At 58.8% G+C, this 57,671-nt stretch carries 42 protein-coding genes (2 of these 42 only partly in view); 23 read left to right on the top strand and 19 right to left on the bottom strand.

Annotation, left to right across the window (positions count from 1 at the left end; all coding sequences use genetic code 11):
* Nucleotides 1-218, top strand: the 3' portion of a protein-coding gene (locus AC2T9U_RS01180) for a hypothetical protein (protein WP_115031576.1). 193 nt of this gene lie to the left of the window's left edge; 218 of the gene's 411 nt are visible here — the last part of the coding sequence; its start codon lies off the left edge, out of view; the stop codon is at nt 216-218.
* Between the two features lie 39 nt (nt 219-257).
* On the opposite strand, the gene AC2T9U_RS01175 is transcribed toward AC2T9U_RS01180, so the two are convergent.
* The 4 genes from AC2T9U_RS01175 to fdh form a co-directional block, all read right to left on the bottom strand.
* Nucleotides 258-1,019, bottom strand: a complete 762-nt coding sequence (locus AC2T9U_RS01175) for a DsbA family protein (protein ID WP_493696354.1) — start codon at nt 1,017-1,019, stop codon at nt 258-260.
* Nucleotides 1,020-1,157: 138 nt separating this feature from the next.
* Nucleotides 1,158-2,345 (bottom strand): NrfD/PsrC family molybdoenzyme membrane anchor subunit, encoded by a 1,188-nt coding sequence (nrfD, locus tag AC2T9U_RS01170; protein ID WP_493696353.1) that lies wholly within the window; start codon nt 2,343-2,345, stop codon nt 1,158-1,160.
* Nucleotides 2,346-2,348: 3 nt separating this feature from the next.
* Nucleotides 2,349-3,395 (bottom strand): 4Fe-4S dicluster domain-containing protein, encoded by a 1,047-nt coding sequence (locus AC2T9U_RS01165; RefSeq protein WP_493696352.1) that lies wholly within the window; start codon nt 3,393-3,395, stop codon nt 2,349-2,351.
* On the bottom strand, nt 3,395-6,733 hold the full coding sequence (fdh, locus tag AC2T9U_RS01160) for a formate dehydrogenase (protein ID WP_493696351.1): 3,339 nt from the start codon (nt 6,731-6,733) through the stop codon (nt 3,395-3,397). The genes AC2T9U_RS01165 and fdh overlap by 1 nt, the downstream gene beginning before the upstream one ends.
* A gap of 251 nt (nt 6,734-6,984) precedes the next feature.
* Between fdh and AC2T9U_RS01155 the strand changes: the two genes are divergently transcribed.
* The gene (locus AC2T9U_RS01155; RefSeq protein WP_493696350.1) at nt 6,985-7,935 is read left to right on the top strand and encodes a diacylglycerol/lipid kinase family protein; all 951 of its coding nucleotides are present in this window, start codon (nt 6,985-6,987) and stop codon (nt 7,933-7,935) included.
* Nucleotides 7,936-8,519: 584 nt separating this feature from the next.
* On the opposite strand, the gene AC2T9U_RS01150 is transcribed toward AC2T9U_RS01155, so the two are convergent.
* Nucleotides 8,520-9,461 (bottom strand): DUF5926 family protein, encoded by a 942-nt coding sequence (locus AC2T9U_RS01150; RefSeq protein ID WP_493696349.1) that lies wholly within the window; start codon nt 9,459-9,461, stop codon nt 8,520-8,522.
* A 320-nt stretch (nt 9,462-9,781) separates the two neighbouring features.
* Between AC2T9U_RS01150 and ygiD the strand changes: the two genes are divergently transcribed.
* Nucleotides 9,782-10,642 carry a 4,5-DOPA-extradiol-dioxygenase gene (gene ygiD / locus AC2T9U_RS01145; protein WP_493696348.1) on the top strand — a complete coding sequence of 287 codons (861 nt, stop codon included), beginning with the start codon at nt 9,782-9,784 and terminating at the stop codon, nt 10,640-10,642.
* A 170-nt stretch (nt 10,643-10,812) separates the two neighbouring features.
* Here the strand turns inward: ygiD and AC2T9U_RS01140 are convergent, their stop codons facing one another.
* Nucleotides 10,813-14,301: an efflux RND transporter permease subunit gene (locus AC2T9U_RS01140; protein WP_493696347.1), complete on the bottom strand. Its 3,489-nt coding sequence runs from the start codon at nt 14,299-14,301 to the stop codon at nt 10,813-10,815.
* Between the two features lie 192 nt (nt 14,302-14,493).
* Between AC2T9U_RS01140 and AC2T9U_RS01135 the strand changes: the two genes are divergently transcribed.
* The 4 genes from AC2T9U_RS01135 to AC2T9U_RS01120 all read left to right on the top strand — a co-directional run bounded on the left by AC2T9U_RS01135 (nt 14,494) and on the right by AC2T9U_RS01120 (nt 18,166).
* Entirely contained in the window at nt 14,494-15,537 is a 1,044-nt protein-coding gene (locus AC2T9U_RS01135) for an enoyl-CoA hydratase/isomerase family protein (RefSeq protein ID WP_258553245.1), read from the top strand.
* Nucleotides 15,538-15,541: 4 nt separating this feature from the next.
* A complete protein-coding gene (locus tag AC2T9U_RS01130) occupies nt 15,542-16,156 on the top strand; it encodes an SAM-dependent methyltransferase (RefSeq protein WP_493696346.1) in 615 nt (204 codons plus the stop codon).
* Nucleotides 16,157-16,477: 321 nt separating this feature from the next.
* Nucleotides 16,478-17,413, top strand: coding sequence for a PI-PLC domain-containing protein (locus tag AC2T9U_RS01125; protein ID WP_493696345.1), 936 nt, complete (start codon nt 16,478-16,480; stop codon nt 17,411-17,413).
* A gap of 339 nt (nt 17,414-17,752) precedes the next feature.
* Nucleotides 17,753-18,166 carry a zinc finger domain-containing protein gene (locus AC2T9U_RS01120; RefSeq protein WP_147279252.1) on the top strand — a complete coding sequence of 138 codons (414 nt, stop codon included), beginning with the start codon at nt 17,753-17,755 and terminating at the stop codon, nt 18,164-18,166.
* 27 nt (nt 18,167-18,193) lie between these two features.
* Here AC2T9U_RS01120 and AC2T9U_RS01115 read toward each other — a convergent pair whose 3' ends face one another.
* On the bottom strand, nt 18,194-19,606 hold the full coding sequence (locus tag AC2T9U_RS01115; RefSeq protein ID WP_493696344.1) for a sodium:proton antiporter: 1,413 nt from the start codon (nt 19,604-19,606) through the stop codon (nt 18,194-18,196).
* A gap of 273 nt (nt 19,607-19,879) precedes the next feature.
* Here AC2T9U_RS01115 and AC2T9U_RS01110 point away from each other — a divergent pair, with 273 nt between their 5' ends.
* Nucleotides 19,880-20,539, top strand: a complete 660-nt coding sequence (locus AC2T9U_RS01110; protein WP_493696343.1) for a DedA family protein — start codon at nt 19,880-19,882, stop codon at nt 20,537-20,539.
* Nucleotides 20,523-21,995 (top strand): sensor histidine kinase, encoded by a 1,473-nt coding sequence (locus AC2T9U_RS01105; RefSeq protein ID WP_493696342.1) that lies wholly within the window; start codon nt 20,523-20,525, stop codon nt 21,993-21,995. Before AC2T9U_RS01110 ends, AC2T9U_RS01105 begins: the two co-directional genes overlap by 17 nt.
* Before the next feature lie 12 nt (nt 21,996-22,007).
* On the opposite strand, the gene AC2T9U_RS01100 is transcribed toward AC2T9U_RS01105, so the two are convergent.
* Nucleotides 22,008-22,685 carry a response regulator transcription factor gene (locus AC2T9U_RS01100; protein WP_028327394.1) on the bottom strand — a complete coding sequence of 226 codons (678 nt, stop codon included), beginning with the start codon at nt 22,683-22,685 and terminating at the stop codon, nt 22,008-22,010.
* 428 nt (nt 22,686-23,113) lie between these two features.
* Between AC2T9U_RS01100 and AC2T9U_RS01095 the strand changes: the two genes are divergently transcribed.
* Nucleotides 23,114-23,890 carry a hypothetical protein gene (locus AC2T9U_RS01095; RefSeq protein ID WP_493696341.1) on the top strand — a complete coding sequence of 259 codons (777 nt, stop codon included), beginning with the start codon at nt 23,114-23,116 and terminating at the stop codon, nt 23,888-23,890.
* A 455-nt stretch (nt 23,891-24,345) separates the two neighbouring features.
* Nucleotides 24,346-24,957 (top strand): YdhK family protein, encoded by a 612-nt coding sequence (locus AC2T9U_RS01090; RefSeq protein WP_243888781.1) that lies wholly within the window; start codon nt 24,346-24,348, stop codon nt 24,955-24,957.
* Nucleotides 24,958-25,041: 84 nt separating this feature from the next.
* Here AC2T9U_RS01090 and AC2T9U_RS01085 read toward each other — a convergent pair whose 3' ends face one another.
* Nucleotides 25,042-26,433, bottom strand: a complete 1,392-nt coding sequence (locus tag AC2T9U_RS01085) for an NAD-dependent succinate-semialdehyde dehydrogenase (protein ID WP_208304003.1) — start codon at nt 26,431-26,433, stop codon at nt 25,042-25,044.
* 323 nt (nt 26,434-26,756) lie between these two features.
* Between AC2T9U_RS01085 and AC2T9U_RS01080 the strand changes: the two genes are divergently transcribed.
* The 4 genes from AC2T9U_RS01080 to nhaA all read left to right on the top strand — a co-directional run bounded on the left by AC2T9U_RS01080 (nt 26,757) and on the right by nhaA (nt 33,028).
* A complete protein-coding gene (locus tag AC2T9U_RS01080) occupies nt 26,757-27,848 on the top strand; it encodes a zinc-binding dehydrogenase (protein ID WP_493696340.1) in 1,092 nt (363 codons plus the stop codon).
* Nucleotides 27,849-27,994: 146 nt separating this feature from the next.
* A complete protein-coding gene (locus tag AC2T9U_RS01075; protein ID WP_493696339.1) occupies nt 27,995-29,041 on the top strand; it encodes a magnesium and cobalt transport protein CorA in 1,047 nt (348 codons plus the stop codon).
* A 261-nt stretch (nt 29,042-29,302) separates the two neighbouring features.
* A complete protein-coding gene (locus tag AC2T9U_RS01070; RefSeq protein ID WP_493696338.1) occupies nt 29,303-31,489 on the top strand; it encodes a catalase in 2,187 nt (728 codons plus the stop codon).
* Nucleotides 31,490-31,636: 147 nt separating this feature from the next.
* On the top strand, nt 31,637-33,028 hold the full coding sequence (gene nhaA / locus AC2T9U_RS01065) for a Na+/H+ antiporter NhaA (protein ID WP_493696337.1): 1,392 nt from the start codon (nt 31,637-31,639) through the stop codon (nt 33,026-33,028).
* 143 nt (nt 33,029-33,171) lie between these two features.
* Here nhaA and AC2T9U_RS01060 read toward each other — a convergent pair whose 3' ends face one another.
* Nucleotides 33,172-34,029, bottom strand: coding sequence for an HAD family hydrolase (locus AC2T9U_RS01060; protein ID WP_493696336.1), 858 nt, complete (start codon nt 34,027-34,029; stop codon nt 33,172-33,174).
* 132 nt (nt 34,030-34,161) lie between these two features.
* Between AC2T9U_RS01060 and AC2T9U_RS01055 the strand changes: the two genes are divergently transcribed.
* Nucleotides 34,162-34,980 (top strand): serine hydrolase domain-containing protein, encoded by an 819-nt coding sequence (locus AC2T9U_RS01055; protein WP_115031612.1) that lies wholly within the window; start codon nt 34,162-34,164, stop codon nt 34,978-34,980.
* A gap of 71 nt (nt 34,981-35,051) precedes the next feature.
* Here the strand turns inward: AC2T9U_RS01055 and AC2T9U_RS01050 are convergent, their stop codons facing one another.
* From AC2T9U_RS01050 to AC2T9U_RS01040, 3 genes are all read right to left on the bottom strand, one after another.
* Nucleotides 35,052-36,272 carry a UDP-N-acetylglucosamine pyrophosphorylase gene (locus AC2T9U_RS01050; RefSeq protein WP_493696335.1) on the bottom strand — a complete coding sequence of 407 codons (1,221 nt, stop codon included), beginning with the start codon at nt 36,270-36,272 and terminating at the stop codon, nt 35,052-35,054.
* Between the two features lie 149 nt (nt 36,273-36,421).
* Entirely contained in the window at nt 36,422-37,594 is a 1,173-nt protein-coding gene (locus AC2T9U_RS01045; protein ID WP_493696334.1) for a MalY/PatB family protein, read from the bottom strand.
* An 82-nt stretch (nt 37,595-37,676) separates the two neighbouring features.
* Nucleotides 37,677-38,711 (bottom strand): aspartate-semialdehyde dehydrogenase, encoded by a 1,035-nt coding sequence (locus AC2T9U_RS01040; RefSeq protein WP_115031614.1) that lies wholly within the window; start codon nt 38,709-38,711, stop codon nt 37,677-37,679.
* 200 nt (nt 38,712-38,911) lie between these two features.
* On the opposite strand from AC2T9U_RS01040, the gene ccmA reads away from it, so the two are divergent.
* From ccmA to AC2T9U_RS01020, 4 genes are all read left to right on the top strand, one after another.
* Nucleotides 38,912-39,547, top strand: coding sequence for a heme ABC exporter ATP-binding protein CcmA (gene ccmA, locus AC2T9U_RS01035; RefSeq protein ID WP_493696333.1), 636 nt, complete (start codon nt 38,912-38,914; stop codon nt 39,545-39,547).
* A 10-nt stretch (nt 39,548-39,557) separates the two neighbouring features.
* Entirely contained in the window at nt 39,558-41,072 is a 1,515-nt protein-coding gene (locus AC2T9U_RS01030) for a DUF6297 family protein (protein ID WP_208304010.1), read from the top strand.
* Nucleotides 41,073-41,155: 83 nt separating this feature from the next.
* Entirely contained in the window at nt 41,156-42,442 is a 1,287-nt protein-coding gene (locus AC2T9U_RS01025; protein WP_208304011.1) for a citrate synthase, read from the top strand.
* Between the two features lie 82 nt (nt 42,443-42,524).
* Nucleotides 42,525-43,751 (top strand): AI-2E family transporter, encoded by a 1,227-nt coding sequence (locus AC2T9U_RS01020; RefSeq protein WP_493696332.1) that lies wholly within the window; start codon nt 42,525-42,527, stop codon nt 43,749-43,751.
* A gap of 103 nt (nt 43,752-43,854) precedes the next feature.
* On the opposite strand, the gene AC2T9U_RS01015 is transcribed toward AC2T9U_RS01020, so the two are convergent.
* Nucleotides 43,855-44,643: an alpha/beta hydrolase gene (locus tag AC2T9U_RS01015; RefSeq protein ID WP_493696331.1), complete on the bottom strand. Its 789-nt coding sequence runs from the start codon at nt 44,641-44,643 to the stop codon at nt 43,855-43,857.
* Between the two features lie 426 nt (nt 44,644-45,069).
* Between AC2T9U_RS01015 and AC2T9U_RS01010 the strand changes: the two genes are divergently transcribed.
* Entirely contained in the window at nt 45,070-47,550 is a 2,481-nt protein-coding gene (locus tag AC2T9U_RS01010) for a phosphoketolase family protein (RefSeq protein WP_115031624.1), read from the top strand.
* A 64-nt stretch (nt 47,551-47,614) separates the two neighbouring features.
* Here the strand turns inward: AC2T9U_RS01010 and AC2T9U_RS01005 are convergent, their stop codons facing one another.
* From AC2T9U_RS01005 to AC2T9U_RS00985, 5 genes are read right to left on the bottom strand one after another with little or no spacing between them, the layout of a single operon-like run.
* Nucleotides 47,615-48,616 (bottom strand): NAD-dependent epimerase/dehydratase family protein, encoded by a 1,002-nt coding sequence (locus AC2T9U_RS01005; protein ID WP_208304014.1) that lies wholly within the window; start codon nt 48,614-48,616, stop codon nt 47,615-47,617.
* Nucleotides 48,613-51,309: an alpha/beta fold hydrolase gene (locus AC2T9U_RS01000; RefSeq protein ID WP_493696330.1), complete on the bottom strand. Its 2,697-nt coding sequence runs from the start codon at nt 51,307-51,309 to the stop codon at nt 48,613-48,615. The genes AC2T9U_RS01005 and AC2T9U_RS01000 overlap by 4 nt, the downstream gene beginning before the upstream one ends.
* A complete protein-coding gene (locus AC2T9U_RS00995; RefSeq protein WP_493696329.1) occupies nt 51,306-52,331 on the bottom strand; it encodes a 3-oxoacyl-ACP synthase III in 1,026 nt (341 codons plus the stop codon). Before AC2T9U_RS00995 ends, AC2T9U_RS01000 begins: the two co-directional genes overlap by 4 nt.
* A 47-nt stretch (nt 52,332-52,378) precedes the next feature.
* On the bottom strand, nt 52,379-53,044 hold the full coding sequence (locus tag AC2T9U_RS00990; protein ID WP_493696328.1) for a methionine ABC transporter permease: 666 nt from the start codon (nt 53,042-53,044) through the stop codon (nt 52,379-52,381).
* A complete protein-coding gene (locus AC2T9U_RS00985; RefSeq protein ID WP_034401232.1) occupies nt 53,041-54,042 on the bottom strand; it encodes a methionine ABC transporter ATP-binding protein in 1,002 nt (333 codons plus the stop codon). Before AC2T9U_RS00985 ends, AC2T9U_RS00990 begins: the two co-directional genes overlap by 4 nt.
* 319 nt (nt 54,043-54,361) lie before the next feature.
* On the opposite strand from AC2T9U_RS00985, the gene AC2T9U_RS00980 reads away from it, so the two are divergent.
* Both AC2T9U_RS00980 and AC2T9U_RS00975 read left to right on the top strand, forming a co-directional pair.
* Nucleotides 54,362-56,233, top strand: coding sequence for an ABC transporter permease subunit (locus AC2T9U_RS00980; RefSeq protein ID WP_493696327.1), 1,872 nt, complete (start codon nt 54,362-54,364; stop codon nt 56,231-56,233).
* A protein-coding gene (locus AC2T9U_RS00975; protein WP_493696326.1) for an ABC transporter substrate-binding protein crosses the window boundary here: on the top strand, nt 56,230-57,671 show its 5' portion. Its footprint extends 91 nt past the window's final position; the window shows 1,442 of its 1,533 coding nt (coding positions 1-1,442); it begins with the start codon at nt 56,230-56,232; its stop codon lies off the right edge, out of view. Before AC2T9U_RS00980 ends, AC2T9U_RS00975 begins: the two co-directional genes overlap by 4 nt.

Raw genomic sequence — 57,671 nt, 5'->3', positions numbered from 1 at the left:
CCGTCACTGTTTTAACTCTGGCTCAACAGGTTTCGGCGACGTTGACCGGAATCAGCAATGTCACCAAAAATCTCCAAGACACCCAGAAAAATCTTGGTGACCGTCTCGGGAAACTTGGTGATTCAGTTCCCCGAGCCACTGACTTGCCCACGATTCCCGACGTTGACCCCAGTGACATCCCTGTCATTGGCAAAGTCTGCGAAATCGTGGGCTGCTAAGTTTTCTTTCGCTGTGGCTATACGTGAAAGAAATACCGGTCAGTATTTAGCCAGCACCGTTTCGAAGGTGTTCGCTGCAGAAACCAGCTGAGACATGTCTTCTTTAGCGACATCTTTACCGTTGATACGCACCGCAGGTGTGCTTGTCACCTGCATTCTCGCGCTCATTTCGTCACTCTTTTTGACGTAGTCGACGTATTTTTTCTTGGAGACGCATTTTTCGAACCGGTCAAGGGCTTCACCTTTGACACCCGCACCTTGAGCCAACTTGGTGAACAGGTCGTCGGGGAATCCTTGCCCTTCTACCTCGGGCTGGTTCACGAAAATACCGTGCGCAACCTGCGGGTACACGCCTTCATCTGCTGCGCAGTAGGCGGCGTTCGCGGCGGCGTGGGATGGGCCTTTTTCACCTCGACGCATGTTTTCGTCGAGGAATTTCATGTGGTGTTCGACGAGCTGGATTTTTCCTTCTTTGGCGAGCTTGTTCATTGCTTCGCCATTAAATTTCGCTAGATGCCCACAGAAGGGGCATTGGAAATCGGTGAATACTTCAACTTTCGGTGCGCCGTCGGCAAGTTTCACACCGGGGAACGCGTTGAGTCCGCCATTAGCGTCACCGCCTTTAGGCACACCTGCGCTGTTCACTGTGGACTGCGAGTCTTGCGAACCACTACTTACCTGCCACACGCCCACCACAATCAGTGCCGCGACAACAAGCAACGCGACAATAACCGCTGGCCCGGGGCCGCGTCGTTTAGGTGCTGCTGCCGCAATTTTGGCCGCTCGGTCCGCTTTCGTCATGCCGTGTCCTTTCGCCGCGAGCAGAGCTGCCCGTCAAACGAACTCTATTGCAGAGTGGTTCCGAGGTGTTTCACCGTGCATGAACACGCAGTCAGGTCATGCCGAGGGCGAAAATATTTCGGCTCTGTTGCCTGAAATTTAGATGGCGATGTCTTTCCCTGGCTGGGTGACACCCATTCCTTCGGTTTGTCTAGCAGCGGCACGGCGACGTTGCGGGCGCACCGTGTAGATGGGGTCTTGCGCAGAGGTGATCCCTGCTGAGACCACTGCGAAACGTGTACATGCCGAACCTGCCATCAAGGCCAGCCCCGAGACTGCAGCACCTAGCCTGCCTCGCCCACACAGCACCGCGCCGATCCCGCCAGCAACAGTGAGAACCCGTGCTGCTGTGTGCAACCGGCCACTGGCGCCTTCATGGAGAGGCTGTCCTTCTTCACCGAGGCGGCGTTCCATCGCCACATCGGCACCAGCTTCCACGCCCGCAGCTATGGCCGCGAGCTGACGAACCGGCGCGGTCTGCGCTGGGTTGGTCGTCACCATGGCCATGCCGCACCCGGCGGCGGTGGCTGAAGCAACAAAGAGGAAGGGCAGCTCCCGGTATGCCTGGTTCCACAAGGGGACGGCTGTGTCAGCCAACAGCACGGCTGTGTAGGCCGCCAGGGGCGGGGAGAAGAACGCGGTTCCGGCACTCATCAGCGGATCGAAAAAGTCCAACACCATGAGCAGCGCAGATTTTTCATGCGCCTTGGCCAGTACCAGCGGCGCTTCGGTGGGTGGAACTAAGCCACGGGAGTGTTCCGCAGCATATTGGGCTGACCCGGTCACCGCTTGCACGAGTGATTTCAGCATGTTGGGCTCGCTCGAGGCCAGAGCTGGCCTACCAAGCTCGGTCATCACAGCACCACCGGCGAACGTGGAAAATCCGACCAGAATCCATGATCCGACGCTCATCGGCGAGGTTAGTTTCACGGTGCGCATCATGTTGAGGAACCGTTCGGGGCGTCCCAGGTCAACCACGAGCGCTGCCCCGCCTGCAGCCGCGGCAGCGATCGCTGCCAGGCGTGCGTTGCGACGCAGCTCGAAACGGCCAGTCAGGTGGGCGCCAGCTCCGATCAGACCAGAGGCACCAGCTAGGCCACCGAGGAAGAGGTAGGCGGGGATTTCTTTTTTCCACGGCGGTGGTTTGACGATGTTGCGGCCGTAATAGCTACCGAATTGAGCTTCGGGGACTGTGGCGTTGGGGTCTGCTCCACGACGTTTTTTCCGGCGGCCGCCTCGATGCTGCGGGGTGGGTGGGCGTACTTCGTCGAAGGGGTTTGTTGTCACGTCTCATGCCCCTTTGTTCAGTGACCCGTTGCCCGCGAATACTGCCAGCGCGATACCGATCATGGCGGTTCCGGCGATGCCTGCCTTAGTGAACATCTCTGACAGGTGCCTGGTTGGTACGACTGGGTCTGGTGGCAGTCCGTATGCCTCGGGTTCGTCCATGAGGAGGAATACTGAGCCGGTGCCGCCGACTCCATCGTGAGGGTTAGCGCCGTAGAGGCGTGCTTCTGTGCGGCCTTGTGCATGCAGGTCCGCGAGTCGTTTGCGTGCAGCTTTGACCATGTCAGCGTGGTCACCGAATTTGATGGAGGTGGTGGGGCAGGTTTGCGCGCAGGCTGGTTTTTGTCCGTCTTTGATGCGGTCGTAGCAAAGGGTGCATTTTTGGGCGACGCCGCCGTTATGAATTTTTTCTTGGATGGTGTTTCCGTCGCTGGTGGGAACGGTGACGGTTCCGTTTTCACGGCGGCCGATGACGCCGAATGGGCAGGCTGCAACGCACATGCCACATCCGTTGCACACGTCTGCTTGCACAACGACAGTGCCGAATTCGGAGCGGAAAAGGGCGCCGGTGGGGCAGACGTCGAGGCAGCCTGCGTGGGTGCAGTGTTTACACACGTCTGAGCTCATTAGCCATCGAACAGCGGGTAGGCCTTGTGGTGTGCTTTGACTGGTGTCGGCAGTGGTGTTGCTGCCGCAGCTGGATGTGGTAGCAGGTGGTGCTCCGATGGAGGGCATGCCCAGTGCTACGGCGCCGCTGGCTTTGGCTTTGGCGAGTTGTTCGGGGCCTTGTTCGATGAAGGCGACGTGTCGCCAAGTGTTGGCGCCTAGGTGTCCTGAGTTGTCGTATGAGGATCCGAGGAGTTGGTTGCCGTGTTCTTTTTCGCCGCGGGCGGGTACACGGTTCCATTCTTTGCAGGCTACTTCGCAGGCTTTGCAGCCGATGCAGATGGATGTGTCGGTGAAGAAGCCTTTGCGCGTGTTTTCGGGTTTCCACCCGGAGTCGGTGATCGGGTTGGTCGGCCCGTATAGCTGATTGCGCCAGAACCCCATCATCCCTCCTGTGTCGATGTGTGTGTGCCCGTTGTGGTGGGCGGGTTTGGTTTTCGTGGGGTGAGTTGTTCGACGAGGGTTTGGCTTGTGTCGGTGGTGAGTTGGGCTCTTCGCTGGTATTCCTGCACGAGGTCCAGGACTGCTTTTCCTTGGGGTCTGCGCCCTGGTCGGATGTCGCAGGAGCCAGCTTTGGCTTCTTGGATGTGGACGTTGGGGTCCAGTGCTAGGCCGAGGAGGTCGTTGGCGGAGTCTCCGGTGACGACGGCGTGTTCGCCTACGCCCCAGTGGTAGGGCAGGCCGATTTGGTGGACGGTGCGGCCAGCGATGCGTAGTGGTTGCACTCGGTCGGTGACGAGCACTCTGGTTTCGATGGCTGCGCGGGGGGAGATGATGGTTGCCCAGCCGCCGTTTTCAAGTCCGCGTTCATCTGCAAGTTCTCGGGAGATTTCGCAGAACATTTCGGGTTGCAGTTCGGCTAGGTAGGGCAGCCATCGGCTCATGCCGCCGGCGGTGTGGTGTTCGGTGAGCCTGTAGGTGGTGAATACGTATGGGTATACGTCGGATCCGGGGTCGCTTCCGGAGACGGCCAGGAGGTTGTCTTGGCGGCGGAAGGTGACGCGGGTGGGGTTGGCTTGTTGGGGGTAGAGCGGGTTCACTACGGGTGATTCTGCGGCTTCGTAGTGGGTGGGTAGGGGGCCGTCGACGAGTCCGCGAGGTGCGTATAGCCAGGCTAAGCCGTCGGCTTGCATGATGAATGCGTCGGTGCCGTTGAGGGCTTCTACTCCGCTCGCGTCTTGGGGGGCGCGGTAGTTGGGGTGTTTGGCTACGGGGAAGTCAGGGACGTCGGGGCCGGCCCATTTGCCTGCTTGTTCGTCCCAGTAGATGTATTTTTTGCGTTCTGACCAGGGTTTTCCATCGGGTGCGGCGGAGGCACGGTTGTAGAGGATTCGTCGGTTTGCTGGCCATGCCCAGCCCCAGTTGGGGGCGATGTAGCTGCCGTCGCGGTCGGGGACGCGGCTGGCGGCGCGGTTGATGCCGTCTGCGTAGATTCCTGCGTAGATCCAGCACCCTCCGGCGGTGGAGCCGTCAGCTTTCATTTGGGTGAAGGCTGATAGGGGTTTGCGGTGTTTTTCGCCGCCGATGTGGAATCCGTTGATTTCTGCCAGGACGGATTCGGGGTCGACTTCGCCATGTTCATCTAGGGGGTAGTCCCAGGTCAGGTCGAGTAGTGGCTTGTCGCGTGGGTCTGTCGATTCGGCGAGTTTGGCGCGGATGCGGCAGCCAAGTTGGTAGAAGAAGTCCAGTTCGCTTTGGCACTGTCCGGGGGCGTCGACTGCTTTGTGTCGCCATTGCACGAGTCGGTGTGTTTGGGTAAATGTTCCTGCTTTTTCGGCGTAGGAAGATGCTGGCAGGAAGAACACTTCGGTGCCTACTTGTTCTGGAATGATTTCGCCGGTGGCGACTTCGGGTGAGTCTTTCCAGAAAGTTGCTGTTTCGATCATTTGCAGGTCGCGCACTACTAGCCAGTCCAGTTTTGCTAGTGCGAGTCGTTGCATGCGGGCGTGTGCTGATCCCACGGCTGGGTTTTGGCCCAGGACGAAGTAGCCACTGACGTCGCCTTCAAGCATTCGCATCACGGTTTGGTAGGTGCCGTGTGGGCCGGTGAGTTTGGGCATGTAGCCGTAGGCGAAGTCGTTTTCTGCGGTGGCGTGTTCGCCCCACCAGGCTTTGAGGAGGCTGATGGTGTAGGCGTCGGCGTAGGCCCAGAATCCTTTTTGGTCGGGTGATCCGACGGTGTTGATGTAGTCGGTGAGTGTGTCGTGTACGCCTGCTACGGGCATGGGTAGGTAGCCCGGGAGCAGGTTGAACAGGGTGGGGATGTCTGTGGATCCCTGGATGGAGGCGTGTCCGCGTAGGGCCATGATGCCCCCGCCTGGTCGTCCGATGTTTCCTAGGAGGAGTTGCAGGATTGAGGAGGTGCGGATCATTTGGGCGCCGGCGGTGTGTTGGGTCCAGCCGACTGCGTAGCAGAACGCTGTGGTGCGTTCTGGTCCTGAGTTCGCGGTGATGGATTCGGCGAGGTAGTGGAAGTCTTCGGTTGAGATGCCGCAGACTTCTTCGACCATTTCAGGTGTGTATCGGGCGTAGTGGCGTCGAAGTATGTTCAAGACGCAGTTGGGGTCTTGGAGTGTGGGGTCTTTGCAGACGTGGGTGTGTTCGAGGGTAGGGCCGCCTGATCCTGCTGTTTCTGGGTGTGCGGCGTGCGATTGGTGTATGCCTGATTCGGTTGTGTGGCCGCCGCCGCTGACGGGTTCGCCAGCGGTGCTGCAGTATCCCCATGAGCTGGTGTCGTAGTGGTTTTTGTCGGGGTCGTATCCACTGAAGAGGCCGTTGAGGTCTTCGGTGTCTTGGAAGTCGCCGTGCACGATTGAGGTTGCGTTGGTGTAGGCGAGGACGTATTCCTTGAACCATAGGTCGTTGGTTAATACGTAGTTGATGAGTGCGCCGAGCAGCGCAATGTCTGATCCGGCACGGATGGGGATGTGTCGGTCTGCTTGCGCTGAGGTGCGGGTGAACCGCGGGTCGACGTGGATGATCCGCGCGCCGCGCAGTTTGGCTTCGGTCACCCATTGGAAACCTACTGGGTGGCACTCGGCCATGTTGGACCCTTGAATGACGATGCAGTCGGCGTTCGCGAGGTCCTGCGTGTTTTGGGTGGCGCCGCCGCGCCCGAACGAGGCTCCCAGACCGGGAACCGTGGCGGAGTGTCAAATACGAGCTTGGTTCTCGACCTGGATTGCTCCTGCGGCCGTGAACAGTTTTTTGATGAGGTAGTTCTCTTCGTTGTCGAGTGTGGCTCCTCCGAGGGAGGCGATGCCCATGGTTCGGTGGAGGTTATCGCGCCCGTCAGGGTGTGTTTCTTCCCAGTGTTTGGCGCGTGCGGTGATGAATCGGTCAGCGATCATGTCGATCGCGGTGTCGAGGTCGAGGTCTTCCCATTCGGTGGCGTATGGGCGGCGGTATCGCACTGTGGTGACTCGTCGGGGTGAGTTGACGAGTTGTTCGCCAGCGGATCCTTTGGGACATAGGCGGCCGCGGTTGATTGGTGAGTCTGTGTCGCCTTCGATCTGGACGATTTTTTCGTCTTTGACGAAGATTTTCTGGCCGCAGCCCACGGCGCAGTAGGGGCAGACGCTTTGTACTACACGGTCGGCTGTGGATGTACGCGGCTGGATTGTCTCGGTGTTTTTGCTGGTAACTGCGGCTCCGCGGCCAAGGAAGTCACCGGTGACGATTTGGCGCAGTGCTGGCCAGTTCAGGGCCACTTTCCGTGCCATGTGAGCTCCTCACCACCTGGCGGGTTGGGGTGCCCGCTCTTATGGCGGTCGCTGTAGCGGCCGCATAGTTTCTGGTTCATCGTAGTGCGCACGGGGAGGTGATGCGGGGGTTTTCGTGAATTGGTGGCGTGGTGGTGAGGTCGGATGAGGACATCGGCTGATTTCTGCGCGCGTTTGGAGTGGGTGCGGGCGTTAACGTCGATTTTATGGACGTCTCATATCAGTCGTTGGATAGGTTTCAGGGGGGTTGTGTGGAGAGTTTCCGTTCGCGTTTCGCTGTTGTGATTAATCCGTCGAAGTTTCCTGGTGATCGCGGTGTTCGAGTGCGGGATCGGCTTACATCGGCAGCGGTGGAGTGGGGGTGGGGTGAGCCGATGTGGTTGGAGACGACGGTGGAGGATCCTGGGCGTGGGCAGGCTCGGTTCGCTGTTGAGACTGGTGTTGAGGTGGTGTGTGCCTTAGGTGGGGATGGGACGGTGCGGTCGGTAGCGTCTGCGTTGGTTGGCACGGGGGTGCCGTTGGGGTTGTTGGCTGGGGGTACGGGGAATTTATTGGCTCGTAATCTTGGTGTGCCGTGGGATTCGCCGGTGGAGGCGTTGAAGGTGGCGTTGATGGGGGTGGATCGCAAGATTGATGTGGGCAAGGTGCGGTTGGAGTTGCTGCGTGATGAGCAGGCTACGCAAGGTCAGGCTCAGGTGGTGGAGGAGTTTTTTCTCATCATGGCGGGGGTGGGGTTTGATGCGTCGATGATCGCGGGTGCACCGGAGGAGTTGAAGGCGCAGATTGGTGCTGCGGCGTATGTGTGGTCTGGTCTACGTCACCTGTTTGGGGAGCGATTTGAGGTGAGGATGTGGACTGATAGTGGCGCTGCTGTTGCGCGGAAGGTGCGGACGGTGTTGTTCGCGAATGTTTCTGAGTTGCAGGGCGGGATCAGTCTTTTGCCTGCTGAGCCGGATGATGGCTTGTTGGATGCGCTTGTGTTGACCCCGAAGTCGTTGACGGGCTGGTTGTCTGTGGCGACACATGTTCTGACGCGGGGTCGGGCTGGTAGTGAGCGGGTGCATACGTCGCGGTTTCAGTCGATGCAGTTGCGTCTTCGGGCTCCGCAGCATATTCAGCTTGATGGTGACGCGATTGGTCTTACTCGGGCCCTTGATGTGAGTTCTTTGCCTGGGGCGTTAGTTGTTCGTGTTCGCGCGTAGGGGTGTCGGTTCTTCGGTAAAACTGTTGAGCTTTTCGCCGGCTACATATACATACTGAACACAGTTGCCCGAGTAAACATTTCATTACAAATCAGCATCAAACCTTTCGCGCACCGAATGACCACCTGAGCTCAAGTAGTATTCACTCAAGAAATATCCCGGAGGTCAGGGTGAATACCTACAGCGCAGAAAAGAATTATAGAAATAAAAACAGAAACAGCCCAATCAGGTTGGATATTCACGGTATCCTTAGTGCTTATTAGCACTAGCTCTGGACAGTCTAGACTTTACGATTTTAGGACGCATAGCATTCTTGTATACTGCAGCCTGGACTACATACGTCACGTCATATGTAATCTGGTATCGCATTAAAAGATCCCTGAAGTCGGATATTATTTCATCGATACTTGCAGCGCTCTGCCCGCCCTATATACTGCTTCTTACTTTTTATCCTGCAACCCAACAGTGAGCTTGCAGTAGCCGAGTGGAGAAAAGCAGAAACTCTGAACTTATCGACTCAGAAGCATTGCTTTGTGGAGTCGATAAGTTCAGAGTTTTTTATGTTGTGCTCAGGTTTGCGGGGCTTAGCGCAAGGTCAACTGACGGCTGAGCAAACCAGATCGGGCACGTCGTTCTTCGGGGGTCAACGGCGCATCAGATTCGAGTGCTTCGGTGTAGCGAGCAGAGAATTCGGCGAGTGCTTTTTCGTATGCCTCTGCTCCCAGGGCGGGGTCGAGATCCCAGACGGGAATGAGCACGCCGTCGGCGCGGAAGGCGCCCAGGAGTCGGGTAGATGCTCCTTGTTCTGCTTGGAGGGTGTCGACGCTGGCCGCGTGGAGGCGGGCGAGGGCGTCGGTGGCGCGGTTTTCCTCGTCGGTGAGAATCAAGCGGATGAGGGCTCGATCGCCCATGAGCCCCCAGTAGGCGATGGCGTTCTTGGGGCAGGCATCTGCTGGCATACGCGTGGTAGGGACCAGGGATGCGTTTGCTTCTTCAAGTTCGGCTTTGGCGCGGGCGTCCAGGGCGCTGACATCAGGTACCCAGTAGTCGAATCCGGCGCGTAGGTCGGCTGCGAAGGTGGTCGTGGGGTCAATGAGGTCTTGCAGTCGGGGCGTGTCGGCGTTGACCGGGGGCATGTGTGTTACTGGCACGCCAGCTGGGGCGGCCAGGGCTGCGAGGATCGCAGCGGCAATATCTCGGGATGCGTCGCCACTGGCTCCGACGGACTGGATGGCGATGAGGCGTTCACCGTTGTCGCGGTGGAGTGCGGGCCATGCTCCGGGTAGGAGGGTGGTGATAGTGATGTTCAGGTCGGTTTCGCTGGGGTCGTGTCCGAGGGCGCTGCGGATGGGTTCGCAGTCGCGCAGGGTGATGCTGGCCAGGGCAGCGGGTAGGAGTTGGCGCATTGCCACCCAGTCGCTTTCGCCGGGCAGCCCCGTAAAGGGGCGTGCTATGAAGGGTGCCGCGGCCACGGTGGGGCGTGCGGCTTGTGCTTCTTTACGTGCGCGTCGTGCTGCCTTACCCATGGTGGTGACCCTACCGGGCGTGGCTGGGTGGATCGCTTTCTAGTGTTTGTGTTGTGGGTGGTACTGGCTGATGCTTCTCGCTGCGGCTGCGGAGCTGTCGCCAATGCCGTGTAAGCGGGGGTGATTCTTGCAGTTGGGTACGAGCAGTGCCGGGATGTCGCTGCCGGTAGCCGTGCTTGACCTGCCCACCAGCTGTACACCCCAGTAAACGAGCGATGCATCGTTCGTTCCTGTTTACCTACACCAGAGTTACAGTCGAGCTGCCATCGACATCAGGTGCGCTTACCTTGGTATGGGCGCGCTGACGAGAGGGGATCGCTATGAGCTCACTGGTCATGCCCGCAGCGTTTGTCGGGCACGGTTCCCCAATGAACGCGTTGGAGAGCAACCGGTACACGCAGGCGTGGAGGAAGTTCGGTGCTTCCGTCCCCCGCCCCCGAGCCGTTCTGGTCGTGAGTGCCCACTGGTACATCAACGCCACCGCAGTTACCGCGATGCCCCAGCCTCGAACAATCCACGACTTCTGCGGGTTCCCGCAGGAGCTCTTTGATATCGACTATCCAGCACCCGGTCTGCCCGATCTTGCTGACGAGGTAGCTGAGATTGCCAAGCCCACATGGGTCGGCGCAGACGAAGACAGTTGGGGCATCGACCACGGAACGTGGTCAGTGCTTGTTCACGCGTTCCCGGACGCTTCGATTCCTGTCGTACAACTCAGCATCGACGCCGGAAAACCCCTCGAATATCACGTCGATCTCGGTGCCAAGCTCGCTAGCTTGCGGAGCCGTGGTGTGCTCATCCTGACCAGTGGCAATGTCGTCCACAACTTGCGGGCCATTGACTGGGATGCACCGAATTCCGGTTTCGACTGGGCGCATCGTTTCGACGAGGCAGCCAAGAGCCTGCTGTTCGACCGCCCCGGTGAAATTGTCTCGTTGAGTAATCACCGTGACTACGGGAGCGCAGTGCCCACACCCGATCACTTCATTCCTCTGATGTATTTCGCGGGCCTTGCCGAGCGATCCGAGAAGATCGACGTCTCCGTACTCGTTGACGGTTACTCCTACGGGGCGCTTTCTATGGCGGCATACACACTGGGCATGCCGCCGGTCGAAGCATCTGATGGGCTCGGGGCTGCGCCCGTACCGGATCACGTGCCCGCCGAGGCAACAAACCTCTGAGTCAACGATCCGGCGAATGAACGCCTCCTACGATGTACACGCTCAGATCGGGCCGTCTACGTCGGTCTGCTTCACACCGTAAAGAACCCTTAAACGCTGAGAATCGATTATTTGCAGTTCACGGGGTACTTCTGGCGTTCACTGAACAGATCACGGATGAAATGTCCGGTCTAGTTGGCAGGTTCGCGGTGGCGGTTGAGTCGGGTCAGGAGTGCATCGAGCAGAACGTAAAGAACGGGAACGATAACCAGGGTTAAGAGGGTGGAGCTGAGTAGCCCTCCGATGACGACGAGGGCGAGGGGTTGGGAGATAAAGGCACCGCCGCCGGTAACGCTTGCGGCCATGGGCGCTAGGGCAAGGATGGTCGCTAGCGCGGTCATGATGATGGGGCGTAGTCGGTTGCGGGCGCCGGCGATGACGGCCTGGCGGACGGGCATTGCCTCGTTGCGGTGTTGGTTAACGCGATCGATGAGAACGATGGCATTGGTGACAACGATGCCTACCAGCATGAGGATGCCGATAAAGGCGGGTACGCCTAGGGGGGTTCCGGTGAGCAGGAGGGCTAGAACGGCGCCGATGCCGGCGAAGGGGATGGAGATGAGGAGCATGAATGGTTGGGCGAGGCTACCGAAGGTGGCGACCATAACGACGTAGGTAATGGCGATGGCTGCCAGGGTGGCTAGCCCGAGTTGGTTGAAGGCTTCGGCTTGGTCGGAGGCGGCGCCGCCGATGGTGGCGGTGGCTCCGGCGGGCAAGGTGGTGGTGTTCAGGGCGGTGCGGATGCGGTTTGTGAGTGCGCCGAGGTCGTTGTCGGCGGGGGTGACGGTGATGACGACGGCACGGTTGCCGTCGATGCGGTGGATGGATGCGGGGATTGTTTCGCGTTTGAGGTCGGCGACGTCTTCGACGTGGACGTCTTTGCCTTTGTGATCTTTTCCGATGACGAGGTTGGCTATGGCTGCCTGGTCGGTGGGGGCGGTGCCTTCGCGGATGATGAGGTCGTGTTCGGCGGCGCCTATTTCGATTTTGCCGATGGTGCGGCCTTTGACGGCGTCTGCGACGGCTTTGCCGATCTGGGCTTCATTGACGCTTTTAGCTAGAGCTTTACTGCGGTTGACGTCGATGTGGAGGCTGGGGACACGTTCGCCGAGGTCGCTGTGTGCTTGGGCGACGCCTTCGAGGTGGCGCACAGTGCTCAGGAGTCCTTCGGAGGCGGTGTGGAGGGTGTCGTCGTCGGGGCCTTGGATGTGGATTTCGACGTTTTGGGAGTTGGTGGGTCCTCCGGTGGTGCCGATGCGGATTTCGCCGATGTCGGTGAGGGTGTCGAGTTTGGCGCGGAGGGATGCGGTCAGGGTTTGGGAGTCGGTGCCTTCTTCGAGGGTGACTGCGTGTTGGGCGGTGCGGGCGCTGCCGCCGAGCATGCGTAGGCCAGAACCGCCGATGGTGAGCATGGTGGTTTTTACCCCGGGTGTGTTGGTGAGGGTTTTTTCGACGGTGGTCGCGGCGGTATTGACGGCTTTGTTGGTGGATCCGGCGGGCATGGTTTGGGTGATTTGGATGGAGTTTTGGGCGCCGGATCCGATGAATTGTGTTTTCAGTCCGGTGGCTCCTATTCCGGCGGTAACCAGGGCGAATAGGGCGATGAGCATGGTGATGATGGGGCGGCGTAGGGCTAGGTGGAGGGTGGGGATGTAGAGGCGTTCCATCCAGCCGTTTTCGTGGTTGTGCGCTTCGGTGGAGGTGGCGGGTGTGGTGCGGCTGCCGGTGAGCCAGCGGCGTCGGGGTGCGTTGGTGGGGCGAACGAACCAGTAGGCCAAGACGGGCACGATCGTCAGGGAGACCAGGAGTGAGGCGAGCATGGCGATGCCCACGGTGATGGCGAAGGGGCGGAAGAGTTCGCCTGCTTGTCCGCCGACGACACCGATGGGGAGGAACACGGCGACGGTGACGATGGTGGAGGCGGTGACGGCGCCGGCAACTTCGCGTACGGCAGTGGTGATCGCTTCGATGCGGGGTAGGCCGAGGTCGAGTTTTCGGGCGATGTTTTCGACGACGACGATGGAGTCATCGACCACGCGTCCGATGGCGATGGTTAGGGCGCCGAGGGTGAGGATATTGAGGGTGTTGTTGCTGGCTTTCAGGCCGATCATGGCGACCATGAGCGAGGCGGGGATGGAGACGGCGGTGACGAGGGTGAGGCGGGTGGATAGGAGGAAGGTGAAGACGACTAGGACGGCCATGCCCAGTCCGAGGAGCCCTTCGTGGAGGAGATCGTCGATGGATTGTTCGATGTAGGGGGCTTGGTCGAAGACGACGTTCATGCTGCCGTTGGGAATGCGGGTGCTGAGTTGGGGCAGTTTTTCGGTGATGGCGTGGGAGATGTCGACGGTGGAGGCATCGGGTTTTTTGACGACGGAGAGGGCGATGCTGGGTTTGCCGTTGGTGCGGGCGATGCTGATGTTGTCGCTGGGGGTGAAGGCGATGGTGGCGATGTCGCCGAGTTGGGTGACGGTGGGGGCAGTTGGTGTTGGTTTGGCGGGGAATCCGCCGGGGATGGATGGGAATCCGCCAGGTAGGCGGGGTATGCCGCCGGGGATTGGGGGGAATTTACCGGGGATGGATGGCAGGCCGCCAGGGATGGATGGGAATCCGCCAGGCAGGGTGGGTAAGGCTGTGGGGTATCCCGGGGGCAAGGTGGTGGGGAACCCGGTGGGCAGTGCTGTAGGTAGTCCAGTTGGTGGGGCGGTGGGGGTTGGTTGCGGTGCAGTGCTAGTGGGGGCAGGGGTACTGGGGGCGGTGGTGTTGGTGGGTTCGGGTGTGGGGGTACTGGTGTTGGTGGGTGCCGCGGGGATGGGTGCTGCCGCTCCCCCACCGCCTCGTCCGGGGATAGGCATTGCGCCGGTGAGTGCTCCTGCTCCGGTGACATCAGAGACCGGCAGTTCGCGCAGTTGATCGAGGCTGGTGATTTTGCGGCCGACCTGCACGTTAAGTTCGGTTGCGCCTTGGGTGATGCTGCCGCCGGGGATGGTGACGCCGCTGGCTTGGAGGGCGGCGGTGACTGATGCGGTGGTCAGTCCGGCGTCTTTCATCTTGTTTTTGTTCAGGGAGATGCTGACGTTTTGGACACCGATACCGCTGATGGTGACTGATCGGACTCCGGGGATGTCTTCGAGGGTGGGGATGACGTGGTCACGGAGGCGTTGGGCGAGGGCATCTGACTGGAGGGCTCCGGAGGCCGAGAGTTGCATGATGGGGAAGTCAGCGATGCTGCCAGTAATGACGGTGGGGGTGCTGCCTTCGGGCAGGTTGGGCACGCCGAGGACGGCTCGTTGAATGCGGGCTTGGGTGTCGGGCAGGTTGGTGCCGTATTCGAGGGTGACCAGGATGTTGGAGGTGTTGTCGCCGGAGGTTGATTGGACTTTTTTGATGTTAGGTACGGCCAGGATGGCTGCTTCGAGGGGGCGGCTGACTTGTTCTTCGATGACATTGGAGCTGCTGCCAGAGACGGGGGTTAGGACAGCAACAACGGGCAACTCGAGAGAGGGAATGAGCTCGCGGCGCAGTGCCCCTGAGGCGAAGATGCCGCCGAGGAATACAAAGAGGGTGATGAGCGCAATGAGTGCACGGTTTTTGAGGCTGAATCGTGTGAGGGAGCTCACTGCGTGTCCCTTCGAGTGGGGGCATTCTGGGGGCTGGGTGGGCGTGTTGTGCTGCCTGCCCGCGATACTTGGTTGAAGCCTACGAGTTTCTGGGTGACAGAACAGCGTTGCTGAGGTGCATGGCGCGGTGGTGTGCAGCTGATGTGCGTGGCCCGGGTTGGTTGTTGTCCTCGTATGAGTTGGAGGTGCGCTGTGAGTGGTGGCGTCGATGTGTTGCCGGTGTTCGGTCGAGTGCAGGGTGCGTGTGGAGTGGTGACGCTGAACCGGCCGCAGGCGATTAATGCGTTGAATGTGGAGATGGTGCGCCTGGTGACGGGGATGTTGCGGGTATGGGAGAGCGATGATCGGGTGGAGGTGGTGGTTTTGCGTGGTGCGGGTGAGCGGGGGTTTTGTGCTGGGGGTGATGTGCGTCGTCAGCGGGAATTGGCCTTGGCTGGCGGTACTAGCCGGTTGGATGCATTGGCTTTTTGGCAGGAAGAGTATGCGCTGGATGGGCTGGTGGCTTCGTATTCCAAGCCAGTGGTGGCGGTGATGGATGGAGTCACGATGGGTGGTGGTGTGGGGTTGTCTGGTTTTGCTGATGTGCGGGTGGTGACGTCCTCCTCGAAGGTGGCGATGCCGGAGTTGACGATCGGGTTTTTCCCTGATGTGGGGGCGAGTCGGTTGTTGGCGTCGGCGCCTGGGGAGTTAGGGACGCATCTGGCGTTGACGGGGCATGTGATGGATGCTGCGGATGCGATCGCGGTGGGGTTGGCGGATGTGTTTGTGGATACTTCGGTAGATGGTGGTGCGGTGGATGCGCTGGTAGAGCGTTTGGGTGATGGTCGTAGTGCTCTAGCGGGTGTGGTTGGGGATGATCCGGGGCCGTCGGCGTTGATGGAGTGTCGTCAGTGGGTGGATCGTTGTTATGCGGGTTCAGATCCGGTAGCGATTGTTCAGGCGCTGCGCAGTAGTGGTGTGGAGGCTGCCGGTGTTGCTGCGGATGTGATCGAATCGCGTTCTCCGTTGGCGGTGCATATTGCGTTGTGTGCACTTCGTGAAGCTGCAGCGATGTCCTCTCTAGAGGAGGTTCTTGCGCGGGATGCGGTGTTGGCCAGGTGGTTTACGGATTGTCCTGATTTTCATGAGGGTGTTCGTGCCCAGCTTGTTGATAAGGATCGTTCTCCGCGCTGGATGCATGGTTCTTTGAGTGAGGTGAGGCAGGCGGAGGTGGCGGCTGCTTTCGAGGCACACTAGGAAGGTGACGATCACTCCGGATTTTGAGGACGTCTATCGGAACGATCCTGACCCGTGGGATGTGGCTACGAGTTGGTATGAGCGGCGTCGGACGCAGCTGATTTTGGCAATGCTGCGTCAGGAGCGGTATGGGCTGGTGTGGGATGCGGCGTGTGGGACGGGGCATCTGGCTCGTGAGCTGATGGGGCGGGCGCAGCGTTTGGTGTGTACCGATATTGCTGGGCGGGCGTGTGCTTTGACTGCTGCGCAGGTGCAACAGGCTGATTCCTGTTCGACGGTGTGTGTGGTGGAGCGTTCTGGGTTACCGCAGGTGCCTTCGGCGTTAGGTGGGCGGGTGCCTGATCTGGTGGTGCTGAGTGAGGTTTTGTATTACTTAGATGCTGATGAGCGGGCTGCTACGTGGGAGATGTTGGATCGGTTGTGTGGCCCGTGCACCGATATCGTGGCTGTGCATTGGGCGCCGCGTCCTGAGGACAGCCATCTTTCGGGCGCTGCGGTGCAGCGGGAGTTGAATGCTTTTTTGGGTCAGCGGGGCTGGTGGAGATTGGTAACGCATACCGATATGGAGTTTGTGGCGGTGCTGTGGTCGCAGGATGCGCCGCAGAGTATTGGCCGGTAGCGGGGTTTTTCCTTCTGGTTGATTGCATATACAGCTGGGAAATAGCTGGAAAACCGCTCTTAGCTGAAAAGTGTTTAAGGGCAGTGAATTAACCCATATTCCGCACAGTGAAATGAGTGTTAATGTTCAGCTCAACAGTTGGCATCCACCGATTCGTGGGGCTTGAAGTGTCGTTTCGGTGTACCAACAGCCTGTTTTCCTTCCCCCGTTTTTCTGCCGTGGGCTCTCTGATCGAAATCATTTCGATAGTGAAACTATGCCGATCACCATGATCGAATAATTTGTATATACGCAGAATTCTTGTAGAAAGGTGCAGACGTCATGTCTTCTCGCGCCATGAAAGTATCTATTGCCGCCGTTTTGGCCACTGGCTCTTTCCTCGCCGCAAGCCCGGTTCACGCCGCGCCCACCTCTCCTGGCAACCCTGCCTCACAGCGACCGGTGTACGCCATCGCTCACCGCGTGCTCACCGTTAAAGGCGTCGATGATGCGGTCAAGCTCGGGGCTAACGCCATCGAGATTGACCTGACAGCCCGTAAATCTGGATGGTCTGCTGACCACGACGGCCTCCCTACGAGCGCAGGGGACTCTGCCGAAACGATGTTCAAACACATCGCTGCCAAGAAAAAGGCAGGCAGCAACATCTCTTTCATCTGGCTGGACATCAAGAACCCCGATTACTGCAAGTCCGGCGAAGCAGGCTCCAAGTGCTCCATCGACCACTTGCGCGACCTGGCCCGCAACACCTTCGAAAAAGAGGGCGTGCGCGCCCTATACGGGTTCTACAAGACTGCTGGTGCTTCGGCTTGGAACACCATCACTCACGACTTAAACGACAAAGAAGCCGTAGCGCCCAGTGGACCTACTGAGACGGTTTTGTCTGACTACAACAAGTCGAAGAAGCCCGTACCGGTTAACAAGCGAGTCGCGGACTACGGCTTCTTCGACCTGCGCCTTGGCTTCGGCTCATGCACCGGAACAGCAAAGAAAACCTGTGATCAGCTCCGCCTGTCTAGCGAGGCCAGGGACAAGGGCAAGCTCGGGAAAGTGTTCGGCTGGACAGTTACCGGAAAGCAGAAGGACATCGTTTCGGATCTGCTAGGTAAGGCACACGTCGATGGTTTGATCGCTGGTTTCAAAGCCACGCACTTCTATGAGCACCCCGACTCCAAAGCGTCGTTGAAGAACATCCACGACTGGGTAGCTGCACACCCGCAGACGCACCGGATGGCAACCGCGAACGACAAGCCGTGGTGATGTAGAGGCTACTCAAGCCTGTTCCTTCTTGCCGCGTCACTAGAACTAGTTGTTCTAGTGACGCGGTTTTTGTTTTCAGCATCTGCGCGCGGCAACTGCCGATGCGGCGTGGTGATTGTTTGCGCATGAACGCGTAGCGCATATTTTCCACCCCTAAGGAGGGGCCTCATTACCACAGTTTGCGTCTATTTGACTCAATCCAGAGCATCTGTCGCCCAACACAACTCAATTGGTCGTGTATACAGATATATGTGACCCGCCATACGGGTTTCACACAGCTTCGGGGGCGAAGACGTCGACCTTACGTCGTCTTCGGAACATCCGGGAAGAGGAATACGAATGCCGGCCAGCACCAGCGGTCATCTTTTCTTGAGTCCGCACGATCTCGCACAACGCGTACCGTGCCGCATCTGCGCTGCCGAAATCGGAGCCCCCTGCACCGACGACGGCGCCCTTCGTGAGGACCCTCACCACTCCCGCTGGATCATGTACCAGCGATCCATCCGCGAGCGCCCTTTCACCGCCACCATTCGCAGCACCGGAGATGGGTTCACCGAAGACGAAGTCGTCATTGTGGTGACCAGTCTTGAAGGGGGTCATTTGGAGGTCCTCAGTGAGCCTCCTTCTGGAGTAACTCGTCCTAGTCAGATTCCTGCGCGCCGTGTGCGCTTCCAGGCTTTCGTTGATGACTCTCGTGCGCGCAGCGCGCTACGTCACGCTGCGCGCCGTCCTCGCATCCGTCACACTCTCTAGATCGCTTTTTCTTCTCGGTGGCAGCAGTCAGTTTTCTGCGTGTGAGTCTGCTTTGTCTCCGTCAAGAGCTGGCGTGCCTACCCCAGCAGCGGTCATGCCTATAGAAAGTGCGGCTATTGCTACCCCGGCTGTGGACCATAGGGGGCCGCCAACTACGAAAATCATCACCATGGCGGCTAGCACCGGAACTAGGTAGCGAATTGTCCACACCATGTAGCCTCCGAAGGAAGGCATGCACACCTGCCGTGATTCGGCAACTGACTTCACCATGAAGTTTGGTCCGTTTCCGATGTATGTGATCGCACCGCAAAACACTGATCCGAGGCTGATCGCCACGAGGTATGGCTCGGGTACTCCTGCGATTCGCAGGTCTCCTGGCAGTTGTGCAGCCATGCTGAAGAACGTGGCATATGTGGGGGCGTTGTCCAATACAGAGGAGAGCCCACCGGAGAAAACGAAGAATGTCACTTCGTTTAGCGGTAGTTTCGGCGCCACTGCTTCCAGGTAGCGCAGGGCAGGCATCATTGTCAGGAAGATCCCTATGAATAAGGCCGCAACTTCGGCTATAGGGCTCCAGGAGAAGCTGTTCTGTTCGTATCTGGTTTCACGGCTGGTGGTGCGCAGTGAGGCGAGTGCAGCGACTGCGAAAATCAGTTCACGTAACGGCAGCCACTGTAGTGGTTCTGCGTGTCCAGCTTCGATTGCGTGGATGTCTACTGACGGTGCCGCTGCCACTGCCACGATCACTAAGGCAAACCATGCGAAGTTCACGGCGCCGTCGATGCGTAGTGGTGTTTTCTCTGTTTCGTCGCGGGCTAGGTCGGCAGCGGATTCACGGTGGTGCAAGCGACGGTCTAGTAAGAAGTAGGTTCCTAGCAGCATCGCGTTGACGAATAGCCATTCCACGATCAGATGGAATGTCCAGGTGAATGGCACTCCCCGCAGGAATCCAAGGAATAGTGGTGGGTCGCCCAGTGGGGTGAGCACACCGCCACAGTTAGCCACCACAAGAATGGTGAATACCACTGTGTGTGCACGAAATCGCCGTTCACGGTTGGTGTTGAGGATAGGGCGGATGAGCAGCATCGCAGCTCCGGTGGTGCCGATGAAGCTGGCGAGCAAACCGCCGACAGCCAGGAAAGCGGTGTTGGTTGCTGGTCTGGCGGCAAGATCACCGCGTAGGTAGATCCCGCCAGAGACCACGAATAACGCCAGTAACAGCATGATGAACTGGATGTACTCGATAGCTGTGGCAAGTACCTGCATCCCTGAACCTGCCAGGATGAACCACACCGCAACTGGCATTCCGAGCAGCAAAGACAGCACTAGTTGATTTCGTGGGTTTTCCCATATGTGTGCTGCGGCTGGCACCAGAGGGAACACCGCAATGCTGAGCAACATGAGGGCAAAAGGGATCAGGCCCCACCATTGAACGATCACTCGACTCACTGTATGACGCTGCGGTGCCCTAACGTCTTAAGTGTGAGCCGTTCAACGCCCGATCAGCAGCCGCCAGAGCGCGCGCCCTATGAACCGATGACCTCGATGTTCACGCGCCCAGATTTCTCTGTCCCTCACTCTCCCAAGGAGTCTGACAAGCCGCGGGACTCTGTGCCAGAAGAGATGGAAAACACACCTACGACTTTGTGGCCCCAGGGAACAAAGTTTGGTCGAGCAGATCGGATCTGCTTGGGGCTGATCATTGGTGTCACCGTGTTCGGGTTGATCATGATGCCAGCACGGCCAGTGATTTTGACCTGGTCTCCGCTGGTGATTGTCGCCTTAACTGGATCTCGCACCGGGCTTGTTGCGTGTGGCGCGTTGGCATCGACTGGGCAGGCCGGGATGCCCACTCCCCTGGCGATTGCACTTCCCTTGGTGATTGGTGTGATCAGTATGGTGAAGTTCACGCCTATTTATTGGTGGGCGGGTAAATTGTGGGGTGACTGGTTCATCACAGCATTGGCTGGCCAGACAGAGCGTCAACAAAAACGTGCCGCTCGCGCGGAGTCCTTGGCACGCAGGTACATGATTCCGGCGATTGGTTTGACCTACGTTCCCTTCGTCCCGATCCCGGCAGCAATTATTCACGCCGTATTGGGTGCATCAGGCACCTCATTGAAGAAGTTCTTGAGCGTGAACTTGGTCTTCGCCGCGGTTGTGCAGTCGATCTACTTCGCTATGGGCTGGTACATCGGCGAACCTGCCGTGGCATTGCTCGATGAACTAGCTAAATACTCGCTGTGGCTGGCGCTGGGCATTTTCGTTTTCATCATGATTGGGTCGTTCCGGACAGCAGCTCGGACAGAGAAAGAACGGCAAAACCGCCGCGGCGGGAACGCTACTCGCGCAGCACATGACGATCAGCCCTGATCGAGATGCTTGCCCTGTCGGCGAGGTGGGATGTGAAGGCGTGAAAGAAAAAGAAGTATGTATCGGCCATGCAAGCCACGATGCCCGCAATAGTGGGTGGCATTGCGTTCGAGCGCGCCTGACTGTTTCGTTCTTGCTGGCTCTCGTGATCCCACTGCTAGCACTACTGGGGCTGGCCAGTGTGATGGTGCAGCGCTCACTGGACCGTGAGTTCGGTGGCCGTCTGCTGGAAAACAGCAAGCTCATCGCCGCTCAGTTAGTTCTCGGTGGCCCAGATGCACTAGATATCGAGCAGCTGGGCCCCGACATGCACCGAGTGACCCTGCGGGTAACCGATGAGCGAGGGCGGGTCGTGATCGCTCATCCCTCACAAGCGCAAGCTCCGATTGCCCCCACACAGGTGCCTTTCACACGACGCCCTGTGCTGGAAGGCACAAACATGTTGCCGTGGGGCCCGCAAATGCAGTTGATGTATTCAACTCACGATGTGCGCCACGGCAAGCACATCTACCGCATCTCGCTGTCTATCCCTCTTGCTGGTCAAGTCGCGGCAGTACGGGTGTTCACAGAGGTCTCTTTGGCGGTACTTCCCATGCTGCTTCTCGGTGCAGGTGTGGTGGTGTGGCTAGCGACGGGGCGGGCTTTGAAACCTGTTGAAGAGATGCGGCTAGCCGCCGAGCGAATTAGCGCCCAAAACCTCACTGCGCGGCTGCCGGTAGCGCCTCATGACGATGAAGTAACCCGCTTAGCAAACACACTCAACGACATGTTGAGTCGCCTTGAGAAGGGCCGCGATCGTCAACGCCAATTCGTTTCCGACGCGAGCCACGAACTACGTTCACCGCTGACGAACCTGCAAGCCTCGATCCAGCTGGGGCAAGCAGCTGGCAGCGCTCAACGGTGGAACGAATTAGCTCCCATTATGGAAGCTGAGTCAGCTCGGCTAGCGCACCTGGTCGATGACCTTCTTACTCTTTCGCGCAGCGATGAGCGCGGAGGCATGCAGCTGGAGTTTGAGGACGTCGACCTCGACGATGTGGCTTACGGAGAAGTGATGGCGCTGCGTTCGGCTGGCAAAGTGGACGTGGTGTATGACTTGGTTCCCGCGCGCGTAACTGGCGCCCAGGACGCTTTGGCCCGGGCAGTGCGCAACCTGTCCACAAACGCTACTCGCGCCGCGAAATCTCGCGTACGTATCTCAACCTCCATTGATGGCCAGTGGGCACTATTGGCGGTCGAAGACGATGGCCAAGGGGTGCCCGAAAGCGAACGCGAACGAATATTCGACCGGTTTGTGCGATTGGATGAGGCACGGCATCGAGACGCTGGGGGCTCAGGGCTAGGGTTGCCAATCGTCTCGGAAATAATCCGAGCTCATTCGGGCACAGTGAAAGTGGACTCCTCGCCTTCGCTAGGAGGAGCCAGATTCACTCTCCGGATTCCGTTGCAGACGTAAGAAGAATTCGTCTCAGACGAGGTCGTTGACGAGTCGATAGCCGGCGCCGCGAATGGTCTCGAAAGATGCACGCCCAAAGGCGGTGTCGAGTTTCTTGCGCAGGTAGCCGACGTACACCTCAACGATGTTCACGTCGCCAGTGAACTCCGCATCCCACACACCTTCGAGAATCTGCTTTTTGGTGAGGAGTTGTCCTGGGTGGCGCATAAAGAATTCCAGGACTGCGAACTCTTTGGCGGTGAGCCGAACCTCTTTATCGCCGCGGTAAACACGGTGCGTCGAGGGGTCCAAGGAAAGGTCACCAAGCATGAGCGTGGCCGGACGAGCAGGAGCGCCTCGCCGAACAAGTGCACGCAAACGAGCCAGCAGCACAACCACGTCAAATGGTTTGGTGAGGTAGTCGTCAGCACCTAAATCGAAGGCATCCGCCTCGTCATAGGGACCATCCTTAGCGGTAAGCATCAACACCGGGGTCCAATTTCCCCGTTCACGCAGCTTCTCAACGATCCGATAGCCAGACAGCCCGGGCAGCATGATGTCGAGGATGACAACGTCATACCCCGTACCGGACGCGGCGGCTAAACCGGCGTGCCCTTCATGCTCCATATCGACCGCAAATCCTTGGTCGGTCAACGCTGTCGAGATGAGACCTGCCATAGCCAGGTCGTCTTCGACGACGAGTACACGCACCCCGTCCTCCTTCACACCATGCCGTGGCCGCGGACAGCGGGCACGCGCAAGCACACATATTGGCACTACCACACCCGCAGCGGCGGATTCGGTGGCGATTCGCATGCGCGGCAGGATCATTCCTAACTTGCCGTGGGCATGCGTTCACATTCGGCGCGGGTCTCCGTCCACCTAGTCCTGCGATACACGCTGGGCAGGAGACCCCTGTATTCAGGACGTCCGAGCATCCCATTCCGTTCCCAGGAAAACAAAAAGAAATTCAGTGGGTACAGCACTGACTGCTTCACGCGGTAGACCGCCCTGCAGTCGAGGCATGCGTTGGCCAACCAAAATGCCCACTAAATAACGATGGACAGCCACTGATATCTGTTCCACGATCGCGTGGCGTGATCAGACAACTGCGAAGAACCGTGCCTAGCATGGGCCGTATGCGATCCCGTGCTCTGTGCTCCGGTGCTGCCGCTCTTGTGCTCATCTTTAGCGCGACAGCGTGTGCTGGGATCGCGCCTGCACGACCGCAAACAGCGGCTTCGCCTCCCCCAGCGAACAATGCAGATAAAGCTCCTGTTGGAGAGCCCACCAAAAACACCCCCGCAGCGTTCGGGCAAAAAGCCACGTGGAACGGGATCGACGTCACTCTTTCGCAGCCTGCAGCTTTCACCCCTTCAGGAATGGCTTCCTACCCCAAAGGAAGTAAACAGTTCGTCTCCGTGGACTACACCCTGACGAATACGAGCGACAAGCCGCTAGAAACCATGTATTTCCGCACCGCGACTGATCCGAACGGAGAAACAGGAACAGTTGCCGACAGCGCCAACGGCATTGGTAGCCCAACCACCGCGATTGAACCGGGACAAAGCCTCTCCTGGAAAGAGGCCTACCCAATGAACGAAACCCTCAAACTGAAACTGACGTGGCAACCCCCTGGTGTGCAACCACACAGCGAAACCCTCAACCTCGATAAATATCCCGGCCCCAAACCAGCAGCCACTCCTGCTCCACCAGCCCCCCCGGCCCCGGGCAAGCCACCCGCTGCCGCTCCTGGTAAGGCACCTGAGCCAGGCAAAGCTCCTGATGCACCCAAAGCCCCTAATGCTGGCGCAGACAAAATCACTAACCCCATCAAAAAACAGCCTCCCGCGCCTGGACCGGCTCCAGTACCGACCCAGGCAACCGCATCAGCTGACACTGCTCCCAAAGGCTGAACGGCTCAGCATCACGACGGGACAAGGAGGTTCCGATGAGGCAAGCAACCCAGACTCAGCCTGAGAGCGAGCGCATTTTTCCGGTGTTTTTCACGGCCGGGTTGACCTGGTCAGTTCTTGTTTTTCTCGGCTTAACCTCAATTGGGGTAACTCTTCTGACGAGCACCCTTCTCAGCTCTTTCGTATACACACTCGGGGTGGCGGCATCACTCGTGGTGCACCTTGACACCGATCCGTACACGTAACCACCACGACTATTCTTCTATGTGGAATCTTTCTCTCTTAACTCCACAGCTCGTTTCAAAATCACTGTGCCAATGTGTGAGCGTCTTTTCTTCCCTCCGCGTTGACCACACGTTCACGCCACTGATGCCGTGTCGTACCCCAGAGAACACCCCCTTCTCACCTAACTCCCCTACTTCTTTGTTTGAAGAGTCCTAGGAAGGACAGCACGCATGAATGCACGGGCAATCGCCGCAGCCTTCGCGCTCACCCTCTCTTTCAGCGCCCTGGCAGCCTGCCAAGGAAACAACTCCTCCTCCGGACGCATCCCACAAAACCCAGCCGGCTCACCAAAACCATCCACCCAAGTTGCTCCGCCCTCCTCTACACAGACCATGCCCAGCTCGCATGCCTACCCCACCAACGGCGGCCCCGCTCCCTCCGGCATCGCCACCGCCTCAAGCGCCCGCTACAAAGTCGGCGACACCGTCAAACTCAACGCCGATCACCTACCCAGCATGAAAGGAGCAACCGCAACGATTAAAGGCGCCTACAAAACCACCGCCTACGAAGTTGACTTCACTCCCTCCAACGGGCGCACCCCCATCCACGAACACAAGTGGGTCGTCCATGAAGAACTCAAAAACCCCGGCGCAGCGCCACTGGCCAAAGGCACATCAATCACCATCAACACCGAGCACTTGCCTGGCATGAAGGGAGCCAAAGGCTCCGTCGATGAAGCCAAAAACACCACCGTTTACATGGTCGACTACCAAGGCCCGGACGGCACAAAATTCACCAACCACAAATGGGTCATCGAAGAAGAGATCACGCCAGCCAAATAAACCCGCGACAACACCATGTGTGCCTGCCCCCAGCACCACGCCCGGGCAGGCACACACCAAAGACCAGTTACCTAAGGCAAAGTTTTAGAAACTGCCATCAATATCGGTAACCACCACGACCTTCTGGTTAACAAACTCATGCAGACCCAACTCGGTCAGCTCACGCCCGTAACCAGAACGCTTCGTCCCACCGAAGGGAATATCCGGCTTAGCACCCGTGGGCTGGTTGATGTACACCATGCCAGTGTCCAAGCGACGCGCGATCTTCTGGGCACGTGCAATGTCTTGCGTAATCACTGAACCACCCAGCCCAAACGGTGAAGAGTTCGCGATACGTACAGCATCATCTTCGTCTTTCGCGCGATAGATCTGCGACACCGGGCCGAAGAACTCCCGCATGCTGGTCTTAGAACCAACCTCAATCTCAGTGAGAATCGTCGGCTGGAAGAACGCCCCCTGCTCAGGCACCTTCTCACCAATCTCCTCAACCGTCACGCCCTCCAGGCGAGCCTGTTCAACCATCTGGGCCAAATCATCAACAGCTGCCTGGGACATCAACGGCGCCAGTGAAGTATTCGGGTCCATCGGGTCACCTGCCACTAGGGCTTTGACACCCTCCTTGTATTTGGCGAGGAACTCCTCATACACGCTGTCCATCACGATGAGACGCTTAGCCGAACAGCACACCTGACCAGCGTTCCAGTGCCGCCCAAATACTGCCCACTTCACCGCTTTATCAATTTCAGCGTCTTCCAACACGATGTAGGCGTCCGCCCCACCCAACTCAAGCGTGGACTTTTTAAGATGTTTAGCGGCAATCGCTGCCACCGCCGCCCCAGCGCCCTCCGAACCAGTCAGGGCCACACCACGCACCCGCGGGTCCGAAAGGATCTGCTCAGCCGCCTCATGCGAGGCGAACACATTCACCAAAAGCCCCTCAGGAACCCCAGCGTCAGCGAATAGCTTCTCCATCTTCAACGCTGACTGCGGAACATTCGAAGCATGCTTCAGCACGATCGAGTTACCTGCCGTGAACTGTGGCGCAGCGATCCTGACCACTTGGTAGTACGGGAAGTTCCACGGCTCCACCGCATACAAAACACCCAGCGGTTCGTTGACCAGCATGACATCCTGGTCCCCAAAACCCTTTGCCGACAAGAACCGTGGCGCCAGCTGTTCAGCACCAAACTGCACGTAGTACTCCAGCATGCCGATGCACACATCAATCTCGGCCTCGGCTTCAGCGATCAGCTTGCCCATCTCTAGCGTAAGAGTCTGGGCGAACTCGCGACGGTTCTCACGCAAGATCGCGGCAGCCTTAGTCAGTACCTTTCCGCGCTCCTCAATGCTTTTCTTCCGCCAGACCTGGAACGCCTTGTCAGCCTTTGTTACGGCTGCCTCCACCTCGGCCTCGCTGGCAGTATCGAACTTCTTCAGGACTTCACCGGTGTACGGATTGGTGGTTGCGTAACCCATGCAGACCTCCTCGTCATACCAAGCCCCCCCACCACCACACTGTGACGGGCGTCTCGTCAAGGCTTGCTCGTTGCGCCACGCTACTCGCCGCCAGGCCTCGTGAGGCCCTTTTAGCCCCAGGCACGCCCGAGGTTGCTACCAAAGAGGTTTCCCGGTGCCTTGGAGCTGTTAATTAAGGAAAAACATCACTGCCGCCAAAGCTGGTAAATAAACTCAAATTCAACTGAATTTGTTGCCGCACAGAAAGATTCGAACCATACAGCGGAGACCAATCTTGCAGACCGCTCCACCAAAGCCCCCAGCGAACCCCACCAGGAGACCCCATGACATTCACCACAGCAGCAACCACCCACCATGACACCACCTCAAAACACGGCAGAACCATGCTCGCTGAACGATTCAACGCCAACACTGGCAGCATCACCATCGAAGAACTCCCCATCCCCACCCCCGGCCCCGGTCAAGTACGCCTCAAAGTCGCCTACTGCGGCATCTGCCACTCCGACCTATCCCTCATCAACGGCAACTTCCCCGTCCGCACCCCCATCGTCACCCAAGGCCACGAAGTCAGCGGCTACATCGACGCCCTCGGACCAGGTGTCACTGGCTGGTCAATTGGCGACCCTGTCATTCCCTCCGCAGGCCGAGCTTGCCTAACCTGCCGCAAATGCCGCCGCGGCGATTTTCTCAATTGCCTCGCCATACAGCTCATGGCATTCGACTTCGACGGCGGATGGGCCGAATACGTCATCGTCAACGCCATCGGCCTCACCCGCGTCCCTGAAGGCGTCCCCATGGATCAAGCTGCCATCCTCGCCGACGCCGTCTCCACACCTTTCGCCGCTGTCATGCGAAGCGGCCAAGTGCACCTCGGCAACGCCGTGGGCATCTGGGGACTTGGCGGAGTAGGAACCCACCTACTACAACTAGCCAAACTCGCCGGAGGCACCCCCCTCATCGCAGTGGACCTCGATGACGCCGCCCTCGCACGCGCCCGCCGCCTCGGCGCCGACTACACCTTCCGCGCAGATGACCCGCACCTCATCGACAAAATCGAAGAAGCCACCTATGGCCGCATGATCGACGTGGCTTTCGATGCCGTCGGCATCACCGCAACCTGCACCCAAGCTGCCCAAGCACTCGACACAGGCGGAAAACTGGTCGTCGTGGGACTGAGCGGACAAGATCTCAACCTCGGCGACATCACCAACTTCGCCCTGGGACGCAAACAGGTCATTGGGCACCTGGGCTACAAAGTGCAAGACATAGCCATGCTCGCCGAAATGCTTCGACACAAACGCCTCGACTTGTCCGAATCCATCTCTGCAGTCGTACCGCTGACCGAAGTGAAACGCGGCATAGACATGCTCGAAAGCCGTGAAGGCAACCCCATCCGCATCCTCGTCCAACCCTGAACCCGCGCGCCTGCACTCGTGCGTCAACCTGCCAGCGTCCTTGACACACCGGAAGACACCGAGTGCAGGCCCCTCACCCGCTGTTCTTACCTTCCATAGCCCTCCAAACACAGGCATGCCTGGTGAGAAGAACCGCGCCGGGCAGAATGACGCTCGTGATCGTGAACCAGGCTTATTACCGCGGCGGACACCGAGTCGACTGCGACGACCCAAGCACCGAGCTACGGCGCCTACGAACCCGAACCACCACACCGAGCGATAAACCCGAAGAACCCTTCGAAGACACTGCCAAAGAACAATCAGGAAACAGCGAGTTCGCGTGGATCGGACTGAAGGACCCATCAGTCGAAGAGTTTTCCGCGATCGCACAAGAACTCGGCTTGCACCCATTGGCCATCGAAGATGCACTCACCGCCCGAGAACGACCCAAGATCGATGTTTTTGACGACGTTACGGTCCTGGTATTGCGCACCCTGCGCTACATCGATGCCACCAGCGACGTGGAAACTGGCCAACTGATTCTGTTCATCGGCAAAGACTTTGTTCTGACCGTGCGTTACGGAGAAGTAAACGAACTCATCGGCGTGCGAGCGGCATTGGAACGACTACCTCAGCGAATGTCTCTAGGCCCCTTGGCTGTAGTACACGGCGTACTTGACCGAGTAGTGGACAACTACATGACAATTGATACAGAGCTAGCCGAAGACGTTAATAACATTGAAGAACTCGTGTTTTCTTCCGATGGGCGAGCCGACGTCACTGACATTTACCGACTCAAACGCGAAGTACTGGAATACAAACGCGCTAGCACCCCCCTAGTAATTCCGCTATATCGACTTATCCGAGGCTCAACTGGGATCACACTTACCCAGCGGTTACAGCCGTTTTTTAAAGACGTCGAAGATCACCTGCTGCAAGTAACCGAACAGGTCGACGGCTACGACAGTCAGCTATCAGACCTATTGTCTGCACATTTATCGCAAGTCTCTCTGCAACAAAACGAGGACCAGCGCAAGATTTCAGCATGGGCAGCAATAGCAGTGCTCCCCACCCTAATTTCAAGTATCTACGGCATGAATTACGACAACATGCCCGAACTGCACTGGCAGTACGGCTATTACGTAACACTCGCAGCGATCGCATCTACCTGCATAGTCCTGTTCATCATGTTCAAACGATCCGGCTGGCTATAAACCCTGACACCCAGAGAGAATTCAACCAACCACCTCCACTTTCACCCCCTGTAACAGATGCGAGAGGGTAGCAGCACAGCTAAGAAGTCACCATGTTCTGTAAAGAACCTTTCCTATTTTTTACAGAACGTCACGACATCTTCCTCATGCCGGAAATAAGCGCATGTTTCACCGCGACAAAAGCCATCAAAGAAGGCATCGTGATGGCCAAGAGCATCGTTCGAACCCGGGCGAAGCATCTCCCCCGCGGAAAGGAACATCATGTTCGACGACAACGCGCCCACAAAAAACCCCCACAAAAACCCTGCACCCACCGTAGAAGAACCAACAACCCCCGTTGCTCCCCCAGCTCCCAACCCCGACCAAAACGCACCCGAAACAGTCACCGCAACCGGCACCCCCACCGGCGCTGATAACACCGCACGCGCCCAATCAGGCTCATACCTGACCACCCAGACCGGCACCCGCCTACGCGATACCGACCACAGCCTCAAAGCTGGCCCCCGCGGCCCTCTCCTGGTCCAAGACCAACACTTCCGCGAAAAAATCAGCCACTTTGACCACGAACGCATTCCTGAGCGAGCGGTCCACGCTCGCGGCGCAGCCGCCCACGGCATCTTCGAGTCTTACGGCACGGCTGAGAAGATCACGACGGCGAAATCCCTTGCCACACATGCGAAAACTCCCGTATTCGTCAGGTTCTCCACCGTGCTTGGCTCCCGCGGATCAGCAGACACTGTCCGCGACACCCGCGGATTCGCAACGAAGTTCTACACCGAAGAGGGAAATTTCGACCTCGTCGGCAACAACATGCCCATCTTTTTCATCCAAGATGCAATTAAATTCCCCGACCTCATCCACGCAGGAAAACCCCACCCAGACCGAGAAATCCCCCAAGCACAAAGCGCACACGACACCTTCTGGGACTTCGTCTCCCTGCACACCGAAGCACAAGCCCACACCATGTGGAACATGAGCGACCGCGGCATCCCGCTGTCGTACCGAACGATGGAAGGCTTCGGTATCCACACCTTCCGGCTTACCAACGCCGAAGGTAAAACTTGCCTAGTCAAATGGCACTGGAAACCAACTGCTGGCGTCCACTCACAACTGTGGGAAGAAGCCCAACTCACCCAAGGAAACGATCCCGACTTCCACCGCCGCGACCTCGCCGATGCAATCGAAGCAGGCGCATTCCCGCAGTGGGAGCTCGGCGTGCAAGTGATGCCCGACACTGAAGACGAAATGTTCGAAGGCATCGACCTGCTGGATCCAACAAAGTTCATTCCCGAAGAGCTGTGCCCCATCCAGCCACTAGGAAAAATGACCCTCAACGCCAATCCCACGAACTACTTCGCCGAAACCGAACAAGTCATGTTCAACCCCGGCCACCTCGTTCCTGGAATCGATGTAACCAACGATCCACTGCTGCAAGGTCGTCTCTTCAGCTATCAAGACACCCAGCTCACCCGGCTCGGTGGCCCTAACTTCACCCAGATACCGATCAACCGGCCACACTGCCCCGTCAACGACATGCTGCGAGATGGATTCCACCAACACGGCGTACACACTGGACAAGCCCCCTACCGCCCCAACTCCATTGACGCAGGAAACCCCGCACACACCTCCGAGGCAGAGCACCCCTTCATCGAAGTACCCACCAGTGTCCACGGAGCCAAAGTACGTGAGCTGTCGGCTTCCTTCGATGACCACTTCACTCAAGCTCGCCTGTTCTACCGGAGCCTGACACCCATCGAACAGCAACACCTGACCCAGGCGTACACGTTTGAGCTCAGCAAATGCTTCGAAACACCCATTCGCGAACGTCAGCTAGCTCATCTGGCCCTCATCGATACAGGGCTAGCCGAACACGTCGCCGCCGGACTAGGCATGGAAGTGCCCGCACCCACAAAAGCCGACGTCAAAGACATGAAGCCCAGCTCTTCACTGCGGCAGATCAACGAAAAGAGTTACCCCGTCACAGGCCGCAAAATCGGCATCGTCGCAGATGATGCCGCCGACCCAGCCGCAGTCAAAGAAGCCATTCAAGCAGTACACGAGAGCGCAATGACGCCATTTGTCCTGGCCGGCCACGGCGGCACCCTCGGTAAAGACATCACCGTGGACCGCACCCTACTGGCCACCCGATCGATCGAATTCGACGCTGTACTGCTGGTATCCAGCATCGCCCCCGCGCAAGCCCAGACTCGCCCAGGGGAAACGAACCTAACCACCGACCCGAAACTGATTCTGCTGTTGGAGGAGATGCACCGCCATTGCAAGGCAGTGGCCTATCTACCCAGCGGTAAAGCAGCTCTTACCGCAGCTGGCATCGACACCTCTTCACCAGGGATCGTGGCCAGTAACAACGCTGCCGAAGCGATCAACGAACTAGCTAGCCTGCTCGCTCAGCACCGTGTCTGGGAGCGATTCCCCGCTCAGGCCTAAAAGAAACGAAGAACCACCCGGTTCATTTTTCACGCGTTCACCCAGCACACGCAGCACAATCACGACGGTCGGTGTCATGGCGAGATATCCGCCAGGACACCGACCGTTCTACGAAAAAATCGTTAGAGCTTATGAACAGTCACGTATGTGACCGTTAACACAGCTATACCCGTTCCCGGTACTCTGGAAGACGGTGTGCCGGGAAGTCTGGTCGGCAAGGACCCCCGCAATCTGACGGTGGCCTTCAAAAACGAACGGAGCTGCTCTGTGCCCGAAACCCCCGCCGCGCCTGCGAGCGCCCTTACCCGCATCCGCGATTGGGTCACCCGAGACACCAGCGCTGGCATTCTCCTTATCGTTGCCGCAGCATTAGCACTCATATGGGCTAACAGCCCACTGCGCAGCACCTATCACTCTCTGGCCGAGTTCACCATTGGTCCTGAGTCGCTGCATCTGAACCTTTCCCTGGCCGCGTGGGCTGCCGACGGTTTGCTGGCCATTTTCTTTTTCACTGTGGGGTTAGAGCTCAAGCAGGAATTCGTCACAGGATCGCTGCGCTCCCCCGCTCAAGCTGCACTGCCCATGCTCGCTGCCGTTGGTGGCATGGTTGTCCCAGCTGTGCTGTTCTTCCTCGCTGTCACAAACCTGGGGCAACCAGCTGCAGCCGGCGGCTGGGCCATCCCCACAGCTACCGACATCGCATTTGCTGTCGGAGTGCTCGCCCTGTTTGGTCGCGGTTTGCCATCCGGGCTGCGTCTATTCCTGCTCACACTCGCCGTGGTTGATGACCTGCTAGCCATCATTGTTATCGCGTTGTTCTACACCGCAGAAATTCACGCGATGTGGCTCGCCGTAGCCGCACTGGCAATCATCGCATTCGCGCTAGTGGTGCGTTCTCGCCGCCCGCAATGGTGGTTGATGATCCCCTTCGCTGTGATCGCGTGGGCCTCAATGCACGCTTCAGGCATTCACGCCACCATCGCTGGCGTTCTTCTCGGTTTCATGGTTCCGGCGTTGCGAGTACACGGTGAACACCACGCCCGTACTCACCACTACAACGCAATACTGAACCCCTTCGCCAACGGTTTGATCCTGCCCATTTTCGCGTTCTTCTCCGCTGGTGTGACCCTCGTCGAGGGAGGCGGCCCCGGCGCAGTGCTTGGACAGCCCGTCGTCATCGGCGTAGCCGCCGGTCTAGTTATTGGGAAGTTCATCGGCGTACTGGGAACCACCTGGATCTTCACAGCTTTCACCCCCCTGGCTTTGCCCAGCGGTCTAGCTATGCGGCACATGATCCCTGTCGGGTTCCTCACCGGCATCGGGTTTACCGTCTCCTTGCTCATCGCTGAGCTGTCCTTTCCCGCTGGAACGCCACTGGCCGACGGTGCTCGCATCGCTGTGCTCCTTGGCACCCTCGCTGCTGCCGTACTCGCAGGGATCTCCCTACGCATCATGGCCCGAGCAATGCACGCCAAGGCTCCCGCCGAAGGCACTCCAGAAATCAACCGCGTCACCGACGATCCCGACAACGAAGACTGACCCACCACACACCTCCAGCGCTGCCCCGGTCCTGCCCGCGCAACAACGCGGGCAGGACCTTTTTCATTCATTCCCCCCCCGATCCTCGCGCTCACCAGCTCACAAACGACCCTCACCCTCAACACACCCCCTGATGAACAGCGTCACTGCACCAGCGACTCCAACACCTCAGCCACCCCATCAGCATCGTGAGCACCCACCGTCATGTGCGCCAACGCCCGCACACTCGGATGCGCATTCGCCACCGCAAACGAGCGCCCAGCCCACTCCAACATCGGTAAATCATTCGGCATATCCCCAAACGCCCACACCTGCTCAGGAAAAATCCCCTCCTGCGCGCACCACTGCGCCAAGGTAGAAGCTTTCGTCACCCCCGCAGGCCCAATCTCAGCCAACCCCAACGCACCCGAAAACGCCACCTGCGCACGAGAGCCCACCAACCGTGCAATCTGCTCAACCACCTCCTCACACGCCCCAGGTTGCTCTAGCACAGCCGCCCTCACCAACAACTTCCCCACCACCCCATCCACCTCATCGATCGGACCCACCTGCTCATACACACACAACCCATCCCCCGCGCTGACAGCCAACGCATCACCCGAAGCCAGCTCAGCAAACACCTCATCCACATACGCACCCGTGGTGCGCTCAGCAGCAAACCCAGCCCCCGGTAACAACGACCGCAACTCAGAAGCCAACTGCACCACCAACGCACAATCAATACCGCGTGACCACAGCATCTGCCGATCCGCGACCTGATACACAAACGCACCATTAGCGCAGATCACCACCCCATGTCCATCAACTGCCTCTTCCAACGGAACCAGCCATCGAGGAGGACGAGCAGTCACAAACACCGTGCGTATCCCCGCCTCCCACACCCCCTGCAGCGCCCTTTTGGTGCGCACGGACACCCGGCCCCGCTCATCCAGCAAGGTTCCATCCAAATCTGTTGCAATCAAAGAGGGCCGAGCAGCCCCCACGCCCAAAGAAACCACCACAGAACCACCCTAGGCGCTCACCCTGACCATACGCAGAACCCAACCGCACTGACGCAACATCTCACCGCCACACACTCAACAACCCACATGCCACACTCAAGACAACCCCACCCACCCGTGACAGGAGCACCTATGCCCAACCGCCTCGACCTGACCGTCGCGCTTGCCGAACTGCCCGTCAACTCGGCTGCAGCCGCGGTCATCGGCCCCGAAGGCATCATCAACATCAGCGACACAGGCGAACGCTACAACTGGGCTTCCGTCACCAAAATCGTTTCCGCCTGCACCATCCTCGACGCCTGCTTGGAAGGACTCGTATCCCTCAACGACCCACTCGGCCCTGAAGGCTCCACCCTCGGTCACCTCCTGGCACACACCTCGGGGTACACCTTCGACTCCACCAAAACCATCGCCAAACCCGGCACCCAACGCGTCTACTCCAACATCAACACCGATGTTGCCGCCCAGCACCTCGCCGAGGTCACCGGAACCAGCTTCACCGAACACGTCCATGACCGCGTCTTGGACCTTCTCGACATGGACAGCGCACGTCTCGAAGGACCAGCCTCCCGCGGCATGACCAGCACTATCAGTGACCTGGCCGCACTCGCCGTCGAACTACTGGCCCCCAAACTCCTCCTACCCGAAGTCGTGCGACTAGCCTCCACCCCCACCTACCCCGACCTGGGCGGAGTACTTCCCGGATTCGGTCGTCAACGCCCCAACCTGTGGGGATACGGCTGTGAGATCCGCGGCCACAAAACCCCTCACTGGACAGCACCGGGCAACTCCCCAAGCACCTTCGGACACTTCGGCATGTCCGGCAGCTTCTGCTGGATCGACCCCGATGCCCAGCTCGGATGTGTTTTCCTCTGCGACCGCGACTTTGGCACCTGGGCCAGCGATTCCTGGCCCTCCTTCTCACAAAAAGTTCTCGACGCCTATCTCTAACCACATCCTGGTGTGCCTACCGCTGCCAGCAGTAGGCACACCAGACAATTCCCGATCTGAGAACAGTCTGATCACCGCACCGCAGCGACAGGCAGGTCAGGAACCAACGCACACGCAGCCGCCAACCGCACAGCCCCCACCTCCTCCAGCCAGGCGGTGCCCGCCTGAACCTCCTGCGCAGACAAGTCCTGCACCGCCTGGACATACGACGTGCCTTCCTCAGCTGCCTGCCCTAAAGCAGACAACACCATTTCCGGCGCAGCAGGCAGCGTTGCTCCCGCGGCACCACCACAATCAGGCACACACAAACGCTCACGGGCCGTAAACAAATCTGCCTCTACACCGCAGGAGGCTGTGAGCTTGCTCAGCAAGGTTGACAATCGTTTTGCTCGTTCCTGTCGAGCAGAGGCAAGAGCGCCCAGTGCCCCCTCCAAAACAAGATCGCCCAACTCCACCGCCGCGAAAAATGGTGCACGAGCCTGCCGATACCACTCTTCCAAGGCATCAAGAGCAGCTAGATACTCCACGTTGCGGGCCGCCAATCGTGCTGCGCCCCGGATCTGCTCGGGCGAGAAATCACGCCGCACCGACGGCGCTGCCCCTGGGATAAACAGCTGATTCTCTTCATTTACGTCCTGCCGCAAAATCTCTCCAGCACCTACCACCGTGCCGTACGCAACCCGAGCAGGGCCTACCGTGCCGCCCTGGCCACCCAAAAAAATGGGACGTTCACGCAACATCACTCCCCGCGCGACATCTCCGAACATCGATGGCGTCGCTTTATCCCCTGTCGGGGTGAAGTTGAAATGGATATAGCTAGAGCCAACCTCACTGTGATTCTTGCGACTTGTTCCCCCCGCCATGAGGCAGTCACACATGTTGATAAGGCTGCCCAGCGTGACAAATGGGAACAGGATGGTTTGTTTCAACCCCACCGTGTGAGCCCCACCTGCTTGCTCTTCAAGGATCGAACCCTCCCGGACGTGGTGACCCAAACCAAGATTGGCACCCTGGAGGAACACTGCCTTAGCCGCATATCCACCTTTGAGCTGTACATCGGGACCAATGATGCAATCCTCTACCGTCACTGGGCCTTCCCGTCCCAGCTCGGCCCCAGAACTGATGACAGTACGAGCCCCCCGGATACGAGCTCCAGGGTGGATGATGACCCGCTCACCACTGATACGGTCCGGATCCACATCCGCATCAATGGTGACCATGGCGGGATGGGGAATCGTAACCCCTTTAGCCACAAGGGTTTCCACCATGTTCATGTCTGTGCGCCCCGTCATATCCGCCTCCTGCTGAGCCAGCGTTTTCGTGTACCAGACAGTCTTCTTCGGCAGTCTGCCAGTTCAGTGGTACAGCCGGGCTAATAACAGCTGCATACAGCTTGCCTGCGCGGAGACACTTCACGAAACGCTCCGCGCAGACAGGGCGTTTAGAGAGCTTTCGCGATGGCAGCAACGACTTCTTCAAGCACCGGCAAGGGGGTGGCGATGTTGATGCGGGCCATCCCCACAGCTGCGGCCCCGAGATCAGGCCCAGCGTTCAGCACGACATTGCTCTTTTCCTCAATGATGTGAGTGGGGTCATCCCCCAGACCTGCACCGCCACGCACACCGCGGAAATCCAGCAAAGCCAGGAAGGTACCTTCAGGCATGCGGTAACGCACACCCGGAAGTTTTTCCTCGACAAGTTCAACTAGGCGCCGACGGTTACGATCCAGGTAGGAAACAAGACCTTCAAGCCATTCATCACCCTGGTCATAGGCAGCGATGTTGGCGAAAATTCCCGGTCGCGAAGCCCAAATCCAGCGGCTGGCTTTCTCCCACGCAGCATGATGGTCAGGGTTAGTGAGAATGATCTGTGCACATTTGAGCCCAGCAAGGTTGAACGATTTACTCGCAGAAATAGCGGTGATGCTGTGCGCAGCAGTGCGCTCATCCAGTGATGCGTACGGGATGTGGCTGTGCCCCGGATAAACGATAGGTGCATGGATCTCGTCAGCGAAGACAAGACCACCCTTGGCTTCAACGACATCGGCGATGGCCAAAAGCTCACCACGGGTGAGGACACGCCCAACAGGGTTGTGCGGATTGCACAGAACAAGCAGCTCGGCACCCTGCTCAAAAGCAGCGGCGAGCGCATCTAGGTCATAGGTGTAATAGCCAAAGTCATCACAGCTTAAGGGGACTTGGATGACATCCCGGTCAAAGTAGGTGGGCAAAGTCAAGAACGGCATGTATGCCGGAGTGGGAACGATGACGGGGGTGCCGGGGGTGGTGTAAGCCTCAATGACGGCAACCAGTCCAGCCAAGACATCCGGAATGGGGTGGACGCTTCCAGGCTCCGGGGCCCAGCCCCAATGACGTTTTGAGAAATCGGTGTAGGCACGGGCTAGCTGTGTGTTGTCGCTGTCCGGTGAGTATCCAAGTGCGCCGGTGTTGACCAGATCAGTGACAGCGGCGCGGACCGGCTCACACAGCGGGAAATCCATCTCGGCGATCCACGCGGCGAGCGCACCAGGTTTTTTCATCCATTTCGCGGTGCCCCAGCTGCGGATCTGGTCAGTGGTAATGGCGTCGTATTGGCTGGTGAGGTCGATGGCCACGGATTCTCCTTGGTGGGCGGGTATGGGTGAGGCGGTGCACCGGCGCGTGGGTTAGCCGGTGCACCGCCTCTCAAGAGGTCGGTCAGCGGCGGGTGAGCCAGGCTTCGGCGACCTGGACAGCGTTGAGCGCTGCGCCTTTGCGGAGGTTGTCGGCGACGATGAACATTTCAAGGCCTTTGCCCTCTGGTGCTGCCTGGTCTGCGCGGACACGGCCGACAAAAACGTCGTCGGCGCCGGCTGCTTCGAGGGGGTTGGGGACCTCGCTGATGGTGACGCCTTCAGCGGTGTTGAGCAGTTCCAACGCGCGCTGGGGAGTGATGTCGCGGGCGAAGGTGGCATTGACGGCTAGGCCGTGGCCGGTAAACACCGGGACGCGTACGCAGGTGGCAGAAGCGCGCAGGTGGGGGATGTGCAGGATTTTGCGGGACTCGTTACGTAGTTTTTGCTCTTCGTCGGTTTCGCCGGTGCCATCGTCAACGAGGCTGCCCGCGATGGCGACGACGTTGAACGCCACCGGAACTTTATAGACGTTGGGGCTGGGCAGGGTCAGAGCGTCACCGTGCAGAGCGAGCTGCTTGGGGTCTCCGCAGGCGTAGGCAGCACGGATTTGGCTGTCGAGTTCTTCGAGACCTTTGCCACCGGAACCAGAGACTGCCTGGTAGGAAGCCACCCGCAGTTCGGTTAGCTCGGCCTCGTCGTGCAGGACTTTCAGGGCAGGCATTGCGGCCATGGTGGTGCAGTTCGGATTGGCGACGATGCCTTTGGGGATGTCGCACAGGTCGTCGGGATTGACCTCGGCGACGACGAGTGGGACGTCGGGGTCTTTGCGCCAGGCACTGGAGTTGTCGATCACGACAGCGCCGGCGGCAGCGACCTTAGGGGCGTACTCGCGGCTGGCTTGGCCACCAGCAGAGAACAGAGCCAGGTCGATACCGGCAAAGTCGGCTGTGGCCATGTCTTCGACTACTACATCTGTGCCTTTCCACGGCAGTGTTGTTCCGGCCGAACGCGATGAGGCAAAGAAACGCACTTCATCGACGGGGAATTCGCGTTCTTCCAGCAGGGCTCGCATAACCCCGCCGACCTGACCAGTAGCTCCGAAAACTCCAACTCGCATACCCCCACACTAGGCCCACACAAACCACATCATCCACTGTGCGAGACACCCACGACCACAGTGCGGAACATACCTAAGACACGCTCCACCTGCCCACCTCCCTGCCCTGCCACGAAACCCCGCCCACCACCACCTGAACACCAATTCCACCGGCCCTGACCAACAACACCCGGAGCGCGCTGCCGATTACGCTGACAGACGTGACCGCTTCCTACCCGCGCCTCATGGTGCGCCAATTGTCGAAATCGTTTGACGGGCGCGCCGTCTTCTCCGGCGTGGATCTGGACGTCCACGAAGGCGAAATCGTCTCCATCTTCGGCCCCAACGGTGTTGGAAAGACCACCCTCCTACGCTGTCTCATGGGTGCTGAAGAACCCGACTCCGGCGATGTCTTCCTCGACGGCGAACCCATGCACGAAACCGACCCCCAAGTCCGCCGCCGCGTCGCCGCCATCCTCGACGACATGGCCTTCTTCTCCGACGTCACTGTGTGGGAACACCTCGACCTTCTGGCCCGCGCCCACGGCTCCGTTGAAACAGACATCGTCGATACCGCCCTACGCACACTCGGACTTGCTGACGTCGCCGATCAAATCCCCGACACCCTTTCTTCCGGACAACGCCGCCGCCTAGGCCTAGCCACCACCCTGGTACGCCCCTTCGACCTACTCATCCTCGATGAACCAGAACAACGCCTGGACACTGCCGGACGTATCTGGCTGGGAGCCCACCTAAACAAACTCGCCAAAGAAGGCTGCTCGGTCCTGATGTCTACACACTCCAGCGAACTCGCCGCAGCTATCTCCGCCCGCCGTATCCACCTGCGCCACCTCTGAAACCACCCGCATGAGCACCGAAAACCCGCCCACCAAAACCCGTACCCAACCACCCATCGACCGCACCGCATCCGAAGACCTCGCTCACGAGGCCCTCATCACCCTGCGATCAGCCCAAATCGATACCACCTTCACTCGCGGCGACATTGGCCCCTGGAGCGGACTACACCTAGTCACTCTCCTGCTGGTCATGACCGCCATCTTCCTCTGGGCGCTTATCCGCGGCGCTGGCGCAGGACTATCCCAATCCGACTTCATCGCCTCACCCCCCTTCCTCGCAACCGGCATCATTCTCCTCGCCACCGGCACCAGCGTCCTCCTAGCCACCGCCGCAGGCCCCCTCGGCGCATCACACCCCCTGCGCAGCTGGCTGCTTACCTCCCCGGCCGACCGTGCCACCCTCACCCGCGGTTCCTACCGCGCCATCGGTACCGCTTGCGGCATCATCGGCGCAGTCGCCCTAGGGTTCGCTGTCTCTCTCACCGGCCACGGCCCCATCCGTATCCTCACCTCAACTGCCCTAGGATTCGCTGGCGGGCTGACCCTCACCAAAATCCTCGCCGTCGGGCAACACCGCCCCGGTAGCGAAGACATCGCACGCCTTGCCGGGAAAGTCCTCATCGCCATTGCCTCACTCACCCTTACCCTGGGCATCCTTCCTGGATGGTCCACCGTCGCTGAGCTGTACGCCGCCCCCACCAACACATGGGGACCAGCCCTGGACCTGCTCACCACGGTCATACTCATCCTCATCATGTGGCGCCTAGAACAACCCATGCGAGCCTCCGCACGTCACCTATCCGTAGGAGCACTCGCCCGTGGAGGCGATTTCGTTGACGCACTCAGCGTCTCCACTGTCATGCTCGACTCCACCCCGCTACGCGCCATCACCCGCCCAGCCACCCGCCGTCGCCTACACTCCACCCCCACCCGCCGCCGCGGCCTGGGTGCACTGCTAGAAACAGATATCCGCCGCGTCCGCCGCGACGGATTCAGCATCCTCGCTGTCCTGTGCGCAATTCCACTGCCCGCCACAGCATCCGCAGTTCTAGGCACCACTGGAGGATGGTGGGCCGCACTCATCGTCGGCTACTACGTCACCGCTACCTTCACCGACGGATACACCAACTACGCCCGCTCGGACTCCATCCGCCGAAGCCTGCCCTTCACCCCGCTCAAAGCCCGACTCACCCTCCTAGCCGCCCCCACCGCGATCGCAGCTACCTGGTCATTCATCGCCCTCATCTTGGCCCGAGTACACCCCCTGACCTGGCCCATCCTCATCACAGCGGCACTAGCTGGAGCTGTCCGATCCGCCCAACCCCGTGACATCCGTTCCGCCTCATCAGCTATGGCCTCCACCCCTATGGGCGTAATTCCCTTAGGACTTTTAGCTCTCATCGCCCGCGGCTACGACACTCTTCTTTTGCCCGGACTTCTCGTCGCCGTTGGTCTTCCCATTCCTGCATTCATCACCGCATTAGCACCCCTTGCTTATTACCTCCTGAGAAACCGACAAACATGAAAAAGAAAAACTCGTAACACAATGCTGTGAAACGCATCACGCCATACGATGTCGAAAGACATCTCAACGACGAGGAGAATCAGATGAGCAATGTGGCTCGCCTGGACCTGGACGGATCCACCTATGAACTACCCATCGTGGTGGGCACCGAGAACGAACACGCTATCGACATCTCGAAACTCCGTACCGAAACCGGCTACATCACCCTCGACGATGGATATGGCAACACCGGATCCACCAAATCCGCGATTACCTACATCGATGGCGAAGCAGGCATTCTCCGATACCGCGGCTACCCCATTGAAGAACTCGCCGAAGGAAGCTCCTTCGTCGAAACAGCCTGGCTCGTCATCTTCGGTGAACTCCCCACCATCGAGCAACGTGATCGCTTTAGCGACCTTCTCGCCGAAAACGCCATGATCGACGAGAACATGAAAAAACACTTCGATGGCTTTCCTCCAAAAGCACATCCCATGGCCATCCTCTCGGCCATGATCCAAACGCTTTCAGCCCATGAACCCGAAGTAATGGAAGCCAACGACGAAAGCAGCATCGAAACCGCTGCAGCCGTCCTCATCTCCAAAGTCCGCACCATCGCCGCCGCTGCCTACAAGTCAAGCATCGGCGAACCCATCGCCTACCCCCGCTACAACCTCAAATACGTCGAGAACTTCATGCACATGATGTTCTCCGTGCCCTACAAGCAATTCGAGTGCACCCCCGCTATGTCCCGCGCGCTCAACCTGTTCCTTGTGCTGCACGCCGACCATGAGCAAAACTGCTCCACCTCCACCGTCCGCATGGTCGCCTCCAGCCAGGCCAACATCTTCGCCTCAGCCTCTGCAGGCGTCTCAGCGCTGTGGGGCCCCCGCCACGGCGGCGCCAACATGGCCGTCATCAATATGCTCGAAGAGATCAAAGAACGCGACATCGCAGTCTCCGAGTACGTAAAGAAAGTCAAAAACAAAGAAGACGGCGTCAAACTTCAAGGGTTCGGTCACCGCGTTTACCGCAACTTTGACCCGCGATCGAAAATTCTGCGCTCGGCCGCAGACGACCTATTCTCCGAACTCGAAATCAAAGATGATCTTCTCGACATCGCTCAAGAACTCGCTGACGCAGCCCTCAACGACGACTACTTCATCGAGCGCAAGCTTTACCCCAATGTCGACTTTTACTCCGGCATTATTCTGCGAGCCCTGGGCATACCCCTGGAAATGTTCACAGTCATGTTCGCCATAGGCCGCATGCCCGGATGGATCGCCAACTGGAAAGAAATCCACGACGACCCCAAAGGCCGCATCTACCGGCCGCGCCAGATTTACACAGGTGAGACCGCACGTTCCTGGAAACCACGCACCGAACGCTGACCTATTCACGCCATAATTTCGCACCCCGATATGGCTCCTCCACGGCTGACGCCCAGGAGCCATATCGGTGTACGTTGAACGCGTGAGCAGCGCGTCGACGACCCCCAGCCCCGCCGACTCCGGCCCCGGCAACAACCCAGACACCCGATCGCGACCAATCCCACAATTCGCGCTCATTCTTGGCGGACTAGCCGCCATCTGGGTCGTCATGCTCGGCATCAATGCCCAATCAAGCCTTGTAGGACCAGTCTTTCTGACCATCAACTTGTTCGTTGTTGTCTACCCACTACAGCAACGACTCAACAAACGAGGCTTTCCACCTCTTATCGGCGCACTCGTATCTGGCCTACTCGTCGCAGCGATCCTCATCGCTTTCTTCGGCTCACTGGCCTGGGCAACCGCACGCTTTATCGTCGAAATACCTCAATACCAAGGGCAATTCATTCTTCTCTACTCTCAGATGATTGACTGGCTCCGCGGCATGGGGATCAGCGAACAACAAGTAATCGAGCAACTCGAAGACCTCCAGCGCCAGGTATCACCCTCCAACGCAGTCGCCGTCCTCCAAAGCGCACTCAGTGGCCTCACCGGCATCCTTTCCGCCTTCGCGGTATTACTGACAGTGATCTTTGTAGGCCTCATCGACTCGATGAGCACAGACCGCCGCGCAGCGATGCTGCTACGCACCAAACCCTCCCTGACCCACGCGCTCTTGGACTTCGCTCAAGGAGTACGCCGCTACTGGATCGTCTCAACCACCTTCGGCCTCATCGTCTCGGCGATGAACGTTGCGGTCCTGCTCTACCTCGATGTCCCCCTGCCATGGGTCTGGGGCCTGTTCACATTCCTCACCAACTACATTCCCAACATCGGATTTGTGATGGGCCTGGTACCACCAGCCATCATGGCGCTCCTGGCCAATGACCCTCTCACCTCGCTCATCGTTATCATCACGTTCTCCGTCATTAACTTCGTGATGCAATCAGTCATCCAGCCGAAGTTCACCGGTGATTCTGTTGGAGTTACCGCCAGCGTCTCCCTCATTTCACTGCTGTTTTGGAGCTGGGCCCTAGGACCTCTCGGAGCGATCCTCGCTCTACCAGCAACGCTGCTTCTCAAAACGATCCTTATCGACATCGACCCAGACCTGCGCTGGCTCAATGTTCTCTTCGCCTCTGATCCCTCCAACGGTGAACCACTAGCTGGCAACCCAGAACGCGGCGCCAAAAACACCGACACCACTCCTACCGAGGCAACAACGCCTTCCTGCCCCAGCGAGCGTCACGACGCAGTTTCTGCTCAGGGGTAACCACCGCGATTCTTTCTACATATTTGTGTTGAATATTTTTGAGGGGCTAACACTTAAAAAGTGTTAGCCCCTCAAAAATATTCAACACAAAGCTAAAAGAAAATTATCCAAATAAACGATCCAAGAAAGGACGCTCCGGGGGTGGGCCACAACGGTACGCAAGCCAGTACATGATCGGTTCCCAATGCGAAGCCACATAACGCGTGGTGTGACCTCCCTTGTCAAAAATAGTTGGTGTTCCCGGTAACGCCGCAGCCATCGCCTTCGAAGCCGCATAAAATGCATCCTGTTTACCGCAAGCAATAGCGCACGGAATCTCACGCAACTGCTCCAGCTTTCCGAACGGATTATTCACTTCAAAGGCACGCTTGTTATCAAACATCAGCGTGGGATTCTCTAGCGGCGTGCGACGCAGAGCAGGCGCAACCACCCCCACCCCCATCACCCGCGTTGGCCCCAACTGCGCAGCCAAACGCAACGCGCCAAAGCCACCCATAGACACACCAGTCAAGGCAAAACGGTCCGTATCCAGGCCTAACGCAGCCACCAAGGGCAGAAAATCGTCCACCACCATTGCCGCAGTGTCAATACCATTGTTATGGCGGTGCCAATAATGACGCCCCCCATCAACCGCCGCCACCGTCAACCCAGTACGCCGTGAAACACCTGGAGCATCCAACCGCTCCACAAACCAGTTCGCACTCGTACCCAGAGAATGCAATGCAATCACCAGATGCGACGGACCCTCCGGACGAGTCACTACCCAGTTAATCGAACGCCCTGGCCAATGCTTAGACGTCAGCGTCCCTCGCTCAATCTTCACCACAGGCGGATCAAGAGCCGGGGCGGGCCTACCTACAAAAGCCGCAGCCGCCGCCGACACCCCTCCCATGAGTACAGCTCGCCGCGAAGGGGCTGACTGCGGGCCGCTTGGGGGGGCCCATTCACTGGCGAGGTGCACTTTCCAAGTCTCGCACATGCAGGTCGAGGCACAGGCATCCACGCAGGCGAGAAGCCTGCGCACACACACTCACATTCTCAGCTACGACACAACCCCCGCCCAAAGGAGACCTTCACCACACTCACCTCAAAAACGAATAGCAAACACCCAATCAAAACGACCGACCCAAACAAATGTCCAAAGTTTGTCCAAAAAATTAAAACGATTACTACACCAGCGAAAACGTTAACAACAACATAATCAACACCCCACATGTCGACAAATAGATTGCGCGAATAATAAAACCCCCATCGAATTAGAAGACGATTTGCGCGACACTTAAAAGAACCGAAATACACACCAAGATCGAGGACACGAATGACCACAACATCCACCAACACCTGGCCCACCCGCACCCAAGCACAAGCCCCCGAACTCACCGAACATACTCTCCACCTCATCGACAAATGGTGGCGAGCAGCCAACTACCTCTCCGTAGGACAGATCTACCTACTCAACAACCCCCTCCTACGCCGCCCACTACACCGCGATGACGTCAAACGCCGACTCCTAGGCCACTGGGGAACCACCCCCGGACTGAACTTCCTCTACGCGCACATGAACCGCGCCATCAAAGAACGCTCCCTCTCAGCCATATACGTCACCGGCCCAGGCCACGGCGGCCCCGGCCTCGTCGCCAACACCTACCTCGAAGGCACCTACACCGAGACCTACCCCAACATCACACAAGACGAAGCAGGCATGCAGCGCCTCTTCAAACAATTCTCTTTCCCCGGCGGCATCCCCTCCCACGTCGCACCCGAAACCCCAGGCTCCATCCACGAAGGCGGCGAACTTGGCTACGCCCTCTCCCACGCCTACGGCGCCGCCTTCGACAACAAAGACCTCCTCGTATTCACCGTCGTCGGTGACGGCGAAGCCGAAACAGGACCACTGGCCACCTCATGGCACTCCAACAAATTCATCAACCCCAACACCGACGGCGTCGTCCTACCCGTCCTACACCTCAACGGCTACAAAATCGCCAACCCCACCGTCCTAGCCCGCATCCCTGAAGACGAACTCCGCGACCTCATGCGCGGCTACGGCCACAAACCCCACTTCTTCACCGGCGGATTCGACGACGAAGACCCCATCACCACCCACCGCCGATTCGCCGAACTACTCGACACCTGCCTCGACGAAATCGCCGACATCAAAGCCAAAGCAGCCGAAGGCAACACCGAACGCCCCCTATGGCCCATGATCGTCTTCCGCACCCCCAAAGGCTGGACCGGCCCAGCCGAAATCGATGGAAAACGCTCCACCGACTCCTGGCGCGCCCACCAAGTACCCCTGGCTTCGGCCCGCGACACCGAAGAGCACCTCCACGACCTCGAAAAATGGCTCACCTCCTACAACACTGACGAGCTCTTCGACAGCAACGGAAAACTCATCGACGACATCGCAGACCAGGCCCCCCAAGGCGACCTGCGCATGTCCGCCAACCCCATCACCAACGGCGGACTCGTCCTACGCGACCTCAAACTGCCCGACTGGCGCGACTATGCAATCGACGTCAAAACCCCCGGAACCCCCATGACCGAAGCCACCCGTCGCCTCGGCACATACTTCCGCGACGTCATCAAAATGAACCCGGACAACTTCCGCATCTTCGGACCAGACGAAACCGCATCCAACCGACTCCAAGACGTCTACGAAGTCACCGACAAACAGTGGAACGCTGAGTACTACAACACCGACTCCGATGACCACCTCTCCCGCGCTGGCCGCGTCATGGAAATGCTCTCCGAACACCAATGCCAAGGCTGGCTCGAGGGCTACCTCCTCACCGGCCGACACGGCATGATGAGCTCCTACGAAGCCTTCATCCACATCATCGACTCCATGTTCAACCAACACGCCAAATGGCTGAAAGTCACCAACGAAATCCCGTGGCGTGCCCCCATCGCCTCACTCAACTACCTACTATCCAGCCACGTGTGGCGCCAAGACCACAACGGATTCAGCCACCAAGACCCCGGATTCATCGACCACGTCGTCAACAAAAAATCCGACATCATCCGCGTCTACCTCCCACCGGACACCAACACCCTCCTATCCACCTGGGCCCACTGCCTGCGCTCACACCAGTACGTAAACGTCGTCGTCGCAGGCAAACAGCCCGCCCCGAACTTCCTCTCTGCCGACGAAGCAATGAAACACTGCACCCGCGGCATCGGCATCTGGAAATGGGCAGGAACCGAAGTAGACGGCGAAGAACCCGACGTCGTCCTCGCCTGCGCTGGCGACGTCCCCACCCTAGAAACACTCGCCGCTGCATCGATCCTGCGCGAAGCCATCCCCGACCTGAAAGTACGCGTGGTCAACGTCGTAGACCTGATGCGTCTACAAGACGAAAAAGAACACCCCCACGGCCTATCCAACCGAGAATTCGACAACTACTTCACATCCACCAAACCGGTTATCTTCAACTACCACGGCTACCCATGGCTCATCCACCGACTCACCTACCGCCGCCACGGACACGCCAACATCCACGTCCGTGGCTTCAAAGAAGAAGGCACCACCACAACCCCATTCGACATGGCAATGCGTAACGACATCGACCGTTACCACCTTGTCATGGACGTCATCGACCAGGTGCCATCCCTAGGAGCCAAGTACGCGAATCTACGCCAGTACATGTTCGACGCTCGCACCCACGCCCGCGCCTACGCCTACGCCAACGGCGAAGACATCCCCGCAGTCGCGCAATGGGTCTGGCCAGATGCACAAAACCAAGCCGACGGCCAAGCCGTAGAGGCAACCATCGCCACCGGCGGCGACAACGAATAACCACACTCAACACTGTGTTGGGCCCGTGACCGTGTGGTCACGGGCCCAACACATGAAGTCAGCATCAGCGGCAGTAATACTCAGCTACCCGAGCAAACCCCTCATCCAAACTCACCTTCGGAGTCCATCTCAGAGCCTGCTGCGTGCGGCGCTGATCAAACCAGTGCGCAGTCGACAACTGCTCCACCAAAAACCGCGTCAACGGCGGGTCAGCCTCATTCAGCACACCAAACCGTTCACGCAAACCCGTCACCACATCCACAGCACTACCAACCCACAACGCAGGCCGTTTAGGCAACACCTTGGGCGCCGGATCCACACCACCGGCACGCGCCCACGACACAAAAATTTCCGAAACAGGACGTGGCTCACCATTAGTCACCACGAAAGACTCGCCCCGTACATCTATACAGCGATCCACTGCCGCAACAAATGCATCCACAGCATTATCGATATAGAGAGTGTCTATGAGCGCAGCACCGTTACCAACCACCGGCAACCGCCCTGCCTGTGCACGCCGAATAACCCGCGCCACCAGCTGAGTATCACGCGGACCCCACACAATATGAGGACGCAACACCACAACCGCAGGTCCACTACCTGCCTGCTGAGAACGAAGATCCTCTTCTAGAGCCATACGCTCAGAGATCGCTTTGGAACGGGCGTAGTTACCCCGAGCGTGCTCAGGACTGGCCGGACCAGCGCCCTGACCAACAATCGATGTACCTGCATGTGCCACAGACGGGCTAGAAGTATGCACAAACCGGCAGATGCCATGACGGCGAGCCGCATCCAGCATATTCAAAGTGCCACCGGCATTAATGCGCAGGTAATCCTCCCACCTGCCAGTGATGTTCACTTTGGCTGCCAGGTGCACCACAGCCTCTTGACCCGCCATAGCGCGGTCCACATCACCAGGAACAGTGATGTCTCCGAGAACCTCACGCACACCCGGGATATTGCTGGCACGGCGCTGCAACACCGTCACCTCGTCACCGCGTTGCATAAGTGCCTCAGCAACACCGCCACCGAGCATGCCCGAAGCACCAGTGACGAGCACCTTCATCGCCGTCCTCCGTTCCCGGCAAGAACATCCTCAGCCCAGCAAGCCAAAGCGGTCCGATCAATTTTGGATTGGTGTCGAATATCAACAGGCATGCTGTCACGGACAAGCACAGCAGCAACTGGCCGATCCGCAGCTGCCCGGACAGCGGTGTGCAGAGCTTGATCGGCTAACACCCCACCAGCAGCGCGGACAAGACCTCTCTCATCGGGGGTGAGCACCACAACGAGTTGTTGTAGGCCACGTGGCCCGACTCCCACGACAGCGGCGTTCGCGACACCGTCGAGCGACTCAACTCGCTGTTCAAGCCCAACCGGAGTCAAAGGCCCCTCAGCTGTATGAATAACGTGAACACGTCGCCCTTCCACCCAGAGGCGACCATCTCTATCGAGGTGCCCCACATCACCTGTGCGATGCCAGCCACGAGGGTTCTTGGAAGCATCATCAACGCCCCACAGCTGGTCGTATCGGTCTTTCATGTGCGGTGCCCGCACACAAATTTCCCCCACTACGCCAGCCTCAGCGGTGAGATCACCATCGGGACCATCAGGAACAGCAGGCAAAGGAGCGACCATAATCTGGACGCTTTCGATTGCGTGCCCCACGCAGACACCATCTTGCATGCGCTCTGGCGCATATACCTGCTCAAGTTCCTCAAGGGTGATGTCCGAGACGGGCAGACATTCGGTCATGCCATACGGCGTGTGCATTTCTGCGTGAGGGAAAACAGTGTCTTTCAGGCGGCGCAGAAGCGTGAGCGGGACTGGGGCCCCTGCAGACATCACGATCTTCACTCCTGCCAGCGCACGACGCTGACTGGGTTGAAGCTGCTCGGCGGTCGCTAACACATTGCGAAGAGCCGCAGGTGAAGCGAAAACAGTGGTACCTCGCGCGGCAGTGACCGCATCAGCTAGTGCAGCCGCAGTAAGAGTGGCTGGAGCAGTGACTTTCATGTCAGGAACAACACCAGCAACACCAAGGGCAGGTCCATACAGCGCGAAAGGCGCAAATGCGGCGACGAGACGGTCGCCAGGTGTGAGTCGGTAGATATGCCCGAAACCGCCTACCTGAGCGCGGATCTGATCGAGCGTGTAGACGACACCTTTACTGGGGCCTGTAGCACCGGAAGTGAAAAGCACGGCAGCGTCGTCTTCAGGCTTGCGACTATCTGGGAGAGCGTGCCCGCCAGCAGCGAGGGCACGCCCCCGAGCACGTAGGTCGTCAAAGGATGCGCGTACGCCAAGAGCTTTTCGCGCCAAGCGCGGTAAGTCACCGACGAGGAAACGAGTTCCAGGAACGCGCAGCGCTGGCAACGCTGGCATGGCTTTGCTCATGGCGATGATGTGGTGGACGCCTGCGCCGCGCAGAGCACGTCCCATACCGGACAGGCCAAGACCAGCGTCAGCGACGACAATGACGCCTCCGGCGCGCCAGGCAGCGTAGGCGGCGACAGTCAGATCGATGCCTGGTTCGACGAGCAAAGCGACGCGGTCACCAGGGCGTAACCCTGCATCGCGCAGCCCTAAAGCAACATGCTCGATGTCAGTGTCGATCTGCCCGAAGGTGATTCGGCGTCCAGTAGCAACTTCAGCGACGCAGAGTGCCTCTGGGTCACGGTGAGCCAAGTCGGTCAATCCAGACCAGGGCTGGGCAGGGGTTCCAACAGCGAAAGGCGCCTGGGGTGGGCGTCCGTCGTGCGTTGCTGGGTCGCTGTTGATAGAGGCGCCATGCTGGTCGATGCGGGTTTCGATCCAGCGGGCGATGTCCTCCGTGGTGCGGGGAGCATCTTCAAGAACCAGATGCGATGCGCCCTCGTAACGATGTACATCGGCGTGGGGTAGCCGCGCCTGCAAGTCACGTAGGTGTGCTTCGGAGAAGACAGGGTCTTTAGGGCCACGCAGCAGAAGCACAGGTACAGGGGCAGTTTCGGAGCCCATTGCGCTCAAACCGTCGGCGAGGCGCCTCATCGTGGCGCGGGTCGGGTGTCCCGAAGTGGTGGGGATGTCGGCGACGAATTGCCCCACGAAGGATCGGTCAGTGCGGGTGCGGTAAGGCAAGGCGTAGGCATTTTGCACATCGCGCGATGGCCGGGGGCTGCTGACTGCAGTAGTGCCGCGTACGAAGGCGGGGGTATCCACCGTGGCTGCTTTGAGGGTGCGCGGTGTGAGACTGAATTTCAGCGCGGTGGGCAGGCCTGCGTCGAAGTCATGGTGGACAGTGGTGTTGGCCAGTACGAGGCCAGCGAGCAGTTCACGGTGTTCAAGGGCCCATCCAGTAGCGACCATGCCACCCCAGTCGTGCCCTGCGGCCACGACGCGTCCGGTGAGGTTGAGAGCTTGGGTCAATCCGGCGAGGTCTTTGATGCGTTGTGCCAGAGTTCGTGGCTGTGCCATGGAGCCGCGCGGGTTCTCAGAGAATCCCATGCCGAGTTGGTCGACTGCGATGACGCGCCATCCCGGGGCAGGAGCAGCCAGGATGTGACGCCATAAGTAGGACCATGTGGGGTTTCCGTGAACGCATAGAAGAGTGCCGCGGGTTGGCTTGGTTTCTTTGTCACTCCCGCTGGGGGCGTGGGTGTCAAGGATGTGCCAGGTGCGGTCGATCCCGTCGGCATCGACCGCTGTGACGGTGCGTGACCAAGCAGGGTCTATTCCGGGCAGACCGGTGAGCTGGCTGCGGATTTCTACCGGTGTCACCACTGGACCTCAACGAATGAGGCGTTGAGTCCGGATCCGATACCCATGAGGAGCAGACGGTCACCGGTAGCGAACTGGTCTTGGAAGGTGCCCAAGGTGTAGGGCATCGCGGCGGGGCCGATGTTGCCATAATCGGAAATGGTGGTAGGGAATTTCTCCAGTGGTTTGTCTAGCCGTTGGGCGAGGGTGGCGATGTGAGCGGTGGAGGTCTGGTGAGCGACGTACCAGTCCATGTCTTTCCAGTCCCAACCGTCTTCTGCCGATTCGGTGTAGGCATCCAGAGCCAGGTCAATGCCTTCGCGGAAGAGTTTGCTGGCTTCGGTGCGCATACCGTCCATGCTTCCGACACATAGTCGGTGGTGTTCAGTTCCGGCGCGGGTGATACCGCCGAGGAGGCGGTGTCCTTCGGGGTGGGCATCGCTGGGACCGATGAGGATAGCGACGGCGCCGCTGCCAAGGGTCATGGTGGCGAAGGCTTGTTTGACGTCAGATTTGGTGGCTCCACCAGCGTTGAGACGTTTGATGGTGGCTTCTTGCATTTGGCGGGAGCTTTCAGAAGCCACGATGAGGCCATAGCGGATCTGGCCAGCGTCGATCATGGTGCCAGCGATCTGCATTCCATTGACAACGCCGAGGCAGGCGTTAGTTACGTCGAAGTCCATGCAGTTACGGGGCAGGCCAAGTTCGGCGTGGACTTTGGCGGAGATACCTGGTTCGAGGTGCGGCCTGGTCACAGAGGCGTTGATGACAAGGCCAACCTGTTCAGGGGCTATACCGGCGGTTTGGAGAGCGCGCCGGCCTGCTTCGACAGCCCCGTCGGTGAAATCTTCGTCAACGGGGAACCAACGGCGTTGCTTCACTCCGGCGAGGCGTTCCAGTTGTCCGGCGACGGTGCGTGTTTCGGCGTATGCCGGTGCCAGAGCCGCATCGAGTTCAGCCGAGGTGACGATCTCGGGGGCTTCCACGGTGGTGACCGCGAGGATGGAACAGTTCGACAGATGGTAGGAAGCGTTGCCGCTCATGGAGGGCCTTTCTGGTATGTGGAGCGCCTCGTGCGTTGGCTATCAGGTCAGCGTTTGTGATTCATACCGCGGACGATAGCGTCGCCTGCGGTCTGGACGGCCTGCACGATGATGATGAGGATGACGACGGCTACGAGTGTGACGGCGGCATCGAATCGCTGATAGCCGTAGCGGATGGCGAAGTCGCCGACACCACCACCGCCAATGACACCGGCCATGGTGGAGTAGCCGATAAGGGTGACAAGAGTCAGGGTGGCCCCGGAGACCAGTCCTGGCATGGATTCAGGGATGAGGACTTTGCGGACAATGGCTTTGGTGTCCGAGCCCATGACGATGGCGGCCTCGATTTTTCCGGGGTCGACTTCTCGTAGAGCTGATTCAACGACTCGGGCATAGAAGGGAACGGCACCGACAGTCAGGGGAACAATCGCGGCGGTAGGTCCAATCGCCGAACCGACGATGAGTCGTGTGACCGGAATGAGCGCGATGAGCAGGATCAAGAACGGCAGCGAGCGCCCAAGGTTGACCAGTGCCCCGAACCCGCCGTAGACAATTTTGTTTGGGGTCAAGCCATCTGGGCTGGTCAGTCGCAGTAAGACGCCGCTGGCCAGACCAAAAATGATGGTGAGCACGAAAGCCCAACTGCTCATCCATAGGGTCTGGCCGAGGGCCTCCATGAGCTCGGGCATTGCGTCCTGGATCGTGGTGGTCATCGCGGCGTCACGCTCACTCCCCGCGCTTCGAAGTAGGTGGCGACGGCGCTCTGCGCGGCGGCGACGTCGTCTGCGTTGGTGCCGGGAACGGTGACCATGAGTCGTCCCACGCGGCGCCCGGCGACACGTTCCACGGTGCCGGAGAGGATAGCCAGTTCAATTCCGGTTTCGCGGGCGAGGTCGGCAATCATAGGCTCGACAGCGTTTTCGTTGGCGAATCCCAATACGAGAGCGCGGCCTTGATCAGCGACATCAGGTTGCCCAGTGGGAAGCAGCATTTCAGCCAGTCGCGAGGCGGGGTTGGCGATGAGGTCAAGCAGCTGTCCTGTTTCGACGACTCGTCCGCCCTCCATGAAGGCAGCAGCGTCACAAATACGGCGGACCACTTCGGCTTCGTGAGTGATCATCACGACCGTGACACCAGTGCGAGCGTTGATGTCTTTGATCAGGTCAAGGATCTGCTCGGTGGTGTGCGGATCCAGCGCGCTGGTGGCTTCGTCGCACAGGAGAACTGAGGGGTTACCTGCCAGGGCCCGGGCGATACCGACACGCTGTTTCTGACCGCCAGAAAGCTGGGAAGGATAGTTACTTCCGCGGTCTGCTAGACCAACAAGTTCAAGAAGTTCAGCCACGCGGGTGCTGCGCTCAGCTGCAGGGACACCGGAGATCTCCATAGGGTAGGAGATGTTCTCAGCAGCGGTGCGGGCATGTAGCAAGTTGAAGTGCTGGAACACTGTGCCGATGCTTTGACGCTTGGCGCGAAGTTCGGCGGGTTTGAGGCTAGTGAAATCGACACCATCGATACTGATACGGCCACTGGTGGGGTGTTCAAGGAAGTTCAAGCAGCGCAGCAGGGTGGTTTTTCCTGCGCCGCTACGGCCGAGGATCCCGAAGATCTGTCCGGAATCGATGGTCAGGGTGACGTCGTCGACGGCGGTCACCTCTGCTGAGCCACCACGGCCTGGGTAGACCTTGGTGACGGAGTCGATCTCGATCACTGCGTTCTCATTTCGCGGGCGAGGCGGCCTAGCCGAGCTCGCTCAAGTCGTTAGTGGGGCTGATTATCTTCCCTCAAGCTTCCCAGACAAGGGCGCAGGCAGGCCAGTCGAGTTCTCACCAGTGGTGTCCTTTACAGCTGCTGCATCTGTGAAATCTCTCAGGTTCGCCAACCGTTGTCGATGGATCTACTTTGTTACTTGATTCTCGCCTCCCACTCCCAAAGGCCATTGAGTGACCCTATCCACCTCTGCAGCGACCAAGCCCATCTCTAGCTGGTCAACACGTTCACTTAGGGCACTTATTTCACTACTGTCATGGGTGGCCAACACCCTCATCGTCTTGTTTGGTGCCAGTGTTCTTTCCTTTGCCTTCACCTACTTAGCTCCCGGGGATTTGGCCCGCCAAACTCTGACAGCCCAAGGCGTACCTGCTACCGCCGAGATGCTCACGACTATGCGGCACCGTCTAGGCCTGGACCGGCCGTTGTTGGAGCAGTACCTCGACTGGCTCAACCGGCTCTTGCACGCAGATCTGGGCACGTCGCTGGCTACCGGGAACGACATCGCCGCGGAGTTTGCTGACCGGCTTCCTCTTACCTTGGCGTTAGCGCTGACCTCCATTGCAATGTCATGGATCATCGCTATTCCCCTGGGAGTGGCCGCCGCGTTGCGTCCCGGCAGCCGAACCGACATGCTCATCAGAGCAGTGAGCTACACCAGCTCTGCTGTCCCAGCTTTCGTGATCGCTTTGCTGGTTCTAGACGTATTCGGACTGCACCTAGCGTGGTTCCCTATTGCAGCTGATGCTGACCTAGCTGGCATGGCAATGCCCACCATCACCTTGGTTCTTGCCACCGCTGGGTGGCATCTACGCCAAGTCCGCACCTTGGCTTTGGAAGCTGCCAGTCGCCCATTTGTCACTGGCTTACGTCTGCGTGGAATGAGCCAAACCCGCATCGGGCTGCACCTGGCCCGCAACATCGCCGCCCCCCTATGCACCCTGGCCGGGAGTGGGTTCGGAGCTGTTCTCGGCGGCTCGGTTGTCGTTGAAGCGATCTTTTCGTGGCGCGGCATCGGTGCCTACGCCCTATCGGCCATCACAGCTAAAGACCATCCTGTGATTCAGGCCTATGTGATGTGGTGCGTCCTGGTTTTTCTTGTCGCTAATGCCTTGAGCGACCTGGCCGCATTTGCCCTCGACCCCCGGATGAAAAACACCCAGAAAATCACCACCAGCACCATCGCCAAAGGCATCAAAGATACCCACCCGCCTGCTCTGCCCCTATCCATCAACCACGTCAACCCGCACACTTTTACCACCACTGCTACCACCCCGCCACCGCATCCCCGGCGCACCTATGTGCGCCCTATCCCCTTGCTTAGCTGTCTGCTAGGACTCATTCTCATCGCCGGTATCGCCGCGCCCTTCCTCACTTCCTACGATCCGAACAGCACAGACATCACCCGTGCTCTGCGCCCTCCGAACTTCAGTCACATTCTTGGTACCGACCAGCTCGGTAGAGATATATGGGCACGTACCCTGGCAGGTATCGCTCCTACCTTGGCCATATCCATCACTGTCGTGGCCCTCGCACTAGTGATAGGGGCGACCGTCGGCATGCTCGCCGGGGCCATTGGCGGCATCATCGACACCATCTGTCAACGCATCACCGCGATCTTTCAGGCATTTCCCGAATTCATCCTCGCTCTAGCCCTCGCGGCGATTCTTGGCCCAGGTTTCTGGAACATCGTTGCTGCCTTGACTGCCCCCACCTGGACGCGCACCGCGCGTTATGCGCGCATCCTCACCTTGGAGCTGAAGAACGCTCCGTACATTCACGCAGCACGGATGAACAACGTCCCTACCCCCATCCTTTTCGTCCGCCACATCCTGCCCAATATCGCCGGTCCTCTGATCGCTGTCGCTGCCTCTGACCTCGGCGGTGTCATTCTGAATCTCGCCACTCTTTCCTTCGTTGGTCTTGGGTTGCCGCAGCCCACCACTGAATGGGGCACGATGATCGCCCAATCCCGCCCCTTCTTGCATACCGCTACGTGGCTTGTTCTCGCCCCTGGCCTGGCCGTATTCACCACCACTGTCACCATCAACCTGCTGACAGATCACATACACCTGTCATCGATGCCCGGGCGGAAGCTGCGCCGTAACACTTGGAGAAAGGTCCACTCATGAAGATCTCAAAGACGGCGCTAAGCCTGCTGACCATCAGCGCATTAGCGTTAAGCGCCTGCGGTAATGCCTCTACTGGGAACAACAGCGACCCCAACGCGCTGACCATCGCTACCACCGATGAAGTCGACAACCTCGACCCAGCTTCGACCTACACCGGCTGGTTCACCAACCGCGATGGCATCAGCGAAACCCTCGTAGACGTCGACGACAAACTCCAGCTCACCCCCAAACTGGCTACTTCATGGAAACTCCGCGACGAGACCACATGGGAGTTCACCCTGCGTGAGAACGTCACCTTTCACAATGGCGCCCCTATGACTGCAGCAGCAGTGAAAACTTCCATCGAGCACGCCCTGGAAACGAACGTCCGCGCTAAATCCCAGCTACCGATCGAGTCCATCGAAGCTGACGGACAAAAACTCACGATCACTACCACCCGCTCTTTGCCAGCACTCCCCCACGTCATGGCCGATCCGATGATGGGAATCCAAGCAATCGGCGCAGGTATCAACCCCAGCAATGCCCCTGTCGCTACCGGTCCCTACAAAGTCAAAGAGTTCACAAAAGGACAACGTCACGTCCTAACTGCTCACCAAAAATATTGGCAAGGAAAACCCCGCCTTAACACCATCACCGTACGCACTTACGGTGATGAACAATCCATCTCCTTGGCACTGCAGTCAGGTGAAGCTGACATTGTTGTGCGCCCTGACGCCGCTAACCTCAACATTTTCCAGGACACCTCCCGATTCACTACCTGGAACACCAGCTCCACTCGCTCTGATGGAGTCATCATCAACACCAGCAGCCCCACCATGTCTGACCCGCGGGCACGCCAGGCCATCAACGCAGCGTTAGACCGCAACGCGTACGTGTCTCTTCTGCATGGCAAAGCCGAAGCGCTTTACTCGTACTTCCCCGCCAGCGTCGCATTCGGCACTACCGACGGCCTGGCGATTCCCGTCACTAAAAAAGATCTTTCTTCCACTAAAAAAACACTCATCGACCTCGGGTATAGCGAGCGTGATGGGAAACTCACTAAAGACGAAAAGCCTCTCACCCTGAAGGTCCTCACCTATCCCAAACGCCCTTACTTGGGCCAGTTGGCGCAGGTTCTCCAATCTGATCTACGAAGCATTGGTGTCACTGTCGAAATCAAAGAAATGAAAGACACCACTGAAGCGATGAAGGCTGGGGATTTTGACCTGGCCATGTATTCGATGGCTACCGCTCCCACCGGTGACCCTGAATACTTTTTCGACACGATGCTGCGCTCCACTTCTGAAAGCAACTTTAGCCACTGGAAGTCGCCAGAATTCGATAAATCTCTTGACAAGCTCAGCAACGCCACAGACAGCGAAGAACGTATCACTGCCACTAAGGAATCAGAAAACATTCTTGTCAAAGAATTGCCCTATATCATGGTCGGTAACCAAAA

Source organism: Dermatophilus sp. B7861-1 (assembly GCF_058996045.1).
Note: the sequence above shows the minus strand (reverse complement) of the source record. Positions and strands in the feature narration are given on the sequence as shown.

Bases quoted from the DNA above. Each gene is read 5' to 3' on its own strand.
- AC2T9U_RS01175 (WP_493696354.1), bottom strand. From the start codon at position 1,019: ATGACGAAAGCGGACCGAGCGGCCAAAATTGCGGCAGCAGCACCTAAA.
- AC2T9U_RS01165 (WP_493696352.1), bottom strand. From the start codon at position 3,395: ATGGGGTTCTGGCGCAATCAGCTATACGGGCCGACCAACCCGATCACC.
- AC2T9U_RS01150 (WP_493696349.1), bottom strand. From the start codon at position 9,461: ATGGGTAAGGCAGCACGACGCGCACGTAAAGAAGCACAAGCCGCACGC.
- ygiD (WP_493696348.1), top strand. From the start codon at position 9,782: ATGAGCTCACTGGTCATGCCCGCAGCGTTTGTCGGGCACGGTTCCCCA.
- AC2T9U_RS01125 (WP_493696345.1), top strand. From the start codon at position 16,478: ATGTCTTCTCGCGCCATGAAAGTATCTATTGCCGCCGTTTTGGCCACT.
- AC2T9U_RS01120 (WP_147279252.1), top strand. From the start codon at position 17,753: ATGCCGGCCAGCACCAGCGGTCATCTTTTCTTGAGTCCGCACGATCTC.
- AC2T9U_RS01105 (WP_493696342.1), top strand. From the start codon at position 20,523: ATGACGATCAGCCCTGATCGAGATGCTTGCCCTGTCGGCGAGGTGGGA.
- AC2T9U_RS01095 (WP_493696341.1), top strand. From the start codon at position 23,114: ATGCGATCCCGTGCTCTGTGCTCCGGTGCTGCCGCTCTTGTGCTCATC.
- AC2T9U_RS01090 (WP_243888781.1), top strand. From the start codon at position 24,346: ATGAATGCACGGGCAATCGCCGCAGCCTTCGCGCTCACCCTCTCTTTC.
- AC2T9U_RS01085 (WP_208304003.1), bottom strand. From the start codon at position 26,433: ATGGGTTACGCAACCACCAATCCGTACACCGGTGAAGTCCTGAAGAAG.
- AC2T9U_RS01080 (WP_493696340.1), top strand. From the start codon at position 26,757: ATGACATTCACCACAGCAGCAACCACCCACCATGACACCACCTCAAAA.
- AC2T9U_RS01075 (WP_493696339.1), top strand. From the start codon at position 27,995: ATGACGCTCGTGATCGTGAACCAGGCTTATTACCGCGGCGGACACCGA.
- AC2T9U_RS01070 (WP_493696338.1), top strand. From the start codon at position 29,303: ATGTTCGACGACAACGCGCCCACAAAAAACCCCCACAAAAACCCTGCA.
- AC2T9U_RS01055 (WP_115031612.1), top strand. From the start codon at position 34,162: ATGCCCAACCGCCTCGACCTGACCGTCGCGCTTGCCGAACTGCCCGTC.
- AC2T9U_RS01050 (WP_493696335.1), bottom strand. From the start codon at position 36,272: ATGACGGGGCGCACAGACATGAACATGGTGGAAACCCTTGTGGCTAAA.
- AC2T9U_RS01040 (WP_115031614.1), bottom strand. From the start codon at position 38,711: ATGCGAGTTGGAGTTTTCGGAGCTACTGGTCAGGTCGGCGGGGTTATG.
- AC2T9U_RS01030 (WP_208304010.1), top strand. From the start codon at position 39,558: ATGAGCACCGAAAACCCGCCCACCAAAACCCGTACCCAACCACCCATC.
- AC2T9U_RS01025 (WP_208304011.1), top strand. From the start codon at position 41,156: ATGAGCAATGTGGCTCGCCTGGACCTGGACGGATCCACCTATGAACTA.
- AC2T9U_RS01015 (WP_493696331.1), bottom strand. From the start codon at position 44,643: ATGGGAGGGGTGTCGGCGGCGGCTGCGGCTTTTGTAGGTAGGCCCGCC.
- AC2T9U_RS01010 (WP_115031624.1), top strand. From the start codon at position 45,070: ATGACCACAACATCCACCAACACCTGGCCCACCCGCACCCAAGCACAA.
- AC2T9U_RS01005 (WP_208304014.1), bottom strand. From the start codon at position 48,616: ATGAAGGTGCTCGTCACTGGTGCTTCGGGCATGCTCGGTGGCGGTGTT.
- AC2T9U_RS00995 (WP_493696329.1), bottom strand. From the start codon at position 52,331: ATGAGCGGCAACGCTTCCTACCATCTGTCGAACTGTTCCATCCTCGCG.
- AC2T9U_RS00990 (WP_493696328.1), bottom strand. From the start codon at position 53,044: ATGACCACCACGATCCAGGACGCAATGCCCGAGCTCATGGAGGCCCTC.